Annotated in this window: 55 protein-coding genes and 1 tRNA gene (2 of these 56 only partly in view); 23 read left to right on the forward strand and 33 right to left on the reverse strand. The window is 64.2% G+C overall.

The window, feature by feature from the left end; translation table 11 throughout:
* On the reverse strand, positions 1 to 394 hold the 5' portion of the coding sequence (locus GGR36_RS20530; protein WP_183638007.1) for a phosphoheptose isomerase. The gene continues 200 nt to the left of window position 1, outside the view; 394 of the gene's 594 nt are visible here — the first part of the coding sequence; the start codon lies at positions 392 to 394; the stop codon falls past the left edge of the window.
* Between the two features lie 135 nt (positions 395 to 529).
* On the opposite strand from GGR36_RS20530, the gene GGR36_RS20535 reads away from it, so the two are divergent.
* Together GGR36_RS20535 and ubiA are read left to right on the forward strand one after the other, a co-directional pair.
* Positions 530 to 1,093, forward strand: coding sequence for a chorismate--pyruvate lyase family protein (locus tag GGR36_RS20535; protein WP_183638010.1), 564 nt, complete (start codon positions 530 to 532; stop codon positions 1,091 to 1,093).
* On the forward strand, positions 1,090 to 1,953 hold the full coding sequence (ubiA, locus tag GGR36_RS20540; RefSeq protein ID WP_183638012.1) for a 4-hydroxybenzoate octaprenyltransferase: 864 nt from the start codon (positions 1,090 to 1,092) through the stop codon (positions 1,951 to 1,953). Before GGR36_RS20535 ends, ubiA begins: the two co-directional genes overlap by 4 nt.
* Positions 1,954 to 1,969: 16 nt before the next feature.
* On the opposite strand, the gene GGR36_RS20545 is transcribed toward ubiA, so the two are convergent.
* On the reverse strand, positions 1,970 to 3,259 hold the full coding sequence (locus tag GGR36_RS20545) for a tetratricopeptide repeat protein (protein WP_183638015.1): 1,290 nt from the start codon (positions 3,257 to 3,259) through the stop codon (positions 1,970 to 1,972).
* A 99-nt stretch (positions 3,260 to 3,358) separates the two neighbouring features.
* Positions 3,359 to 4,348 (reverse strand): PEP-CTERM sorting domain-containing protein, encoded by a 990-nt coding sequence (locus tag GGR36_RS22025; RefSeq protein WP_242533486.1) that lies wholly within the window; start codon positions 4,346 to 4,348, stop codon positions 3,359 to 3,361.
* A gap of 278 nt (positions 4,349 to 4,626) precedes the next feature.
* On the opposite strand from GGR36_RS22025, the gene ubiD reads away from it, so the two are divergent.
* Together ubiD and GGR36_RS20560 are read left to right on the forward strand one after the other, a co-directional pair.
* The gene (gene ubiD, locus GGR36_RS20555; RefSeq protein ID WP_183638018.1) at positions 4,627 to 6,108 is read left to right on the forward strand and encodes a 4-hydroxy-3-polyprenylbenzoate decarboxylase; all 1,482 of its coding nucleotides are present in this window, start codon (positions 4,627 to 4,629) and stop codon (positions 6,106 to 6,108) included.
* Positions 6,109 to 6,289: 181 nt separating this feature from the next.
* Positions 6,290 to 6,862, forward strand: a complete 573-nt coding sequence (locus tag GGR36_RS20560; protein ID WP_183638021.1) for a phosphoribosyltransferase family protein — start codon at positions 6,290 to 6,292, stop codon at positions 6,860 to 6,862.
* Between the two features lie 18 nt (positions 6,863 to 6,880).
* Here the strand turns inward: GGR36_RS20560 and GGR36_RS20565 are convergent, their stop codons facing one another.
* Complete coding sequence (locus tag GGR36_RS20565) at positions 6,881 to 7,516, reverse strand: response regulator (RefSeq protein ID WP_183638024.1); 636 nt, start codon at positions 7,514 to 7,516, stop codon at positions 6,881 to 6,883.
* Between the two features lie 4 nt (positions 7,517 to 7,520).
* Positions 7,521 to 8,885 (reverse strand): cache domain-containing protein, encoded by a 1,365-nt coding sequence (locus tag GGR36_RS20570; protein WP_183638027.1) that lies wholly within the window; start codon positions 8,883 to 8,885, stop codon positions 7,521 to 7,523.
* 238 nt (positions 8,886 to 9,123) lie between these two features.
* Here GGR36_RS20570 and GGR36_RS20575 point away from each other — a divergent pair, with 238 nt between their 5' ends.
* From GGR36_RS20575 to GGR36_RS20590, 4 genes are all read left to right on the forward strand, one after another.
* Positions 9,124 to 9,522, forward strand: coding sequence for a hypothetical protein (locus tag GGR36_RS20575; protein ID WP_183638029.1), 399 nt, complete (start codon positions 9,124 to 9,126; stop codon positions 9,520 to 9,522).
* A gap of 299 nt (positions 9,523 to 9,821) precedes the next feature.
* Positions 9,822 to 11,885 (forward strand): carbon starvation CstA family protein, encoded by a 2,064-nt coding sequence (locus GGR36_RS20580; RefSeq protein ID WP_183638032.1) that lies wholly within the window; start codon positions 9,822 to 9,824, stop codon positions 11,883 to 11,885.
* Positions 11,886 to 11,922: 37 nt separating this feature from the next.
* On the forward strand, positions 11,923 to 12,099 hold the full coding sequence (locus tag GGR36_RS20585; protein ID WP_425576932.1) for a YbdD/YjiX family protein: 177 nt from the start codon (positions 11,923 to 11,925) through the stop codon (positions 12,097 to 12,099).
* An 81-nt stretch (positions 12,100 to 12,180) separates the two neighbouring features.
* Positions 12,181 to 13,209: a CobW family GTP-binding protein gene (locus GGR36_RS20590; protein ID WP_183638037.1), complete on the forward strand. Its 1,029-nt coding sequence runs from the start codon at positions 12,181 to 12,183 to the stop codon at positions 13,207 to 13,209.
* Between the two features lie 8 nt (positions 13,210 to 13,217).
* Here GGR36_RS20590 and GGR36_RS20595 read toward each other — a convergent pair whose 3' ends face one another.
* Positions 13,218 to 14,183: a potassium channel beta subunit family protein gene (locus GGR36_RS20595; RefSeq protein WP_183638040.1), complete on the reverse strand. Its 966-nt coding sequence runs from the start codon at positions 14,181 to 14,183 to the stop codon at positions 13,218 to 13,220.
* 113 nt (positions 14,184 to 14,296) lie between these two features.
* Here GGR36_RS20595 and GGR36_RS20600 point away from each other — a divergent pair, with 113 nt between their 5' ends.
* Positions 14,297 to 14,758, forward strand: coding sequence for a thioredoxin family protein (locus GGR36_RS20600; RefSeq protein WP_183638043.1), 462 nt, complete (start codon positions 14,297 to 14,299; stop codon positions 14,756 to 14,758).
* Positions 14,759 to 14,773: 15 nt separating this feature from the next.
* On the opposite strand, the gene dacB is transcribed toward GGR36_RS20600, so the two are convergent.
* Positions 14,774 to 16,195: a D-alanyl-D-alanine carboxypeptidase/D-alanyl-D-alanine endopeptidase gene (dacB, locus tag GGR36_RS20605; protein ID WP_183638048.1), complete on the reverse strand. Its 1,422-nt coding sequence runs from the start codon at positions 16,193 to 16,195 to the stop codon at positions 14,774 to 14,776.
* A 168-nt stretch (positions 16,196 to 16,363) separates the two neighbouring features.
* Here dacB and GGR36_RS20610 point away from each other — a divergent pair, with 168 nt between their 5' ends.
* A complete protein-coding gene (locus GGR36_RS20610) occupies positions 16,364 to 16,948 on the forward strand; it encodes a hypothetical protein (RefSeq protein WP_183638051.1) in 585 nt (194 codons plus the stop codon).
* Between the two features lie 144 nt (positions 16,949 to 17,092).
* Here the strand turns inward: GGR36_RS20610 and GGR36_RS20615 are convergent, their stop codons facing one another.
* The 10 genes from GGR36_RS20615 to GGR36_RS20660 all read right to left on the reverse strand — a co-directional run bounded on the left by GGR36_RS20615 (position 17,093) and on the right by GGR36_RS20660 (position 29,569).
* Complete coding sequence (locus GGR36_RS20615) at positions 17,093 to 18,292, reverse strand: NnrS family protein (RefSeq protein ID WP_183638054.1); 1,200 nt, start codon at positions 18,290 to 18,292, stop codon at positions 17,093 to 17,095.
* A gap of 123 nt (positions 18,293 to 18,415) precedes the next feature.
* Entirely contained in the window at positions 18,416 to 19,249 is an 834-nt protein-coding gene (locus tag GGR36_RS20620; RefSeq protein WP_183638057.1) for a caspase family protein, read from the reverse strand.
* A gap of 135 nt (positions 19,250 to 19,384) precedes the next feature.
* Positions 19,385 to 19,831, reverse strand: a complete 447-nt coding sequence (locus tag GGR36_RS20625) for a phosphate-starvation-inducible protein PsiE (RefSeq protein WP_183638059.1) — start codon at positions 19,829 to 19,831, stop codon at positions 19,385 to 19,387.
* A 134-nt stretch (positions 19,832 to 19,965) separates the two neighbouring features.
* Positions 19,966 to 21,030 (reverse strand): class II fructose-bisphosphate aldolase, encoded by a 1,065-nt coding sequence (gene fba, locus GGR36_RS20630; RefSeq protein ID WP_183638062.1) that lies wholly within the window; start codon positions 21,028 to 21,030, stop codon positions 19,966 to 19,968.
* Positions 21,031 to 21,292: 262 nt separating this feature from the next.
* The gene (fbaA, locus tag GGR36_RS20635) at positions 21,293 to 22,369 is read right to left on the reverse strand and encodes a class II fructose-bisphosphate aldolase (protein WP_183638066.1); all 1,077 of its coding nucleotides are present in this window, start codon (positions 22,367 to 22,369) and stop codon (positions 21,293 to 21,295) included.
* 30 nt (positions 22,370 to 22,399) lie between these two features.
* A complete protein-coding gene (gene pyk, locus GGR36_RS20640; protein WP_183638068.1) occupies positions 22,400 to 23,836 on the reverse strand; it encodes a pyruvate kinase in 1,437 nt (478 codons plus the stop codon).
* A gap of 170 nt (positions 23,837 to 24,006) precedes the next feature.
* A complete protein-coding gene (locus GGR36_RS20645; RefSeq protein ID WP_183638071.1) occupies positions 24,007 to 25,191 on the reverse strand; it encodes a phosphoglycerate kinase in 1,185 nt (394 codons plus the stop codon).
* Positions 25,192 to 25,406: 215 nt separating this feature from the next.
* Positions 25,407 to 26,405, reverse strand: a complete 999-nt coding sequence (gene gap, locus GGR36_RS20650; RefSeq protein ID WP_183638074.1) for a type I glyceraldehyde-3-phosphate dehydrogenase — start codon at positions 26,403 to 26,405, stop codon at positions 25,407 to 25,409.
* A 111-nt stretch (positions 26,406 to 26,516) separates the two neighbouring features.
* Positions 26,517 to 28,520, reverse strand: a complete 2,004-nt coding sequence (gene tkt, locus GGR36_RS20655; RefSeq protein ID WP_183638077.1) for a transketolase — start codon at positions 28,518 to 28,520, stop codon at positions 26,517 to 26,519.
* Between the two features lie 173 nt (positions 28,521 to 28,693).
* Positions 28,694 to 29,569, reverse strand: coding sequence for a phosphoribulokinase (locus tag GGR36_RS20660; RefSeq protein ID WP_183638080.1), 876 nt, complete (start codon positions 29,567 to 29,569; stop codon positions 28,694 to 28,696).
* Between the two features lie 120 nt (positions 29,570 to 29,689).
* On the opposite strand from GGR36_RS20660, the gene GGR36_RS20665 reads away from it, so the two are divergent.
* A complete protein-coding gene (locus GGR36_RS20665; RefSeq protein WP_183638083.1) occupies positions 29,690 to 29,929 on the forward strand; it encodes a hypothetical protein in 240 nt (79 codons plus the stop codon).
* Between the two features lie 9 nt (positions 29,930 to 29,938).
* Here the strand turns inward: GGR36_RS20665 and GGR36_RS20670 are convergent, their stop codons facing one another.
* Both GGR36_RS20670 and GGR36_RS20675 read right to left on the reverse strand, forming a co-directional pair.
* Positions 29,939 to 30,739 carry an inositol monophosphatase family protein gene (locus GGR36_RS20670; RefSeq protein WP_183638086.1) on the reverse strand — a complete coding sequence of 267 codons (801 nt, stop codon included), beginning with the start codon at positions 30,737 to 30,739 and terminating at the stop codon, positions 29,939 to 29,941.
* Positions 30,740 to 31,297 (reverse strand): redoxin domain-containing protein, encoded by a 558-nt coding sequence (locus GGR36_RS20675; RefSeq protein WP_183638089.1) that lies wholly within the window; start codon positions 31,295 to 31,297, stop codon positions 30,740 to 30,742.
* Positions 31,298 to 31,337: 40 nt separating this feature from the next.
* Here GGR36_RS20675 and GGR36_RS20680 point away from each other — a divergent pair, with 40 nt between their 5' ends.
* The 4 genes from GGR36_RS20680 to GGR36_RS20695 all read left to right on the forward strand — a co-directional run bounded on the left by GGR36_RS20680 (position 31,338) and on the right by GGR36_RS20695 (position 34,988).
* Positions 31,338 to 32,060 carry a 16S rRNA (uracil(1498)-N(3))-methyltransferase gene (locus GGR36_RS20680; RefSeq protein WP_183638092.1) on the forward strand — a complete coding sequence of 241 codons (723 nt, stop codon included), beginning with the start codon at positions 31,338 to 31,340 and terminating at the stop codon, positions 32,058 to 32,060.
* Between the two features lie 114 nt (positions 32,061 to 32,174).
* On the forward strand, positions 32,175 to 33,494 hold the full coding sequence (argA, locus tag GGR36_RS20685) for an amino-acid N-acetyltransferase (protein WP_183638313.1): 1,320 nt from the start codon (positions 32,175 to 32,177) through the stop codon (positions 33,492 to 33,494).
* Between the two features lie 103 nt (positions 33,495 to 33,597).
* A complete protein-coding gene (locus GGR36_RS20690; protein ID WP_183638094.1) occupies positions 33,598 to 33,870 on the forward strand; it encodes an oxidative damage protection protein in 273 nt (90 codons plus the stop codon).
* 95 nt (positions 33,871 to 33,965) lie between these two features.
* The gene (locus tag GGR36_RS20695) at positions 33,966 to 34,988 is read left to right on the forward strand and encodes a phospholipase A (RefSeq protein ID WP_183638097.1); all 1,023 of its coding nucleotides are present in this window, start codon (positions 33,966 to 33,968) and stop codon (positions 34,986 to 34,988) included.
* A 237-nt stretch (positions 34,989 to 35,225) separates the two neighbouring features.
* Here the strand turns inward: GGR36_RS20695 and GGR36_RS20700 are convergent, their stop codons facing one another.
* Complete coding sequence (locus GGR36_RS20700) at positions 35,226 to 36,014, reverse strand: sugar nucleotide-binding protein (RefSeq protein WP_183638100.1); 789 nt, start codon at positions 36,012 to 36,014, stop codon at positions 35,226 to 35,228.
* Positions 36,015 to 36,079: 65 nt separating this feature from the next.
* On the opposite strand from GGR36_RS20700, the gene GGR36_RS22185 reads away from it, so the two are divergent.
* Positions 36,080 to 36,202, forward strand: coding sequence for a hypothetical protein (locus GGR36_RS22185; RefSeq protein ID WP_276510058.1), 123 nt, complete (start codon positions 36,080 to 36,082; stop codon positions 36,200 to 36,202).
* Here the strand turns inward: GGR36_RS22185 and GGR36_RS20705 are convergent.
* The 6 genes from GGR36_RS20705 to GGR36_RS20730 all read right to left on the reverse strand — a co-directional run bounded on the left by GGR36_RS20705 (position 36,174) and on the right by GGR36_RS20730 (position 42,643).
* Positions 36,174 to 37,136, reverse strand: a complete 963-nt coding sequence (locus GGR36_RS20705) for a sugar phosphate isomerase/epimerase family protein (protein ID WP_183638103.1) — start codon at positions 37,134 to 37,136, stop codon at positions 36,174 to 36,176. The two genes, GGR36_RS22185 and GGR36_RS20705, sit on opposite strands and share 29 nt — an antisense overlap.
* A complete protein-coding gene (locus tag GGR36_RS20710) occupies positions 37,136 to 38,947 on the reverse strand; it encodes a putative bifunctional diguanylate cyclase/phosphodiesterase (protein WP_183638106.1) in 1,812 nt (603 codons plus the stop codon). The genes GGR36_RS20705 and GGR36_RS20710 overlap by 1 nt, the downstream gene beginning before the upstream one ends.
* A 213-nt stretch (positions 38,948 to 39,160) precedes the next feature.
* Positions 39,161 to 40,309 carry a glycosyltransferase family 4 protein gene (locus GGR36_RS20715; RefSeq protein WP_183638109.1) on the reverse strand — a complete coding sequence of 383 codons (1,149 nt, stop codon included), beginning with the start codon at positions 40,307 to 40,309 and terminating at the stop codon, positions 39,161 to 39,163.
* 7 nt (positions 40,310 to 40,316) lie between these two features.
* Positions 40,317 to 40,685 carry a diacylglycerol kinase gene (locus GGR36_RS20720; protein ID WP_183638112.1) on the reverse strand — a complete coding sequence of 123 codons (369 nt, stop codon included), beginning with the start codon at positions 40,683 to 40,685 and terminating at the stop codon, positions 40,317 to 40,319.
* Positions 40,652 to 41,860 (reverse strand): glycosyltransferase, encoded by a 1,209-nt coding sequence (locus GGR36_RS20725; RefSeq protein ID WP_183638115.1) that lies wholly within the window; start codon positions 41,858 to 41,860, stop codon positions 40,652 to 40,654. Before GGR36_RS20725 ends, GGR36_RS20720 begins: the two co-directional genes overlap by 34 nt.
* Before the next feature lie 3 nt (positions 41,861 to 41,863).
* A complete protein-coding gene (locus GGR36_RS20730) occupies positions 41,864 to 42,643 on the reverse strand; it encodes a UDP-2,3-diacylglucosamine diphosphatase (RefSeq protein ID WP_183638118.1) in 780 nt (259 codons plus the stop codon).
* 143 nt (positions 42,644 to 42,786) lie between these two features.
* Between GGR36_RS20730 and rpiA the strand changes: the two genes are divergently transcribed.
* Together rpiA and phoU are read left to right on the forward strand one after the other, a co-directional pair.
* On the forward strand, positions 42,787 to 43,461 hold the full coding sequence (rpiA, locus tag GGR36_RS20735; protein WP_183638121.1) for a ribose-5-phosphate isomerase RpiA: 675 nt from the start codon (positions 42,787 to 42,789) through the stop codon (positions 43,459 to 43,461).
* Between the two features lie 49 nt (positions 43,462 to 43,510).
* A complete protein-coding gene (gene phoU, locus GGR36_RS20740; RefSeq protein ID WP_183638124.1) occupies positions 43,511 to 44,188 on the forward strand; it encodes a phosphate signaling complex protein PhoU in 678 nt (225 codons plus the stop codon).
* 104 nt (positions 44,189 to 44,292) lie between these two features.
* On the opposite strand, the gene GGR36_RS20745 is transcribed toward phoU, so the two are convergent.
* On the reverse strand, positions 44,293 to 44,475 hold the full coding sequence (locus GGR36_RS20745) for a hypothetical protein (RefSeq protein ID WP_183638128.1): 183 nt from the start codon (positions 44,473 to 44,475) through the stop codon (positions 44,293 to 44,295).
* 184 nt (positions 44,476 to 44,659) lie between these two features.
* Between GGR36_RS20745 and galE the strand changes: the two genes are divergently transcribed.
* Together galE and GGR36_RS20755 are read left to right on the forward strand one after the other, a co-directional pair.
* A complete protein-coding gene (gene galE / locus GGR36_RS20750) occupies positions 44,660 to 45,700 on the forward strand; it encodes a UDP-glucose 4-epimerase GalE (RefSeq protein WP_183638130.1) in 1,041 nt (346 codons plus the stop codon).
* 11 nt (positions 45,701 to 45,711) lie between these two features.
* Positions 45,712 to 47,148, forward strand: a complete 1,437-nt coding sequence (locus tag GGR36_RS20755) for a mannose-1-phosphate guanylyltransferase/mannose-6-phosphate isomerase (protein ID WP_183638133.1) — start codon at positions 45,712 to 45,714, stop codon at positions 47,146 to 47,148.
* A gap of 70 nt (positions 47,149 to 47,218) precedes the next feature.
* Here GGR36_RS20755 and secF read toward each other — a convergent pair whose 3' ends face one another.
* The 5 genes from secF to queA all read right to left on the reverse strand — a co-directional run bounded on the left by secF (position 47,219) and on the right by queA (position 52,717).
* On the reverse strand, positions 47,219 to 48,157 hold the full coding sequence (gene secF / locus GGR36_RS20760) for a protein translocase subunit SecF (protein WP_183638135.1): 939 nt from the start codon (positions 48,155 to 48,157) through the stop codon (positions 47,219 to 47,221).
* Positions 48,158 to 48,220: 63 nt separating this feature from the next.
* A complete protein-coding gene (gene secD / locus GGR36_RS20765; RefSeq protein WP_183638138.1) occupies positions 48,221 to 50,077 on the reverse strand; it encodes a protein translocase subunit SecD in 1,857 nt (618 codons plus the stop codon).
* Positions 50,078 to 50,141: 64 nt separating this feature from the next.
* Complete coding sequence (gene yajC / locus GGR36_RS20770) at positions 50,142 to 50,471, reverse strand: preprotein translocase subunit YajC (RefSeq protein ID WP_183638141.1); 330 nt, start codon at positions 50,469 to 50,471, stop codon at positions 50,142 to 50,144.
* A gap of 105 nt (positions 50,472 to 50,576) precedes the next feature.
* Positions 50,577 to 51,689, reverse strand: a complete 1,113-nt coding sequence (gene tgt, locus GGR36_RS20775; RefSeq protein WP_183638144.1) for a tRNA guanosine(34) transglycosylase Tgt — start codon at positions 51,687 to 51,689, stop codon at positions 50,577 to 50,579.
* On the reverse strand, positions 51,686 to 52,717 hold the full coding sequence (gene queA / locus GGR36_RS20780) for a tRNA preQ1(34) S-adenosylmethionine ribosyltransferase-isomerase QueA (RefSeq protein WP_183638148.1): 1,032 nt from the start codon (positions 52,715 to 52,717) through the stop codon (positions 51,686 to 51,688). The genes tgt and queA overlap by 4 nt, the downstream gene beginning before the upstream one ends.
* Before the next feature lie 52 nt (positions 52,718 to 52,769).
* On the opposite strand from queA, the gene GGR36_RS20785 reads away from it, so the two are divergent.
* Together GGR36_RS20785 and GGR36_RS20790 are read left to right on the forward strand one after the other, a co-directional pair.
* A tRNA-Leu gene (locus tag GGR36_RS20785) sits at positions 52,770 to 52,856 on the forward strand.
* A 69-nt stretch (positions 52,857 to 52,925) separates the two neighbouring features.
* Complete coding sequence (locus GGR36_RS20790) at positions 52,926 to 53,348, forward strand: YbaY family lipoprotein (RefSeq protein WP_183638151.1); 423 nt, start codon at positions 52,926 to 52,928, stop codon at positions 53,346 to 53,348.
* 76 nt (positions 53,349 to 53,424) lie between these two features.
* Here GGR36_RS20790 and cobA read toward each other — a convergent pair whose 3' ends face one another.
* Complete coding sequence (gene cobA, locus GGR36_RS20795; RefSeq protein ID WP_183638316.1) at positions 53,425 to 54,204, reverse strand: uroporphyrinogen-III C-methyltransferase; 780 nt, start codon at positions 54,202 to 54,204, stop codon at positions 53,425 to 53,427.
* A gap of 442 nt (positions 54,205 to 54,646) precedes the next feature.
* On the opposite strand from cobA, the gene GGR36_RS20800 reads away from it, so the two are divergent.
* Positions 54,647 to 54,931, forward strand: the 5' portion of a protein-coding gene (locus GGR36_RS20800; protein ID WP_183638154.1) for a TIGR03013 family XrtA/PEP-CTERM system glycosyltransferase. Its footprint extends 1,101 nt past the window's final position; only the first 285 of its 1,386 coding nucleotides appear in the window; its start codon is at positions 54,647 to 54,649; its stop codon lies beyond the right edge, outside the window.

Here is a 54,931-nt window from a genome sequence, read left to right on the forward strand (position 1 = left end):
CGATCGCCGCCATGACATTGCCCGAATTGCCGGATGTCGAGATGGCGAGCAGTACGTCGCCCGCCAGGCCGAGTCCGCGAACCTGTTTGGCGAAGACCTGTTCAAAAGCGTAGTCATTGGCGATTGCGGTGAGCGCCGAGGTGTCGGTCGTCAGCGCGAGCGCCGCGAGTTCCGGTCGTTCGCGCTCGAATCGGCCGATCAATTCGGCCGCGAAGTGCTGGCAGTCCGCCGCCGACCCGCCATTGCCGCAGGCGAGGATCTTGCCGCCGTTCATCAACGCCTGGGTCATCGCTTCGATCGCGGCGGCGATGGGTGCGGCCATCACGTCGACCGCTGTGATCTTGGCGTTTGCGCTGTCTTCGAACTGTTGGGAAATATGGGCTATCAGATCCATTCGGAGCACCTCTGAACTGTCGGGCTTGGCAAGCAAGCGTGCAGGCGGCGCAGTTTAGCATGGGGGTCTGAACCCCTTTTCCGGCGAACTGAAACAGGATGAAACGGCGCGCTCCCGGTATCATCCAGCGCCAGCATGAGTCCTAAAATCCTGTCTCGCCCGCGTCGGGAACGCTGGCTTCCGAAACACCCCTGCATGCCGCGTGGCGAGCTTCGCGCCTGGCTGACCGAGCGCGGCTCGCTCACCGCCCGCATTCGCGCGCGATGCCGTGCGTTCGAAGTGCGCCTGGTGCAACAGCGTCTCGGCCTTCCTCTGCCCGATGAGCGCAAGCTGATCGGAGTGCGTTGGCATGCGTCGGCGCTGGTGCGCGAAGTCCTGCTGTGCGCCGACGGGGTGCCAGTGGTCTTTGCACATTCAGTGGTGCTGCCTCGGCACTTGCGTGGCGCCTGGCACCTGGTTGCGGGCTTGGGCACGCGGCCGCTTGGCGCGGTGCTGTTCGCCGATCGCTCGGTGTCGCGCGGGCCATTGCAGATCAAACGCATCGATGCGCGCGACGCGCGCTGGAAGCGCGCTGTCTCGTCCAGCCACATTGCAGTCGGCGAGGGATTGTGGGCGCGTCGGAGTATCTTCTTTCGCAGGGCGCGGCCCATTCTGGTGACAGAAGTCTTTTTGCCGACGATCGGAAAGCTCGACAAATGAATCTGCGCGAACGACTCCGCATCTACGAAAAGCTGATGCGCCTCGACAAACCCATCGGCATCCTGTTGTTGCTGTGGCCCACGCTTTGGGGGTTGTGGTTTGCCGGGGCCGGCCGACCGAGCCTTTGGGTGGTGTGGATCTTCGTGCTGGGCACCGTGCTGATGCGCTCGGCGGGTTGCGTAATCAACGATTATGCGGACCGCGAATTCGACGGGCGTGTCGAGCGCACGCGCAATCGCCCGCTTGCAGTGGGCGCAGTCGCTCCGAAGGAGGCATTGCTGCTGGCCGCGGCGCTCGCACTGTGCGCCTTCGTGCTGATCCTGCCCCTGAACCGCCTGGTGTGGGCCCTGTCGGTGCCGGCGGTGTTGCTCGCGGCAAGCTACCCCTATACCAAGCGTTTCCTTGCTATCCCGCAGGCGTATCTTGGCATCGCGTTCGGATTTGGAATCCCGATGGCCTACGCGGCAGTGTGGGGCGAGGTGCCGGCCACCGCCTGGCTGCTCTTGCTGGCAAACGTGTTCTGGGCAATTGCCTATGACACCGAATACGCGATGGTGGATCGCCCCGATGACTTGAAGATCGGTATCCGGACTTCAGCAATTACCTTCGGCCGCTTTGATGTCGCCGCGGTCATGATGTGCTACGTCGCCACGCTCGGAATCCTCGCCTGCGTAGGGATGTACCACCAACGCGGGTTGTGGTTCCACGTCGGGCTGCTGGTGGCCGCCTGCATCGCGATCTATCACTTCACGCTGATCCGCTCGCGCGAGCGCACCCACTGTTTCAAGGCTTTCCTGCACAACACCTGGTTCGGTGCCGCCGTATTCGCCGGTTTGGCTGCGGATTACGCTGCGCGCTGAGGCGGGAGTCGTCGTGTCAGCGCTTCGGCTCCAACTGGTCGATTCTCGATTTGGCGTCGCGTGCACCGGCAAACGAAGGATCCGTCTGTAGCGCACGTCTGTAGGCTTGAACCGCCTCCTTGCTCTGGCCCGCCTCTTGTCGCAGAAGCCCGAGTTGGTAAAGCGAGTCGGCTGGCGGCTTTTCGGATGCCGCGATCTTTTCAAGAATCCTTACGGCTTCTGAACGCTCGCCGCGCGCACGGTGGACGGCGGCCAAGGTGTCGAGGAAAGTGACTTCGTTGGGTGCCAATGCGCACGCCTTTTTGGCCCACACGAGCGCTTCATCGAGGCGTTCCTTGCGCTCTGCGGCGAGGGCGGCGGCGTTGTTGAACGGCAACGGCAGCTTCGGGTCTGCCTTCATGGCTGCAGCGTAGCCGGAAAAGGCGCCTGCGGGATCGCCCGCGACATGGTGCATCAAGCCCTGTTTGAAACGTACCTGTGAAGAGCCTGGTTCGAGGCCAGCAGCCTGGTCGATCAGTGCGAGCGCGCCGCTCATGTCACCCGTCGCTCGTTTTGCTTCAGCGCCTTGAATCATTGCCGCGCTGAACTTGGGATCCAGTGCAATGGCCCGGTCGAACGCGCGCGCAGCCGCGCGCGAGTCGCCACGAGCAGCTTCTGCCTGCCCCAGGCCAAAGAAGGCAAGCGGATTATCCGGCGCGAGCCGGGTGGCCTCGGCGAGTGACGTCGCTGCTTCTGCTGGATTCTGTTTCGCCAAAAGCGCCATCCCGAGGCCAAAGCGGGCGCCTGCGTGGTCAGGTTTCAATTCCGAAGCCTTGCGGAATGCATCGACGGCAGGACCTGGCTTGTGTAACACGTTGAGGTAGAGTTCCCCGAGGTCTAACTGGGGAGCAACGGCGTTCGGGGAGACGCGCGTTGCCTCTAAGAAGTAGCGCTCTGCATCCCCCCACTGCTTCTTCGCAAGACTCAAGCGGCCCATCGCGACCAGCGCGGGAAGGGATTGCGGCGCGACCTCGAAAGCCTTCTTGACCCAGTTGCTGGCATCGGTGTCTTTGTTCTGGAGCCTCGCAACGTCAGCCAGCCCAAGCATCGGCAGTGGGTCCTTCGGATCTTCTTTTGCTGCTTCTTGGAACAGGCGGCTTGCTTCTGAAAATTGCTTTGCATTCAGCGCATCGTAGCCTCGATCAAGCGGGGTAGTTGCTTTGGTCGCCGTGCGCGGTTGAATGTCCAGATAGTTATAGATGGGAGCCGCCTGAACGATCGCAGGAACGGCGACAGCAAGAATCAGAGCCAGGGCGTGGTATCTCATTGCGATTCAAACAAGGGTTGCAAGAAGTCGGAAGCCAGAAATGAGAATACCCCTTTCCGGAGACCGGAAAGGGGTATGAACGATCAGCTGTGCGGCAGATTACTTGGCGCTGCGGCGGCGAGCTGCTGCCAAGCCTGCGAGGCCAAGGCCTGCGAGCGCGAGGCTGCCCGGCTCAGGCACGCCGGTATCCGGCGGAACAAACACACCACCCGTCACGTTGAAACCGAAGATGAACGTGTTCGGGATGCCGAGCGTCGGACCGCCAGCAACGCTGGCTTGGCCGTACGAGTACAGGCCGATGTCGATATCGCTCGCATCGCCATCCACCAGGCGACGTGCCAGATCGGCATCCGCTTCGGTGCCGGCTGCGCCATAGTAGGTCGTGAACTTCAGTTCTGCGCCAGCGTCGAGGGCGGCGAACTCAAAGTCGAACAGCGCGCCATGGTCACGCGGACCTGCGTCGGTGAAGTTGGTGTTGAGCAGACCGTAGGACGAGAAGGTCAGCGGGTTTGCGTCGTTGAAGCCGTTGTTGTCTGTGCGATAGACGTTGCTGCCGTTGGCAATGCCAAGCGCGGCCGGCACACCTTGAATCGTCACATACTCAGCGAATGCGGTCGGGGCGATATCCCAGTCCATCACGCGGCGATAGCGCAGGTCACCGGCCGCGATCGCAACCGTTTGCAGGTTCTTGATCGTGACGTCATCTGCGTAGAGGTTCGGCGTTCCCGCGATCGGGTGATAGTTGTGGGTCACTTCCAGCGAGCTGCCGACGCGCGACACCGAAATTGCTGTGGATGCCGTGGAGGTGAAGCTGACCAGAGTGAGTCCGCCAATGCCGGTGGCATTATTGGCATAGCCGGCCGTGCCAGAAGAAACGATTGCAGCACCCCAGCCTTCGCACGGGCAGCCATACACGGTACCGTCATTGCCCGTCGCGTTGTACTGGACGCCCACGCCATTGTAGTTCAGCTGGCCGAGGTCATTCACACCCAGGCTGACAGTGCCGTTGGTGATGACAGCCGACGCGTTCGCGGTCGTTGCAACTGCGGCGCCGCCAACAAGCAGCAGGGCGGCAGCGAGTGTCTTCATTTTCATATCATTAACCTCGTTGTCACTGGAGTCCGACCCGGACCTCCTTCTGCGCAGTACTAAGCATGAACGGTGCCAATTTTTGATGGTTGTTTAAGGGTTTGAAAACAAAAAGAAAAATGCCGTACAAAAAAGATGCCTGAACCCATGTGTAAGAAATTTCGTCGCGTCTATCGCCTCATCGCTTTGGCATATTCTGGGAGGCGCGTGCGCAGCCGCGAGGGCGTTTTGCTCGGCCGCGCTATCATCCTCAGCCCGTTTTGCCCGGAGCAGTCTTGATGCGTTATGACGATCTGCGCGCGTTCGTTGCGCAACTTGAACAACGCGGTGACTTGAGGCGTATATCAATTCCTGTCGATACGCATCTCGAAATGACCGAGATCGCAGATCGGGTGCTGCGCGCAGGCGGACCAGCGCTGCTTTTCGAGAAACCACACACCCAGGGGCGGCCATGTGCGATGCCGGTGCTCGCCAACCTGTTCGGCACGCCGCAGCGTGTGGCCTGGGGCATGGGTGAGGAGGGCGACTGGAAGGCGACCTTGCGGGAAGTGGGCAAGCTGCTCGCTTTCCTGAAGGAGCCGGAGCCACCCAAGGGGCTGAAGGATGCGTGGGAGAAGCTGCCCATCCTGAAGCAGGTGATGAACATGTCGCCCAAGGTGGTCGGTTCGGCGCCGTGTCAGGACATCGTTTGGGAGGGCAAGGATGTCGACCTGTCGCGCCTGCCGATCCAGCACTGCTGGCCCGGGGATGCGGCGCCGCTGATCACCTGGGGGCTGGTCGTTACCCGCGGGCCGCACAAGAACCGCCAGAATCTCGGGATCTATCGCCAGCAGGTGTTGGGCCCGAACCGGGTGATCATGCGCTGGCTGGCGCATCGTGGCGGCGCGCTAGATTATCGCGAGTTCCAGCAGGCAAACCCCGGCCAGCCTTTCCCGGTCGCGGTGGTGCTGGGCTGCGATCCGGCGACGATTCTTGGCGCAGTAACGCCCGTACCGGATTCGCTTTCCGAATACCAGTTCGCGGGCCTGCTGCGCGGCTCGAAGACCGAGCTGGTGAAGTGCGTGGGCTCGGACCTGCAGGTGCCGGCCTCGGCCGAGATCGTGCTCGAAGGCGTGATCCACCCCGGCGACATGGCGCCTGAAGGCCCCTACGGCGACCACACCGGCTACTACAACGAGGTGTCGGACTTCCCCGTCTTCACGATCGAGCGCATCACGATGCGGCGCGACCCGATCTATCACAGCACCTACACCGGAAAGCCGCCCGACGAGCCGGCGATGCTGGGTCTGGCGCTGAACGAGGTCTTCGTGCCGCTGCTGCAGAAACAGTTCCCGGAGATCGTCGATTTCTACCTGCCGCCCGAGGGCTGCTCCTACCGGCTGGCGGTGGTCAGCATCAAGAAGGCCTACCCGGGCCACGCCAAGCGGGTGATGTTCGGCATCTGGAGCTTCCTGCGCCAGTTCATGTACACGAAGTTCATCATCGTGGTGGACGACGACGTGGACATCCGCGACTGGAAGGAAGTGATCTGGGCGATGACCACGCGCGTCGACGCCACCCGCGACACCACACTGGTCGACAACACGCCGATCGATTACCTTGATTTCGCGTCGCCGGTGGCGGGGCTTGGCAGCAAGATGGGGCTGGATGCGACCAACAAGTGGCCTGGCGAGACGCAGCGCGAATGGGGGCGCCCGATCGTCATGGACGAGGCGGTCAAGCGGCGCGTGGACCAGATGTGGGGCGAGCTTGGCTTGTGATGGCCGTGCGCCATGCGGCAATGGATTGGCCGCTGCGCATGACGACTTGCGCGTCTGGCGGGTGCCACCCAAGACAGTGAGTGTTGCCGCTTCCGCCCGAGCAGCCGCTTAACAAGCCAAGCCCCGCTGCTTGGCGCAATCTGGCGTCTGTAGCGAACGTCGAGTGTCCAAGAGGCATCAAATGGAGCACACAGTAGCGGGGCAGCGCTTCACCTTGTACGACGCGGTGCGCCTTGAAATGGTCGTCGACTGGATGGCGGCGCAGGCCTTCCCCTTGCTCGCCGGCGCCGAGGATCCGCTGCTGCTGGGCATCCTGCGGCGTGGGGGGCCGCTGTCGGTGATGCTGCAGGCGCGCCTGCGGGCGAACTACGGTCTCGATATCGCCCGCTACGAGATCAAGCTCAAGCGCTATGCCGACGATCTTGCGTTGCTCCACCCCGATACCGAGCTCACGGAAGATGCGCTGTTCGCCGCGCGAGACATCTCGCGCGCCACGGTCATGGTGGTCGACGACGTGCTGTTCGAGGGGCACTCGCTGGCGCGGGTGCTGGCCTACCTGACCGGTCGCGGCGCAGCTGCGGTGCACGCCGCGGTGCTGGTCGACCGTTGCGTTGCCACGCTGCCGGTGAAGGCCGATGTGGTCGGGCTCTGCCTTCAGTTGTCAGACCGCGATGTCGTCGAGTGCCATGTGCCGCCCTACGAGGCGGCGTTCAAGATCGAACTGTTGCGGCCGGATCGGCTCGGTGAGCACTGATCGGGTGGCCTGCGGCGCCTAGAGTCCGGTCCACTTGCGCTCGACCGCGAAGCGCGCCAGCGCGGCCGAGCCGTCGAGTTCCAGCTTGCGTTTGATGTTGAGACGGTGGGTTTCGACGGTGCGCACCGACAGGTCGAGCCGCTGCGCGATTTCCTTGCTCGAAAGCCCTTCTGCGATGAACGCGAGCACCTCTTTCTCGCGCACCGACAGCAAGGGTTCCGGCGCGGCGCCGTGCGCCAGCGCGTCGGCCACGCCGGCCGAGTAATACCGGCGGCCAGCCATCACCGTCTGGATCGCGGCGACGATTTCCTGCGCCGGGCTGTCCTTGAGCACATAGCCGCGCGCGCCCGCGCGGAACGCTTCCACCACCACCTGCGGCTGGTCATGCATGGTCAGCATGACGATGCGCAACGCCGGAAAGCGCTCGTGGCACATGCGCGCCAGCTCTACGCCGCTGGTGCCGGGCAGGCCGACGTCCATCAGCGCGATATCCGGCGTGTGGATTTCCGCCTGGGTGAGCGCCTCGGTCGCAGTGCCCGCCTCGGCCACGACGGCGAAACCCGGCACGGTTTCAAGGCGTGCGCGCACGCCGTCGCGCACCAGCGGATGGTCGTCGACGAGCAGGATGCGGACGCTGGCGGCGGCTTCGGACATCAGTTCAGACTTTCAATGCAGCTTCCGGGAACAAGGCTTCGATCGTCGTGCCTTGCGGGCCCGATTGCAAGTCGAAGCGCCCGCCCAGCGTCTCGACCCGCTCCTGCATGCTCGACAGGCCGATGCCACCGCGCGGGTGTTCATGCACTTCGGCGAGGTTGAAGCCCTTGCCGTCATCACGGATCTGCAGTCGCACGCCGCCCTCGACGCGACCCAGAGTCAGACGTACTTGCGTCGCGCCCGCGTGGCGTTCGGCATTCGCGAGTGCTTCCTGCGTGACACGGAAGAGCGCGGTCGCAACGGCATCCGGGAGGTGCACGTCGCGGTCCGCGTCGCATTCCGTCGCGATGCCGGTGCGCGTGCCGAATTCGCCGACGATCTGCGCCAGGGCTGGCGCGAGACCGAGGTCGTCCAGCACGGCTGGCCGCAGCCCGTGCGAGATGCGGCGGATCTCGCGCAGCACTTCGTTCAGCCGCGTGATGCCGCGCGCCAGCGATGCGGCGGCCGGCGCCAGATCGTCGTGTTTGAGCGCATCAAGCCGTACCTGCACCGACTCGAACATGTACTTCACCGACACCAGCCACTGGCTTACGCCGTCGTGCAACTCGCGCGCCACCCGCGCGCGTTCGTTCTCCTGCGAGCGCACCACCTGGTGTGCCAGCGCGCGCATCCGCGCCTCGGCGTCGCGCTGGTCCGACAGGTTCAGCGCCAACCCGCCCATCGCCACCAGCAGGGCGGCCACTACCGCGATACCGGCAATCACGCCCAGCGTCGCGTTGATGGCGTGGGAGGCCTCGCGGTCGATGCGCGCCCGCGCGTCGGCCAGGTCATCGAGATAGATGCCGGTGCCAATCATCCAGCCCCATTTGGGCTCCGGGGCGACATAACCGAGCTTGCGTTCGAGCTTGCCGGTCGACGGGCGCTGCCACATGAACTCGACGAAACCGCCGCCGGCCTTGGCTTGCGCGATCAGGCGCTGGATCGTCGGCGTGCCCTGCGGATCTCGCAGGTTCCAGAGATCCTGCCCGACCAGCTCTGGCTGGCGCGGGTGCATGAGGTTGCGACCGGCGAGGTCGTAGACGAAGAAGTAGCCGTCGCGGCCGTAGTCGAGCCGTGCCAGGGTGGCCAATGCTTCGGTGCGCGCCGCCTGATCATCGCCGTTTCCGTGCAGGCGTTCGACGGCGCCCAGTGCGAGTTGCACGTAGTGCTGCAGTTCGGCCTTGCGCGCGGCGAGCAGTACCGGCTCGACCGCGGCAAGCTCGGCTTCCGCCAGCGCGCGTGACTCGATGCGTACGACCGCTGCAACTGCGGCGATGGCGAGCAGCAAGGGCGCGACGGCGAGGATCAGGACTTTCAGGCGGAGTTGCATGGATCAATCGTACGAGGTGTCCGGCGCGTTATAGCACTCGCGTGCGTACCGAGGTGCCTGTGCCTGTGGCGAGTCACTGCGCAGGCCGTGAATAGGCAGCCGCAAGCGGTTTCATCGAGGTGTGGATTTCTCACATTCTGCGCACGCGAAATTGCCTTGTCGGTATGCAATCGGGTTTCTATCCTGCAGAACCAAGTCGCTGTTGACCCAACCCCCGACCCCAACCGGAGATCGCCTGATGGCTACTGTCAAATGGAACCAGATCGGAGCACTGAACAAGCAACTCATCCTCGACCTGCGCGACGGCAAGGCGCGTTCCAGCGACTACCCGCTCGACAAGGAACCCCCGGATGGCTGGCTGCACAGTGGTTTTGACTACGACATCAAGGACTACGGTCTGTACGGTTACACCCAGAAGAAGAAGCTCAGCGCAGAGTGGGGCGGCGTCAAGTACTACGCCTTCAAGGCGTCCGGCATCGACATGAAGATCCGCATCGTTCACATCTACAAGAAGGGCGAAGGCAGCAGCAAGAGCGACCATCGCTTCTACCGTCTGGTCCATACCGAAGGGCGGCCAGGCGCCTATACCAACGACTATCAGTCCTGCGAAGAGATCATTGACATCGGCGCGTCGTGACGCGTGCCCTGGCCGGCACTTGATCCGGGTGCCAGCCATCGACCAGACACTGCATTTCGCCGCCGTTCGTTGCCGGGTCACCGGCACCGACGGCGGCACGCCCCGGTATTGGTTTGCTGTCGGGCATGCCGGTGCGGGTTTGTGCCTACGTAGCACCACGTAGCGAATCTCGGTAGTCCTGCGGATGTGCAATCAAATCCGCTTATCGATACTTCAGACAACGTCGCAGTTGCAGCGCAGACGTCGTCCGATATCGATAACCCATGCGGCTTCTGTTCGGGCCAGCACTGGAGGAGACCATGAAACGCTTGCTTCCGCACCTTGGCTGGGCCGCACTCGCCCTGCTCGGTGCATCCGCACTTGCTGTTGTCGCGCTGAGCCGCGGCGAGACCATCAATGCCCTGTGGGTGGTCGTCGCCGCGATCTCGGTATACCTGATTGGCTACCGCTACTACGGCCTCTTCATCGCCCACAAGGTGGTCGGTGTCGATGGTTCGCGCATGACCCCGGCCTGGAAACACAACGACGGCCTGGACTATGTCCCGACCAACAAGTACGTGCTCTACGGCCACCACTTTGCGGCGATCGCCGGCGCCGGCCCGCTAGTGGGCCCGGTGCTCGCGGCACAGATGGGCTACCTGCCGGGGATGCTGTGGATTCTGGCGGGCGTGATCTTCGCCGGTGCGGTGCAGGACTTCATGGTGCTGTTCATCTCCACGCGGCGCGACGGCCGCTCGCTCGGTGACCTGATCAAGTCCGAACTCGGGCCGATTCCCGGCGTCGTGGCGCTGTTCGGCACCTTCATGATCATGGTGATCATCCTCGCGGTGCTCGCGCTGATCGTGGTGAAGGCGCTGACCGATTCGCCCTGGGGTTCCTTCACCGTGGCGGCAACGATCCCGATCGCGATCTTCATGGGCATCTACCTGCGCTTCATCCGCCCAGGCAAGATCGGCGAGATCTCGATCATCGGCTTCGTGCTGCTGATGGCCGCAATCGTGTTCGGCGGCGATGTCGCGGCGAATCCGGCGCTCGCACCGCTGTTCACCTTCGACGGCAAGCAACTCACCTGGCTTCTGATCGGCTACGGCTTTATCGCCTCGGTGCTGCCGGTGTGGCTGCTGCTCGCGCCGCGTGACTACCTGTCCACCTTCCTCAAGATCGGCACGATCATGGGCTTGGCGATCGGGATCGCGTTCGTCGCGCCGCACCTGAAGATGCCCGCGCTGACCAAGTTCGTCGATGGCACCGGCCCGGTGTGGGCGGGCCCGCTGTTCCCCTTCCTCTTCATCACCATTGCCTGCGGTGCCGTGTCCGGCTTCCATGCGTTGATCTCGTCGGGCACCACGCCCAAGCTGCTGGAGAACGAAAACCACGCGCCTTTCATCGGCTACGGCGGCATGCTGATGGAATCCTTCGTCGCGATCATGGCGCTGGTCGCCGCATCCTGCGTCGAGCCAGGTGTGTATTTCGCGATGAACAGCCCGGCCGCCGTGCTCGGCAAGACCGCGGAAACCGCCGCGGTGGCGATCTCGCAGTGGGGCTTCGTCGTGACGCCGGACATGCTTCTGCAAGTGGCGCAGGACGTGGGCGAGAAGACCATCATCTCGCGTGCCGGCGGCGCACCGACGCTCGCGGTCGGCATGGCGCAGATCCTCTCCGGCGCGATCGGTGGCAAGGCGATGATGGCCTTCTGGTACCACTTCGCGATCCTCTTCGAAGCGCTCTTCATCCTCACCGCGGTGGATGCGGGCACGCGTGCCGGCCGCTTCATGCTGCAGGATCTGCTCGGCACCTTCGTGCCCTCGCTCAAGCGCACCGAATCGCTGGTCGCCAACCTGATCGCCACCGGCCTCTGCGTCGCGGCCTGGGGTTACTTCCTGTATCAGGGCGTGGTCGATCCGCTCGGCGGCATCAACACGCTGTGGCCGCTGTTCGGTGTGGCGAACCAGATGCTCGCCGCTGTAGCGCTGATCCTGGCGACGGTGGTGCTGGTGAAGATGAAGCGCGAACGCTACGCCTGGGTCACGATCGCGCCGACGGTCTGGCTGCTGGCCTGCACGCTCACTGCCGGTTGGCTGAAGATCTTCAGCGAGAACCCGAAGGTCGGCTTCCTCGCGCATGCGGCCAAGTTCGGCGCAGCCGCAGACCGCGGCGAAGTGCTGGCACCGGCCAAGAGCATCGAGCAGATGCAGCGCGTGATCTTCAACGACTATGTCGACGCCAGTCTCTGCGCGCTCTTCATCTTCGTCGTGCTCACCGTGCTCGTGTTCGGCATTCGCGCTGCGCTGCGCGCCTACCGCGCCACGCACCCGACGGCGCAGGAATCGGCCTATCAGCCGATGCCGGCGCACGCTGGCTGAGCGCCAACGCAAAGCAATGTTTCGCGACCTTGCTCGCATGGGTGAAACCCTCCGTCAGGCGGCCCGCCTGATGGTGGGCCAACCCGACTACGACACCTATGTGCAGCACATGCGCCTGACGCATCCTGAGCAGACGCCCATGACCTACGAGGAATTCTTCCGCGAACGTCAGGACGCCCGCTTCGGTGCGAAGGGCAACGGCAAGTGTTGCTGAGTCGCTGAACACCCCCTGAGCGCTCGGGGGTCTGCACCGGCCGCGATGCAGACCCGCGCGCACTCCGCAAAGGAAACCGCCATGAACCCCAATGCCACGCCGATTCCCGTCACTGTGCTCACCGGCTTCCTCGGCGCCGGTAAGACGACGCTGCTCAACCGGCTGCTCGCTGCGCCGCACGGGCAGCGCATTGCGGTGGTGGAAAATGAATTCGGCGCCGAGAGCATCGACGGCGATCTGGTCGGCCCCGGCGCGACGACGGTGGTCGAGCTTTCCAACGGCTGTATCTGCTGCAGCGTGCAGGGCGAGCTGAGCGCGGCGCTGATCGATCTGGCCGAGCGACGCGAGATGGGTCTGGTTGCGTTCGATCGGCTGATCATCGAGACCACCGGCCTCGCCGACCCCGGCCCGGTGATCCAGAACTTCTTCTGGGACGAGACCCTGCGTGGCGCCTATGCGCTGGATGGCGTCATCACGCTGGTCGACGCCTGCCATGCGATCACGCAGATCGAGCGTGAGCGCGTGGCGACGGCACAGATCGCGTATGCGGACCGCCTGTTGGTGACGAAGACGGATTGCAAGGAAGCGGATGCGCCCGGCGTGCTGTTTCCGCGCCTGCGTGACATCAACCTGCGTGCGCCGTTGCTGCGCGCCGGCTCACCGGACGAGGACTGGTTCGACCTGTTCAACATCGGGGGCTTTTCACTCGATGAACGCGGCTTGCCGCCGCGCAAGTCGAATCATGGTTTTGTCCGCAGCGGCGCAGTCGTGGCCGGGGTGCAGGCGCCGCGCCACGATGCCGGCATCGGTTCGGTCGTGCTTGAGGCAGACGGCGAACTGGATCTCGATGAAGTATCCAGTTTCGTCGAGGCGCTGATCGAGACACATGCCAACGATCTACTGCGCTACAAGGGCATCCTGTCGATTGCGGGTGAAGCGCGCCGCCTGATCTTCCAGGGCGTGCATCGCATCGCCGGCTTTGACTATGGCAGGGCCTGGGCGCACGGCGAGCAGCGCGACAACCGCATCGTGCTGATCGGGCGCGGCCTGCCCTTCGCCGACTTGCAGCAACGCTTCGCGGCGCTGGCCGTCGCCCCCGCGAGTGCCTGAGCGCGGAGTCAGTCCTCGCCGAACAACTGGGCGAGCTGCTGCATCAAGGCGTCGTCGAGTTTCGGGATGACCGCGAGTGCGCCGAAGTTTTCATCGAGTTGTGCAACCGTGGATGCGCCGGTGATCACCGTTGAAACGCGAGGGTTCGCGCTGCACCAGGCAATCGCCAGCTGCGCCGGCGTGCAGTCGAGCGATGCGGCGATATCGACAAAACGGCCAACCTTGGCGTTGCGGGCCGGGTCGATGAGCGCTTCGCGCAACCACGCCATGCTTTCGAGCGCGCCACGGCTGCCCGCCGGTACGCCGTTGCGGTATTTGCCGGTCAGAAGGCCCGACGACAGCGGGCTCCAGGTCGTCAGGCCGAGTCCGATGTCGTCGTAGAGCCGCGCGTATTCCTGTTCGACCCGCTTGCGGTGGAACAGGTTGTACTGCGGCTGCTCCATCACCGGTTTGTGCAGGTGGTGGCGCTCTGCGATCTCCCACGCGGCGCGGATTTCGTCGGCGCTCCATTCCGAGGTGCCCCAGTACAGCGCCTTGCCTTGCGCGATCATGTCGTGCATCGCCCACACGGTTTCTTCGATCGGCGTGTTGGGGTCGGCGCGGTGGCAGAACACCAGGTCGACATATTCCAGCCCGAAGCGTCGCAGCGAACCGTCTATCGCCTGCCGCAGGTACTTGCGGTTGAGCGTGTTGCGCTGGTTCGGCCCTTCGTTGAGGCCCCAGTAGAACTTGGTCGACACGACGTATTTGCTGCGCGACCAGCCCAGTTCGCGCAGCGCGGTACCCATGATTTCCTCCGAGCGGCCGCCGGCGTAGGCCTCGGCGTTGTCGAAGAAGTTCACGCCGCGATCGTGTGCGGCGGCCATCAATTCCCGTGCCGCCCGGGTATCGACCTGGTTGTGATAGGTCACCCACGAGCCGAGCGAGAGTTGGCTGAGCTGCAGGCCTGAGCGGCCAAGACGACGGTATTCCATTTTCTGGCTCCTTGACGTTGATGCGCCGGGGTGTGCGGTGGCGGGGCGGGTTGCATCATGCCGGCCGCGCGATGTTAGATTCCGGGTTTGTGTCCCGATCCGAAACCGTCGCCATGCTACGCGCCCTTCGTTCCAGCCTCACCATCCTCCTGCTGATTTTGCTGTCGACTGCATCGGCCGGTGCGGCCGATGTGTTGCCTTACGACGAGAAGGCCAACGCCCACGCCGACATTGCTGCAGCCCTCGCGCAGGCCAAGGCGCACAAGAAGCAGGTGCTGTTGGTGTTCGGCGCGAACTGGTGCAAGGACTGCCGGGAACTCGCGCGCAAGATGGGCGAGGGCAAGCTCGCCGAGCGGGTGTCGAAGCGCTATGTCGTCGCCAAGGTGGACGTCGGCAACTGGGATCGCAACCAGGACATCGCAGCCGAATACGGCAATCCGAGCAAGAAGGGCATCCCCGCCGCGGCAGTGCTGGCGGCGGACGGCAAGTTGCTCAAGGCGACTTCGGCCGGCGAACTGGCTTCGGCGCGCGATATGGGCGAAGCAGAGCTGCTAGCGGTGTTCGATCAGCTGTAATTCCGCGCGGCGCCCTCAGCGCCCGCCATACAGCGTCGTCAGCAGCGCCTCGAACGCGGCTTCCGCACCATCGGCGTCGGGGTGATTCACGAGCCAGGCGAATGCAATCCAGCGGCCCTTGGCGTCGAGTACATAGCCGGCGGCGCTGCGCACGCCATCGAGCGTGCCGGTCTTCACATAGCCGCGCCCAGCCAGCGGGGTGTCGGGCAGGCGCTTCTTCATTGTGCCGTCGATGCCGATCACCGGCTGGGCGGCCATGAATTCCGGCATGCGTGGGCTTGCCCACGCGGCGCGCAACAGGGCGCCGAGCTGCGTTGCGGTGGTGCGCTCCTGGCGCGACAGGCCGGATCCGTTTTCGAGCACCCATTGCTGCGGATCTAGCCCCCGCTGAAGCATCCAGGTGCGCACCCGTTCACTCGCGCGTTCGGGCGTGGCCGCGACGTCACTGCCATCGAAGGCGAGCGTCAGAAAGATCTGCCGCGCCATCAGGTTGTTGGAGTACTTGTCCGTCTCGCGCAGCACGTCGGCAAGGGGCGGAGAGAGCCAGACGGTCAACGGCGTGGCGCCTTCCGGCAGCGTGCCGCTGCGTACCTTGCCTGAGAACGTGCCGCCCAGTTCCGCCCACAGGGCGCGGAACACGCCGGCCGCCATCGTGGCGGGGTCGGGCGTGGCGAGGTTCAACAACTTCTCACCGCAGGCGAGCGGGAAGCGGCCCGGCAGGCGCACGCTCAGCTTGTCGCCGTTTGCCGCGATCTCCGGGGCGACCAGATCGCGCCAAGAAGGGCAGCTTTCGCCGCCCTGCGCGCGCAAGCGGTTATCCAACGTCAAGCCGGCGAAGGGCACGGTGGGGGTGACATCGATGCGCCCGTCGGGCCGCGGGCTGATCCGCAGCGTCACCGCGTTGAAGTTTACCGACAGCGCATCGGGCGCGGCGTTGTAGGCACGCGCCGCGCGACCGTCGAAGGCGCCGGGGTCGTGCGGCGGCAAGGCGAAGCGACTGCGGTCGAGCACCAGATCGCCCTCGATATCTCGCACGCCGCGACTGCGGATGTCGCGCAGCAAGGCGGCGAAGCGGTCCCAGGTCAGGAAGGGGTCACCCCCGCCCCGCAGCACGAGATCGCCCTTCAGCGTGCCGTTCTCGATGCTGCCAATGGTCCAGGCCTCGGTCTTCCAGGTGTAGGCAGGGCCGAGTGTTTCCAGCGCAGCCAGACTGGTCAGCAGTTTCATCACCGAGGCCGGGTTGCGGGCGGTGTCGGCGCGATGCGACCAGGTTGGCGCCGCCGCATCGAGCGGGGCGGCCCAGAGCGAAACCGCACTTTCCGGAATCGCGTTGGCCTTCAGGGCGCGGCTGACATCGTCGGGCAGTGCGGCGAAGCCGCGCGACCACACACCCAGCAGGGCGAGCGCGGCGAAAATGTGAAGTCTGCGGAGGATCATGCGGCGCACCATATCACGCCCCATTACAAATCCTTGCAATGGCTCACTACCGCGAAACGCATGTACGGCACCGCTGCGGCACGATGCAGCCATCGCAATGACAACCGGGTGACTGGAGGTCGCGAACACATCGAACAATCAATGCGCTGCATGCGCGAGGAGACACGAATGAACACCAAGCTGGGTTTGATGGCGGTGCTGCTCGCCAGCCTTCCGGTTGCTGCCGCTGTCGCGGACGATGCCAACATGCTGGACCGCAACGTCAAGCAGGAACAGCGTATCGAGCAGGGGCTGCAGTCCGGTTCGCTGAACACGAAGGAGGCCGCGCGCCTGGAAAAGGGCGAGGCGCGCATCGACCAGATGGAGGCGCGTGCAGCGCGCGATGGAAAGATCGGCAAGAACGAGGCTGCGCGAATTCGTCAGGCGCAGGATGCCGAAAGCCGTGCCATCCATGACGAAAAGCACGACGCGCAGCGCGGCAACCCGAATTCGGCGTCGAGCCGGCGGATGCAGGCGGATGTGCAGCGCGACATCAACCAGCAGTCGCGCATTCGCAACGGCGTCGCCGATGGCAGCCTGACGACCCATGAGGCGGGCCGCATGGAACGCCAGCAGGCCCATGACGATCGCCTGCAGGCACGCGCCGGCGCCGATGGCCATGTTGGCGCCCATGAGCAGCGGCATATCGCGATGTCCGAAGACCGCAGCTCCCGTCATATCTGGCGCCAGCGTCACGACGCGCAACACAACTGATTCCGGGCCTGTCGTCCCGGGGCTGCGAGGGCGGATCCTTGTCGGGTGTCCGCGCCTTGCAGCCCGAATCGACTCTCAGGTGCATCTCCTATCCCTTACAGGGGGCGAAGGTTTTTGCTCCTCGCCCGAGCCCCCGTTTTTTTCTCAGCCCGGCCGACCGTCGATTCTCGGTCGCACCAGCAGCGGCGCGTACCGGATCAGGTACAGCACGAACGCCGTACTCCAGCACCCCATCGCAACGCCGAGCGCCAGGCTGTATCCCGCTGGCCACAGCAACGGGCCGAACACCCGGATTGCAGCGCCAGCATTCAGCAGCGTGTAGGCGACCGTTTCGACGTGCCCGGCGCTGAGCAGACGGCCGGTGTGGCCTAGGGCGGTGCGGGTGATCATGCCCAGGATCAGGCCGCTCATCGCGCCAACGCCGAAGGCATGCCAGGCGAGGGAGGCGGGCACCAGATGCAGGCTGCCCAGCGCGAGCAGCACCAGCCCGACGACCAGCCACAGATGCCCCAGATGCAATATCCACAGCAGCGGCGTCCTGCGGGTCGCCCACGGATTCCAGCCCCAGGAGCGTACCGCCTGCAATGCAGCTGCAATCAGCGCGGCCGTGGCCGTGAGCGCGGGCGACGCGGCGCCGACAGCGAGCGCAAGCGCGCTACCGGTGAAGGCGATGGCGCAGATGTTCAGCTGGTCGTTCTGGAACTGCCGCACGCCCTTCAGCGCGTTGGCTGTGAAACTCGGGACGATGCGCCCGGCGATGATCGTGACCAGCATGATCACCAAGGCCAGTGCGCCGTGCATGACTTCCAGCGGGTCCGCAGCGAGCCAGCCATGGGTGCTTGCGTGGAAGAGCGCGTTCGCTGCGCCCAAGGCCAGCAGCAGGGCCACGGTGAAGTAGTTGCGCTGGCTCTTCGCGCGCCACAGGACCTTGCCGAGGGCAAACGCTGCTGCGGGAAGGAAGGGCAGGTCGCAGGCAGCGGCCACCGCTGGCGGCGCCGCGTACATCGCAACGCGACCGAGTAGCCAGAGTGCGGCGAGCGCCGTAAGCGGCCAGCCATTCGGCGTGGGAAGGCCGGTCCAGTTCTGCCCGGCAGTGAACAGGAAGCCGACGATCACCGCGACGGCGAAGCCGAACACCATTTCATGGGCGTGCCAGTGGAGGGCGACGAACGGCGCTGGTGACGCGAGGGCGCCGGTGAATTGCGCCAGCCAGATCGGGACGGCGAGCGCGGCGAATGCGGCCGCAAGCAGGTAGAACGGCCGGAAGCCGAGGGCAAAGAGGGCGAAACCGCTTGGCGGCGTTTTGGGTCGGACCGTGAGTTCGTCGAGGCGGATCAGTGGCATGGCGATTTTCACTGTTTGGGGGAGCCCGAGATTGGCCGCTTGCGGTGCGCGTTGCCTTGCCCGCCATCAAGCAAAAAAAAAGCGCGCCGTAGCGCGCCATTTCGGGTTGCTTCGGTTGCGGCGTCAGGTGCCGAGCAGGGTTGCCTTGTGCGCGCGGTCCGAGTCGAGTTCCGGAACCTGCGTATAGCGATTGGTCTTGAGGTCTTCCCGGACTTGCTTGAGCAGTTCGCTGCGCTTGATCTTGCCTTTGGCCGCCTTGATGCGGGCGGTCAGGTAGTAGGTGAAGGCGCCGGCATAGGCCTTGCCGATCTTGGCGTCGGCACTGGTCTGGCTGGATTTGCACGCCGCCCACAGGATGGCGTGGTCGATGCCCGAATCGTCGAGTCGTTTGCGCAGCCCCGGCGCGCTGCGCCCGGCCATGTTGTCGATCGCGATCGGGGTCGGCGGCGGCAGCCAGCGGGGTTTGCGGGTTGGCATCAGGTCGAGCGCCTTGAGGCCGGTGCCGCTGTGGCAGGTATCGAAGAAGCATTCGACCAGAACGGTCTTCGGCACCTTGGCGAACAGCACGCGCAATTCGTCATCGACCAGCACGCGATCACGGTCCCATTCGCCGTTCTTCTCGGCCAGGTCGTGCATGCAGAAGGCTTCGTCCGCGTGGTCGGCCTCGTCGTCGTCCAGATCGGGCACCTGGGTACCGTGCGAAGACAGGCTGAACACCAGGTGCGTGAGCTTGCCCGCGACGGCGGCATCGACCAGTTTGCTCAACGCCCCCATCACCTTGGCCTTGGTGGCCTGTGCATCGGTGAGGACCTGGATGTCTTCGGCGGCGAATCCGAGTTGCTTGACGAGCATGTCCTGCATGCTGGCGGCGTCATTGACACAGCCATTGAGTTGCGCGCCGGGATAGTTCTTGAAGATGTTGATGCCGACACAAAGTGCACGTTTGGCGCCCGCCATGGGAAGCTCCTTGCTGGTTGTTATTGGATGAAATGCGCATCAGGCATTCCATTCGTATAGCACGCAGGGGCCACAGTGCAAGGCCGGCAACGCGCCGGCCATGGTTTTACGGGCAAAAGCGCGCCACGCGGGGTGCTATTCCCTTACATAGGGTTTCTTGGGCGGGGTGTCGCGATCTTCGTTGTACGGGTAGCGGACATGGCCGTAGCGGATGACGAGAACGCCGATCGCCAGCAGCAGGATCGCGGCGGAGATTGCCAGCATCCGCCATTCGGTGAGTTCCTTGAGGTCGAGGATCAGGTAGCGGGCGAGCGCCACCATGCCGATGTAGAGTGGAAAGCGCACCGGCAACTGACCGCTCTTGAAGTACTGCGCGATCATCGTCAGCACTTCGAGGAAAAGGAACATCAGCAGCAGATCGGTCAGCGTGACACGGTTGTTCTGCCACATCGCCAGGACTTCTTCACCCATGGCGATGGAGGTGGCAACACCGATCACGGCGAGGCCGAAGAACTCGATCCACTCGAGTCCGTATTTGAATGCGCCGCGGGCGCGGTGCAGCAGGGAGCCTTCAGGTGTCATGGTTGCCGGGGGGAGGGCAGCGCGGATCGCGCGCCCTGACTATACCGCCGGCGGGTGCGGCTGGACACCTCGCAGATGTTTCAGTGCGCCGACGCGCGTTCGCTATGGGTCGCGCGCCGGGGCCGTTGGCGCTATCAGGCGATTTGCTGCGCGAGTTCGCCCGACTTGTAGCGGGCGGCCATCGTGTCGAGCGACAGGGCGCGGATCTTCTGCGCCTGGCCAGCGCAGCCGAAGGCTTCAAAGCGCGCCTTGCAGATGGCCTTCATCGCGTTCTTGGCTTCCACCAGGTACTTGCGCGGGTCGAAGTTCTTGCCATCCTTCGCGAGATGGCGGCGGATCGCGCCGGTCGAAGCCATGCGCAGGTCGGTGTCGATGTTCACCTTGCGCACGCCATGGCGGATGCCTTCGACGATCTCTTCGACCGGCACGCCATAGGTGCTGCCCATGTCGCCGCCGAATTCGTTGATGATTGCGAGCCAGTCCTGCGGCACCGAGGACGAGCCGTGCATCACCAGATGGGTGTTGGGGATGCGGGCGTGGATTTCCTTGATGCGGTCGATGCGCAGCACCGCGCCGGTGGGCGGGCGGGTGAACTTGTAGGCGCCGTGCGAGGTGCCGATCGCGATCGCCAGTGCATCGACGCCGGTGGCACGCACGAACTCCGCAGCCTCGTTCGGGTCGGTCAGCAACTGGTCGTGCGACAGCACACCTTCGGCGCCGTGTCCATCTTCGGCTTCGCCGTGGCCGGTTTCCAGCGAGCCGAGGCAGCCCAGCTCGCCTTCGACCGATACGCCCACCGCGTGGGCCATCTCGACCACCTTGCGGGTCGTGGCGACGTTGTAATCGAAGCTCGACGGCGTCTTGGCGTCTTCGAGCAGCGAGCCGTCCATCATCACGCTGGAGAAACCGGAGCGGATCGCCTGAATGCAGATCGCCGGGCTGGCGCCATGGTCCTGGTGCATCACGACCGGGATGTCCGGATGCGTTTCCAGCGCGGCCAGGATCAGGTGGCGCAGGTAGGCTTCGCCAGCGTACTTACGCGCGCCGGCCGAGCCCTGCATGATCACCGGGCTGCCGGTCTCCTGGGCGGCTTCCATGATGGCCTGGACCTGTTCCAGGTTGTTCACGTTGAAGGCGGGCAGGCCGTAGCTGTGTTCGGCGGCATGGTCGAGCAGCTGGCGCATCGAGACGAGAGGCATCGGAGTACTCCATTTCAGGGTGGGGTGCCGCGAAACGGGGGGCTGTCGCAGGCGAAAAAGACGGAAATTCAACGGCTTATGGCCGCACGCTTCCGTCGCGAGGCCGGCATTGTGTCCGATTTTCGTGCCGAATGGGCGTCAGGAGTTTCCATAAGTCGGCCGCGGCAGCAATTCGTCACCCGGTGCTTGGCGGCCCGGCAGCACAAAGAAAAAGGCGCCACCCTTACGGATGGCGCCTTCCGGCTTGCCTGGGCGACGCTGCTTACAGCACGTCGACGCAGTTCAGTTCCGTGAAGGCCTGCTGGAGGCGGGCAATCATGGTTTCCTGGCCCTTGCGCAGCCAGACGCGCGGGTCGTAGTACTTCTTGTTCGGGCTGTCCGGGCCTTCCGGGTTGCCCAGCTGGCCTTGCAGGTAGGCTTCCTTGTCCTTGTAGTACTTCAGGATGCCTTCCCAGCACGCCCACTGCGTGTCGGTGTCGATGTTCATCTTGATGACGCCGTAGGACACCGAATCCTCGATTTCCTGCGCGGTCGAACCCGAGCCACCGTGGAACACGAAGTTCAGGGTCTTGGCCGGCACGCCGAACTTCTCCGACACATACTTCTGCGAGTTGTCGAGGATCTTCGGGGTCAGCTTCACGTTACCCGGCTTGTAGACGCCGTGCACGTTGCCGAACGAGGCCGCGATGGTGAAACGCGGGCTGATCTTGATCAGCTTCTCGTAGGCGTAGGCCACGTCTTCCGGCTGGGTGTAGAGGGCCGACTGGTCCATGTGGCTGTTGTCGACGCCGTCTTCCTCACCACCGGTGCAGCCCAGTTCGAGCTCCAGCGTCATGCCCATCTTGGCCATGCGGGCGAGGTACTTTTCGCAGATCTCGATGTTCTCTTGCAGCGACTCTTCCGACAGGTCGAGCATGTGGGAGGAGAACAGCGGCTTGCCGGTCGCGGCGAAGTGCTTTTCACCCGCGTCGAGCAGGCCGTCGATCCACGGCAGCAGCTTCTTGGCAGCGTGGTCGGTGTGCAGGATGACCGGCACGCCGTAGGCGGCGGCCACAGCGTGCACATGGTGCGCACCGGAGATCGCGCCGATGATGGCGGCTTGCTGGCCTTCCAGCTTCAGGCCCTTGCCGGCCATGAACTGGGCGCCACCGTTGGAGAACTGCACGATGACCGGAGCCTTGGCCTTGGCGGCGGCTTCGATGACGGCGTTGATCGAGTCGGTGCCGACGCAGTTGACGGCGGGCAGCGCGAACTTGTTGGCCTTGGCGACCTCGAAGATCTTCTGCACGTCGTCGCCGGTGACGACGCCCGGCTTCACGAAATCAAAAATCTTGGACATGTTGTCTTCCAATCTGTGGGTGGGTGGCGTTCAGGCGCTTTCGCCGATACGCACGATCTTCAGGCTGTTGGTACCGCCCGACTGGCCGACGGGATCACCGCAGGTGAACACGACGATGTCGCCCGGCTGCACAACCTTGTTCTTCAGCAGGATCTTTTCCGCATCACGCAGCAGACGCTCGCGGTCGATGTTGTCTTGCGGCGGGGTCAGGATCGGGTAGACCTCGCGCATCAGCGCGCACTTGCGAACGGTTTCCTGATCCGGCGTCAGCGCATAGACCGGCAGACCGACGTTCAGGCGGCTCATCCACAGCGCGGTCGAGCCCGACTGGGTCAGCGCGGCGATCGCCTTGGCGCCCATGTGGTGCGCGGTGAACAGCGCGGCCATCGCGATCGACTGGTCGATACGGCTGAAGGTGCGGTCGAGGAAGTGCTGATCCAGCGTGATCGGGTTGAACTTCTCGGCTTCGGTGGCCACGCGCGCCATGACTTCCACGGTTTCAACCGGGAACTTGCCGGCGGCGGTTTCGGCCGACAGCATCACCGCGTCGGTACCGTCGAGCACGGCGTTGGCCACGTCGGACACTTCGGCACGGGTCGGCACCGGGCTGGAGATCATCGATTCCATCATCTGGGTCGCGGTGATCGTCAGCTTGTTCATCTCGCGGGCGACACGGATCATGCGCTTTTGCAGCGCCGGCACCGCAGCTTCGCCGACTTCGACTGCCAGGTCGCCACGGGCGACCATGATGCCGTCGGACGAATTCAGGATCTCTTCCAGTACCTTGAGCTCAACCGCTTCGGTACGCTCGATCTTGGCGATCGTCAGCGCATGGCCGCCGGCGGCACGCATCAGCGTCTTCGCCATGTACATGTCGGCCGCGCTCTTCGGGAAGGACACCGCGAGGAAGTCGACCCCCATCTGGGCTGCGGTCTTGATGTCTTCCATGTCCTTGGCGGTCAGCGCCGGTGCGGTCAGGCCGCCGCCCTTGCGGTTGATGCCCTTGTTGTTCGACAGGTCGCCGCCCTGGATCACCTTGGTGTGGATCTCGGTGCCTTTGACCTTTTCGACTTCCAGCGTGATCTTGCCGTCGTCCAGCAGCAGGACGGTGCCGGGCGACACATCGCGCGGCAGCTCTTTGTAGTCGAGGCCGACGCGATCCTGGTTACCCATCTCGCAGGTGGCGTCGAGGATGAACTTGGCGCCGTTGGCCAGCGTGATCTTGTTCTTCTCGAACTTGCCGACGCGGATCTTCGGGCCTTGCAGGTCACCGAGGATGCCGACGTTGCGGCCGACCTTGGCCGCCGCGGCGCGGACCATGTTGGCGCGGGCGATGTGGTCCTCGGCCTTGCCGTGCGAGAAGTTCATCCGAACGACGTCGACGCCGGCAGCGATCATGCGCTCAAGCGTTTCCGGGTCCGACGACGACGGTCCGAGGGTGGCGACGATTTTGGTATGGCGTTGCATCCGAGCTCCTTTATGGGGGATGTTGTGACGGTCGTGCCGTCACCTGGGGGGAGAGGACCGGGTGCAGGGCGCATCACACTGCGCGCCCCGCGTACCGTAAATACTAGTTAGCTGCTTCAAGCCTTGCCGGGAAAGCGCACGACAACCGAAATTGCCGTGTCACACACCGATCAACCTTCGGCGCGCTTCATCAGCGCATCGACGGCCGGCAGTGTCTTGCCCTCAAGGAATTCAAGGAAGGCGCCGCCGCCGGTCGAGATGTAGCTGACCTTGTCGGTGATGCCGAACTTGCCGATCGCAGCAACGGTATCGCCGCCGCCCGCGATCGAGAATCCTTCCGAGTTGGCGATCGCATCGGCGATTGCCTTGGTGCCATTGGCGAACTGTTCGAACTCGAACACGCCGACCGGACCGTTCCAGACGATCGTGCCCGCTGCCTTGAGCTGTTCGGCGAGTGCCGCCGCGGTGTTCGGCCCGATGTCGAGAATCATCTCGTCGGCACCGACATCCGCCGCTGCCTTGGTGGTGGCAACTGCATCGGCCTTGAATTCGGTCGCGACCACGACGTCAGTCGGGATCGGCACGCCGGCGCCCCGTGCGGCCATCTTTTCGATGATGCGCTTGGCTTCGGGAATCAGATCCGCTTCCATCAGCGACTTGCCGACCGGCAGTCCCGAAGCCGCCATGAACGTGTTGGCGATGCCACCGCCCACGATCAGCTGATCGACCTTGTCCGCCAGGCTGTCGAGAATCGTGAGTTTGGTCGAAACCTTCGAGCCCGCAACGATCGCAACCAGCGGACGCTTCGGGTTGCCGAGCGCGCGGCCGATCGCGTCGAGTTCCGCTGCCATCAGCGGGCCGGCACACGCCACCGGCGCAGCCAGGGCGAGCGCATGGGTCGTGGCTTCGGCGCGATGGGCGGTACCAAAGGCGTCATTCGCATACACATCGCAGAGCTTGGCCATCTTGGCGGCCAGCTCTTCGTTGTTCTTCTTCTCGCCCTTGTTGACGCGGCAGTTCTCGAGAACGACCACGTCACCCGGCTTGACCTCAAAGCCGCCGTCGACCCAGTTCTGGATCAGACGCACCGGCATGTTCAGCAGCTCCGAAAGGCGCTGGGCGCAAGGCGCCAGCGAATCGTCGGGCTTGAATTCGCCTTCGGTCGGGCGACCGAGGTGCGAGGTCACCATCACGCCGGCGCCTTTTTCCAGGGCCAGCTTGATGCCGGTGACTGAAGCGCGGATACGGGTGTCGTCGGTGATCTTGCCGGCATCGTCCTGGGGGACGTTCATGTCGGCCCGGATGAAGACCCGCTTGCCAGCAAGGTCCAGGTCGGCCAGTTTTTTGAATTGCATGGCGATGTTCTCGATTTCAAGGGAGAGATGAAGGTTTGCCGTCGTTCGATGTGCGCGGCGTCAAGCGCTGCCCGCGCACGCACAACCCAGACGTGCCACCTTGCGTAGATCTAGTCGTACCGGCGCCCGCAAGTCGCGGCGCGTGGGCAGAAAAAACACGGAGGTCCCAGCGGGATGTGCCGGAAGCTCCGTGTCAGTTCATGCGCTCAGGCCAATCACTTGGAAACGACGCGAACCATCTCCAGGACCTTGTTGGAGTAGCCCCACTCGTTGTCGTACCAGGCGACGAGCTTGACGAAGGTGCCGTCCAGCGCGATGCCGGCTTCAGCATCGAACACCGAGGTGTTGGCCTCGCCACGGAAGTCGGTCGAAACGACCTTGTCGGTGGTGTAGCCGAGCACGCCCTTCATCGGGCCTTCCGACGCGGCCTTCACGGCTGCGCAGATTTGTTCGTACGTGGCCGACTTTTCGAGTTCCACGGTCAGGTCGACCACGGACACATCGGAGGTCGGAACGCGGAAGGCCATACCGGTCAGCTTGCCCTTGACTTCCGGGATCACCACGCCGACAGCCTTGGCAGCGCCGGTCGACGACGGGATGATGTTTTCCAGGATGCCGCGGCCACCGCGCCAGTCCTTGTTCGACGGGCCGTCAACGGTCTTCTGGGTGGCGGTAGCAGCGTGCACCGTGGTCATCAGGCCGCGCTTGATGCCGAAGTTGTCGTTGATGACCTTGGCGATCGGGGCCAGGCAGTTGGTGGTGCAGGAGGCGTTCGAAATGATGTCCTGGCCCGCGTAGGTCGTGTGGTTCACGCCGTACACGAACATCGGGGTGTCATCCTTCGACGGAGCCGATTGAACAACCTTCTTGGCGCCGGCAGCGATGTGCTTCTGGCAGGTTTCCTTGGTCAGGAACAGGCCGGTCGATTCGACGACCACGTCCGCACCGACTTCGTCCCACTTCAGTTCGGCCGGATCCTTGACAGCGGTCAGGCGGATCTTCTTGCCGTTGACGATCAGGGTGTTGCCTTCGACCGACACTTCACCTTTGAAGCGGCCGTGCACCGAGTCGTACTTCAGCATGTATGCGAGGTAGTCGGGCTCGAGCAGGTCGTTGATGCCAACGATTTCGATGTCAGAGAAGTTCTGAACGGCAGCGCGGAAAACCATACGGCCGATACGGCCAAAACCATTGATACCAACCTTGATCGTCATTGTTTTCTCCTGGTAAAGGGGGTAGTGCTATGTCCCTGAACGACTGCCGCGTTGCGCGCGACCGGCACCGGACCGGGGGAGTCCATGTGCGCCTAAGAAATCACATCGACTTTACAGCAGCGCTTCGACTGCCTTTTTGACGTAATCGGGGGTAAACCCAAAATGTTTGAACAATTCGCCAGCCGGAGCGGACTCTCCGAAGCTGTCCATGCCGATTACGGCGCCGTTTGAGCCCACATAACGGTACCAATGGGCTGAAACACCGGCTTCGACAGCCACTTTCGGCAGGTTTACAGGCAAAACTGCGGCTTTGTAGGCGGCGTCCTGCTTGTCGAACTGATTGGTGCTGGGCATCGACACGACACGCACCGGGATGCCCGCTTCGGCGAGTTGCTTCTGCGCCGTCAGTGCGAGTGCGACTTCCGAACCCGTGGCCATGATCACCGCCTTGGCGCCTTCGGCGTCGGAGAGCACATAGCCGCCGCGGCGGATGTCTGCGATCTGCTGGGCGCTGCGTGCGACGAAGGGCAGGTTCTGGCGCGACAGCGCGAGCACCGTCGGGCCGTCGGCACGCTCCAGCGCGTTGATCCAGCCGGCCGCGGTTTCCACCGTGTCGCAGGGGCGCCAGACATCCAGGTTCGGGATGATGCGCAGGCTGGCGACATGCTCAACCGGTTGGTGCGTCGGGCCGTCTTCGCCGAGGCCGATCGAATCATGCGTGTAGACCATGATCTGGCGCTGCTTCATCAGCGCCGCCATGCGGATCGCGTTGCGCGCGTAGTCCGAGAACACCAGGAAGGTCGCGGTGTAGGGGATGAAGCCGCCGTGCAGCGCGAGGCCGTTGGCGATGGCGGTCATGCCGAACTCGCGCACGCCGTAGTTGATGTAGTTGCCGCCAGCGTCGCGGGTCACGCTCTTGGAGCCGGACCACAGCGTCAGGTTGGAACCGGCGAGGTCGGCCGAACCGCCCAGCAGTTCGGGCAGCGCCGGCGCCAGCGCCTCGATGGCGTTCTGGCTGGCCTTGCGGGTGGCGATGGTTTCGCCCTTCTCGACGATCTTGGCCAGAGCGGCGTCGCGCTTGGCCGACCAGTCGGCGGGCAGTTCGCCTGCCATGCGGCGCACGAACTCGGCGGCCAGTTCCGGGAAGGCAGCCTTGTACGCGGCGAAGCGGGTGTTCCACTCGGTCTCGCGGGTGGCACCGGCTTCCTTGGCGCTCCATTGTGCGTAGACGTCAGCAGGGATCTCGAATGCGGGGTGATCCCAGCCGATCACCTTGCGCGTGGCTTCGATTTCCGCCGCACCGAGCGGTGCGCCGTGTGAATCGTGACTGTCGGCCTTGTTCGGCGAGCCCATGCCGATGATCGTCTTGCAGATGATCAGCGTCGGCTTGCTCGTCTCGGCCTTTGCCGACACGGTGGCGGCGTCGATTGCAGCCGCGTCGTGCCCGTCGATCGGGCCAATCACCTGCCAGCCGTAGGCTTCGAAGCGCTTCTTGGTGTCGTCGGTGAACCACCCCTCGACATGGCCGTCGATCGAGATGCCGTTATCGTCGTAGTACGCGATCAGCTTGCCCAGGCCTAGCGTGCCGGCCAGCGAACACGCTTCATGCGAAACGCCTTCCATCAGGCAGCCGTCGCCAAGGAAGGTGTAGGTGTAGTGATCCACTACGGCATGGCCGGGGCGGTTGAATTCAGCGGCGAGCAGCTTCTCTGCGAGTGCGAAGCCGACTGCGTTGGTGATGCCCTGTCCGAGCGGGCCGGTGGTCGTCTCGACGCCTGGCGTGTAGCCGACTTCAGGGTGGCCCGGCGTGCGCGAGTGGAACTGGCGGAAGCTCTTCAGATCCTCGATCGAGACGTCGTAGCCCGTCAGGTGCAGCAGCGCGTAGATCAGCATCGAGCCGTGGCCGTTGCTGAGGATGAAGCGATCGCGATCGGCCCATTTTGGATTCGTCGGGTTGTGGCGCAGGTGGCGGCGCCATACAACCTCAGCGATTTCAGCCATGCCCATTGGCATGCCGGGGTGGCCGGAGTTGGCCTTCTGGACGGCGTCCATGGCGAGGGCGCGAATCGCGCCGGTGAGGTCGTTGAAGGCGGGAAGCGGGCGGTCGATAGGCATCTTGCAGGCTCTGAGTGGGTCAGTACGGGTCTGGGCGACCTTAGGGGGATCGGCCGGCACCGATGCACCGTTGCGGTGCAGCAAAGACCATAATTATCGGCGAAAACCGCATCAAGGCGTTAGTCGGTTTTGCTTATGGCCCTCTGCCGGGGCAGAAGGCGCCGGTCGGCACTTCAAAGCAGCGCGCGGCGACGCTCCACCAGGCGCAGCACGAGGGGGGTCATGATCACCTGGATCGCCAGATCCATCTTGCCTCCCGGCACTACGAGCGTGTTCGGGCGGCTCATCCAGGATCCGCTCAGCATCGTCAGCAGGTAGGGAAAATCAGTGTTCTTCGGGTCGCGGAAACGGATCACAACCATCGATTCGTCGAGCGTCGGCACGCCCCGCGCGATAAAAGGATTTGAAGTGTCTACCAGCGGCACGCGCTGGAAGTTGATGTGGGTGCGCGAGAACTGGGGGACGATGTAGTGCACGTAATCGGGCATGCGCCGCAGGATGGTGTCCTGCACCGCGTCGATCGAGTAGCCGCGGATGCTGGTGTCGCGCAGCACCTTTTGCACCCACTCCAGATTGATGATCGGTACGACGCCGATCAAGAGATCGACATAGCGGGCAAGGTCAATCGTGTCGGTGACGATGCCCCCGTGCAGTCCCTCATAGAGCATGCAGTCCGTGTCGGCGGGGATGTCTTCCCACGGCGTGAAGGTGCCTTGCGGCTGCTTCCACTGGGAGGCCTCGGTCTCGTCGTGCAGATACCAGCGTCGCCGCCCGGTGCCCGATTCGCCGTAGCGTTTGAAGGTGGCTTCCAGTTCGTTGAACAGGTTTCCGGCCGGGCCGAAGTGCGATAGTGGCGGTTCGCCCGCGCGCTCGGACTTGGAAATGGCGCGGCGCATGCCCTCGCGGTCGTATCGATGAAAGGCGTCGCCGGCGACGAAAGCCGCGTTGATCAGTTCGCGTCGGAAGATCCACTCGAAGCTTTTCTGGACGGTAGACGTGCCCGCGCCAGATGAGCCGGTAACGGCGATGATCGGATGCTTCGCGGACACGGCGCCTCCTGTCGAACCAATGATTCATGGTAGCGCAAGCCCCGGCAGCCGGGTCAGCGTCATCGGCGGGGGGCGACCGGCTACAATCGATGCCTCTACCTCTTGCCCGCGGAGTGTGCCATGCGCTTGATCCTGATCCTGATTGTGCTGGTGATCGTTGGCTGGCTGGCTGCCACCAACCTCAAGTCGCAGTCGTCGGCGGTGGGCAGCGCCGCACGCCAGGCCGGGGTCGACGTGCCGCAGAGCGCAACGCCGCGGGAACAGGTTCAGGCGGTTGGCAAGGCGGTCGAGAAGATGCAGGCCGACGAGGCCGCGCAGCGCCAGCAGCAACTGGACCAGGCTGCCGGCGACGCCAAGTAGGCTAGCCGATCAGGCGCCTGCGCGCTGCAACCAGTCCAGCCACTGCGTGTGCAATGCCGGACTCGCCGCGACCACAACCGACTGTTTCTCGGCGACGTCGGCGCGGATCGGGCCGCCATCGAGCGCGCTGCTCGCGCCGCCGGATTCCTCAACCAGCAGCCGCCCGGCCGCGTAGTCCCACAGCATCTGGCCGCCGTGCACGTAAACATCGAGCCGGCCGGCGGCGACGAAACACCACTCCAGCGCACTCGACCCGAAGTTCCGTAGCGAATAGCAGGGGGGATTCACCGCCAGATGCGCCGCAAGTGCCGGCGGGATGCGCTTGAAGTCCGCGCCAGCGACCGATGCGGCGAGTGTCGTCGGCGGCTGGCGCAGCGGCAGGCGCTGACCGTTGAGCCAGGCGCCGGCACCGCGCGCGGCGTAGAAGGCTTCGTCGGCGATCGGGTTGTAGACCACGCCGAATTCGGTATGGCCATCGACCAGGAAGCCGACCGACAGGCCAAAGATCGGAATGCCATTGGCGAAATTGGTGGTGCCATCGATCGGGTCGATCACCCACAAGCCCTTTGCACCTTGCTCCCAGATCGCGCGCTGCTGCTCGCTGCTCATCTCTTCACCGAGGATCGGCGCTTCGATCAACTCGACCAGCCGTTCGGCGAGTGCGCGCTGGGTGGCGCCATCGGCCTCGGTGAGCGAACTGCCATCGGATTTGTGCTGACGGCCCGCTTTCAGATAGCGCGGCATCGTCACTTCACGCGCAATCTCGCGTACCACCGATTCCAGCGCCCGGGCGCGTGCAAACTGCGGCATTCAAGCCTCCCGCCATTTGATCGAGCAGCCGATCGAGGGGATCTGTTCCGCCGGACCCCTGCCCGATTGTGCAACCTGTTTCATCGCCTCGAACAGGTCGCGACGCGCGTCATCGGGCGCGGCGTCCTTGCGCGAGGCATCAAGACGCCCTCGGTATTGCAATTCGAGTGCTGCGTTGTAGCCGAAGAAGTCTGGCGTGCATACCGCGCCATACGCGCGTGCCACTGACTGGTCGGCGTCGAGCAGGTAGGGGAACGGGAATTGCCTGTCGCGTGCGATCCGCACCATCTCGTCCCAGCCGTCTTCCGGGTACAGCGCGGGATCGTTCGACATGATCGCCACGCAGCCGACGCCCAGCGTCGCCAGTTCAGCCGCGTCGCGAATGATGCGATCGAGCACGGCTTTCACATACGGGCAGTGGTTGCAGATGAACATCACCAGCAGGCCGTTCGGGCCGCGGCAACTGTCGCGCGAATGGCGCCGCCCGTCGGTGCCGGGAAGATCGAAATCCGGGGCGGGTTCGCCGAAGGCGCAGATCGGTGTCGAAGTGCTGGCCACAATGAAGCTCCAAGCCAAGTGCCAAACTTATAATAGTACGATGCACGCCCGATTCTTCTGCCCCGACCTGCCCGCCGAAGGCCACGAGTTCTCGCTGCCGCCGGAAGTTGCCCACCATGCCGATCGCGTGCTGCGCCTGCGCGCTGGGGAACGTGTCACCCTGTTCGACGGTGCGGGCCGGGAAGCCGAGGCGACCTTGCTGCAGATGGGGCGCGATCCGCGCGCCCGCATCGACGCGATAGTGCTGTGCGATCGCGAAGCGCCGCTCTCCATCACATTGGTGCAGGCGCTGGCGACCGGCGACAAGATGGACTGGATCGTGCAGAAAGCGGTCGAGATGGGCGTGACCGCCGTGCAGCCGGTGGCGGCGGAACGCAGCGTGTTGCGTCTTGATGGCGCGCGCGCCGAGAAGCGGGTCGAGCACTGGCAACAGGTGGCGGTTGCCGCGTGCGAGCAGAGCGGGCGGAACCGGGTGCTGCAGGTGGCGCCGATCCGCAGCTTGCCGCACTGGCTCGCCGAAGCCACGCAGGGCGATCGCTGGGTGCTCTCGCCTGAAGGTGGCGAGCGACTCTCGCGCATTCCGGCGCCCACTGCACCGGTGGCCTTGATGGTGGGGCCCGAGGGCGGCTGGTCGGAGCGCGAACTGGCGGCGGCCAAAGTGGCCGGATGTCGCCCTGTCGCCCTCGGGCCGCGTATCCTGCGCACCGAGACGGCGGGCATCGCGGCCATGGGCGCCATGCTGGCACTTTGGGGTGATTACTGAGCGGGCGGCGACGCCCGGTTGAACGAGGAAGTTTCAATGCAGCAGCCGCAGTCCGATTACCAGACGGACCCCGATAACCGCATCATCAGCGACAAGGTCTCGGCCGCTTCGATGATGCCGGACGCCGACGCCATCCGCTTTGTCGAATGGGTGCGCAGTGCAGCGCCCTATGTTCACGCGTTTCGTGGCAAGACTTTCGTACTCGGGTTCGGCGGCGAAGTCGCCGAGGGGGACTTGCTCGAGAAGCTGTGCTACGACTGCAACCTGCTGGCCGCCATGGGCGTGCGCCTGGTGCTGGTGCATGGCACGCGGCCGCAGATCGAAGAGGAACTCGCGCGGCGCAAACTGCCGTCGCGCCTGCACAAGGGCGTGCGTGTCACCGATGGCGATGCGCTCGAATGCGTCAAGGCGGCGGTCGGCACGACGCGGATTGAAGTCGAGGCGCGGCTGTCGCAAGGCCTGCCGAACACGCCGATGGCCGGCGCCCACATGCGCGTGACCGGCGGCAATTTCATTACCGCCAAGCCGCTGGGCGTGGTCGATGGCATCGACTTCCAGTACACCGGCGCGGTGCGCAAGGTGATTGCCGATGAAATTTCGGCCGACCTCGATCAGCAAAACGTCGTGCTGATCTCGCCGCTGGGGGTGTCGCCTTCCGGCGAGATCTTCAACCTCGCGATGGAAGAGGTCGCGGAGCAGGTCGCGATTGCGCTCGGCGCGGAAAAGCTGATCTACCTGTGTGACGCGCCGGGCCTGCTCGACGAGCAGGGCCGTCTGATCGAGACCATTACCGCCGACGAGGCCGAGCGTATGTTCCGCGCCGATCGCGGCTTGACCGAGGACCTCCACCTGTTCCTGCCACGCGCGATCCGTGCCGTGCGCTCCGGCGTGAATCGCGCCCACCTGCTCGACCGCGACAAGGACGGCGGGCTGCTGCTTGAGTTCTTTACCCGCCAGGGCGTGGGGACGATGGTGTCGAAGGAATCGCTGGCGCGCTTCCGCGAGGCGACGATCGAGGATGTCGGCGCCTTGCTGTCGATCATCACGCCGCTGGAGGCCGATGGCACGCTGGTACGGCGTTCGCGCGAACTGATCGAAATGGAGATCACGCAGTTCTCGCTGGTCGAGCACGACGGTGTGACGGTCGGCTGCGCCGCGCTCTACCCCTTCTCGGAGGAGCGTGCAGCGGAGATGGCCTGCCTCGCGGTGACCCCGCAATTCCGCCGCAGCGGGCTAGGCGAGCGGCTGATGCAGCATATCGAGACCCGCGCGCGGGCCGCCGGGCTCGAACGCCTCTTCGTGCTGACGACCCGCACCGAGCACTGGTTCCGCGAGCGCGGCTTCCGCGAGGTGTCCCCCGACGAGTTGCCGCAGGAAAAGCGCGAGCTCTACAACTTCCAGCGCCGCTCGAAAGTGCTGATGAAGGAACTTTGAGCGCCCGCGCGCTCCAAGAGTCAGGACGTGCCGCCAAGCTAGAATGGCGGCATGGCTGCGGCGCCGCGCCGCATACGCAATCAATGGCAGAAAGGAAGTCGCGATGACGCGCATGGTTCAGTGCATCAAGTTGGGTCGCGAGGCCGAAGGCCTCGACCGCCCGCCCTATCCGGGCGCTCTTGGTGTGAAGATTTACGAGCAGGTCTCGAAAGAAGCCTGGGCCGCATGGATCAAGCACCAGACAATGCTGATCAACGAAAACCGGCTCAACCTGATGGACGCGCGGGCGCGCAAATACCTCGCCGAACAGATGGACAAGTATTTCTTCGGTGGCGGCGCCGACCAGGTGCAGGGCTACGTGCCGCCGGCCGCGTGATCCGGGATTCGCGTCGAGCAGGGGGAGCGCAGGGCTCCCCCGTTTCGTTTGTACGGCCATGAAACGTGCCGCCTTGCTGCCGCCGTGGAGAGACCATGAAGCCCTTCCGTGTCGCTGGATTTACGCCCCTCGCAGCCTTGTTGCTGGCCATGCCTGCGCATGCGGTGGTCGAGGATTGCTTCAACATGAAGGCCGACGCCGAGCGCCTGGCCTGTTATGACCGCGAGTCCGGCCGCAATACCCGGCTCGCGCTGGCGCCGCCCGAGGCACGCCCGCAACCGGTGGTTTCGCCGCTGTCCGAGCGCTGGGAACTCGATCCCCCGCACAAAACCGGCACCTTCCAGTTCCGCTACTACAAGCCGATCTACATTCTCGCCGCGCGCTGGACCGACGACGTGAATGGCGATCCGTATTCGCCTACCCGCGGCGCTGCGCTGCACGACACGAAGTCCGTGGCGGGCACCGATACCCGGCTCGATTCGACCGAGGCCAAGTTCCAGATCAGTTTCAAGGTCAAGATGTGGGAAAACATGGTCGGCGACAACGGCGACCTGTGGATGGCCTATACGCAGCAGTCGCATTGGCAGCTGTACAACAAAGCGGCGTCTTCGCCCTTCCGAGAAACCAACTACGCCCCGGAACTGATCAATAGCTGGCGCACCAGTCTGCAGATGGGCGGCGTGAAGATGAGCCTGCTCAACCTGGGCCTGGTGCATCAGTCCAACGGCCGCGCCAATCCGCTCTCGCGTTCCTGGAACCGGATCTACGCCCAGGCGGGTTTCGAAGCGGGGGATCTGGCGGTGCTGGTGCGGCCCTGGTACCGGCTGAAAGAGGATGCTGACAAGGACGACAACCCTGACATCGAAAACTACGTCGGGCGCGGCGACCTTACCGCGATCTACCAGTACAAGCGGCAGGAGTTTTCGATGATTGCCCGTCACAGCCTGCGTGGCGGTGACGAAAGCCGCGGCAGCGTGGAACTGAACTGGGCCTTCCCGATTTACGGCAACCTGCGTGGTCATGTGCAGGCCTTTACCGGCTACGGCGAATCCCTGATCGATTACAACCACCGCCAGACCACATTCGGCCTCGGCATCTCGCTGGCGGAATGGCTTTAGGCGCTGATTCCTCGGTGTTCTGCGCGCATGGCCCGACCGGACAATCGCTTGGCTCGCCCCGGTCTGTCCGCCTCAGGGCCTGTGCAGGAGAATGCACCTGTCGTCACTGCTGCACGCCTGCAGCAGTGATACACCTCTCCTCAAAGTGTGCTTTTACCCCGCTGCGCTGATGCGTCGCGGGGTTTTCTTTTGCCGTGCAAGTCCGACGCTCCGCCCAGTTCGCGCCGCGTAACCGGATTACTGCGCGAGGCCCGGCAGGCGCTGTGCCAGATCCGGCATACCAACACGCGGATCGATCAAGCGCTGGTCATAGACGTAATCCTCGTTTGGCGTCACCTGCCAGTTGAGTCCGTATTGCTGCGACAGCGCCTGCAGGATCTGGGCAAAGGTCGCGCCACGGTTGGAATCGAGCATGTACAGGCCCGGTGGCGCGGCAATCAGGCGCAGCAGCGCCGCTGCGGTATCGTCGATGAACGAACACGCCGGGTACCAGCGGCTCGAAGCGGCTATCGCGCCATGGCTGGCCATTTCGCGCGCCGCGTGCGCGACCATGTTGTTGCCACCGCCCGCGGGGTCGATCTGCCAGCCCAGGCGCGCGACCCGCGCACCGCGCGGATGCCGCAGTAGCACGCCATGCTCGGCGCGGCGCTTTTCAAGGCCGTAGCCTTCCGATGCATTGCTGGCCGAGGCCAGCGTGAAGGGGCCGCTCTCGCTGTTGTCAAAGACCAGCGCGGTGCTGGTGAATACGAGAGGAATGCTGCGTTGCGCGCAAGCCTCGGCCAAGGCCAGCGGCCACTCGACATTGGTGCGCCAGCCTTCGTTCGGGCGGCCGCTTTGCGTGGCGGCGATGGCGAGGTGCAGCACGGCGTCCGGCGCTACCGTGTCGATGTAGGCCGCATGGGTGTCCGGTGCAAGCGGGTCGGCGGCGCTGCGGTCCCAGCCGATGCATTGGTGACCATGGGCCTGGGCGGCGCGCTTGAGCGCCGCGCCGAGGGTTCCATTACTGCCGGTGATCAGGATCTTCATGGGGTTCACACAAGCGTGTTGGGAAAGGGCGACAGCCTACCCCTTAGCACCGCGATTGACGCGGCGTGGACAACGAGGCCGACAAGCGCTTCGGCGCCTTCTTCATCGCGGCGGGCGTGTCGCCCACCTGGTCGCACGAGGTCATGGCCTCGATGGAGACTAAGAAGTGGCGGCGGAAGTTCTGGTGACGCCGCGGCGTTCGCGCTGAGACAGGGCGCGTATCCACCGCGCCGTCGCGGCGACTGCGTCGGTGGCGGGGGCGCGCCCCTCATGCTCGATCGAGAGCGCGCCGCCGTAGCCAATGCCCTGCAGCGCGTCGATGATGCCCTGCCAGGTGGTTACATCGTGACCTTCGCCGGGCGGACAGAAGAACCATGCGCGCTCGTCCATGCGCGCGTGCGGTGTGCAGTCGAGCACGCCTGTGTCGTTCAGCACGTCCGGCCGGAACGCGACATCCTTCAGATGAACATGGAAAACCGCGTCGCCGAGGCGCGAGATCGCACTGGCGGGGTCGATCAGCTGCCACCACAGGTGGCTCGGGTCCACATTGGCGCCGAGATTCGGGCCACAGGCATTGCGCAGCCGCCTGAGCGTGGCCGGCGAGTGCACCGCGAAACCCCCGTGCATCTCGATCGCGATCTTCACGCCGAGCGCACGCGCGCGTTCCACCAAGGGTTGCCAATACGGGATCAGGCTGTCGCGCCAGCTGTGTTCGTAGTGGTCGGCGTATTCCTGCGGCCAGCCGATCACTGGCCAGTTGAGCACGCCCCCGCTGCCGGGCTGGCCCGAGAACGCAATCACCAGCGGCACCTCAAGCGCGCTCGCCGCTTCGATCGTAGCGCGCAGGTCACGGTCGTGCGCTGCCGCCAGCGCGGTGTCCGGATGCAGCGGATTGCCCTGGCACGACAGCGCGACCAGGCTGACGCCGCGCGCGTCGCAGGCCTGCTTCAATGACTGTCGGGTGTCGTTGCGGGTCGCCAGTTCGTGGGCGTTGGCGTGGCGCGTGCCCGGGTAGGCGCCGACGCCAAGCTCCAGGCCGTGGATCTCGTTCGCGGCAAGGTAATCGAGCACCTCCGCAAGCGATGCGTGCGGCAGGCAGGCGGAGAATGCGGCAAGTTTCATCACTCCCCCCGTGTGTTGAGGTAGGCGTCGAACTCTGCCGGCGAGCGTGCCGGGCTGAACAGGTAACCCTGCACCGCAGGGCAACCGGCCTCGCGCAGGAAATCGAGCTGCGCCTGCGTTTCCACCCCCTCGGCGGTGACCTCGAACCCGAAGGTCTGCGCCAGATGCAGGATCGATCGCGTGATCGCAATGTCGCCTGGATGCGCCGGCAGGCCGCTGACAAAGCTGCGGTCAATCTTCAGTCTATGTATCGGAAGCTGTTTCAGATAGGCAAGACTGGAATAGCCGGTGCCGAAGTCGTCCACCGCGAGCGATACGCCGAGCGCGGCAATGCGCGCCAAGGTCGAGATGTTGGCCTCGGCATCGACCATCAGCACGCCTTCGGTGAGTTCCAGTTCCAGGGCTGATCCGGGCACGCCGTGTTCGCGCAGCCGCGCCGCAAGCCGCTCCACGAAATTGACGTTGGCGAAGTGGGTGCCGGAAATGTTGATCGCGAGCCGCAATCCGGTCTTCCCGGCGGCACGCCATTGCGCCAATTGCTTCAGCCCCTTGCTCAGCACCCATTCGCCGACCTCCTCGATGAGTCCGGTCTGCTCAGCGATCGGAATGAAGCGTGACGGCGAGATCGGGCTGCCCTGCACGTCGCGCAGGCGCAGCAAGGCCTCGGCGCCGATGATCTTGCCGCTCTGTGCGTCCGCGACCGGCTGGAAGTGCAATTCGAAGGCATCGTCCTTGAGTGCTTCGCGTATGCGCAGTTCGATGCGGCGCCGGGCGACCGTTTCGCTGGCGAGCGCCTCTTCGAACCAGCAGACGCGGTTGCGGCCTTTCTTCTTCGCCTCGTACATCGCGATGTCGGCGTGCTTGACCAGCGTCTGGCGGTCGCGACCGTGTTCCGGATAGATCGCGATGCCGATGCTGCTCGACACCACATACTTGACGCCTGCGATCTCGTAAGGCGTACCGACCGCGCGCTCAAGGCGCGAGGCCAGATGGTCGAGCGCGTCGGGGCTGTCGGCACCGAGTGGCGAGAGCAGCAGGAATTCGTCGCCGCCCAGGCGCACCAGCAAATCTTCGCGATCCACTTCGCCCTTCAAGCGCTCGGAGAGCTTGCGCAGCAACTCATCGCCCACCGAGTGCCCGTCGGTGTCGTTGATCAGCTTGAAGTTGTCCAGATCGAGGAATAGCGCGGCAAAACGCGGGTGCTCGGCCGCAAAGGGCTCGAACTGTTCTTCCAGGTGGCGGCGATTGTGCAGGCCGGTCAGCGGGTCGTGGCGGGCGAGGAACTCGACTTCGCGCTCATAGCGCTTGCGCAGCGTGATGTCGCGCGCAATGCCCGCGGTGCCGACGATTTCGCCATCCGCTCCGAAGACCGGAACCTTGATTGTTTCGGCCCAGCCAATTTCGCCGTCCACCCGGTGGATTTCCTCCTCCACCCGCTCTACCTGCCGCTTGCTCATCACCAGCTTGTCGTGTGCCTGGTAATGCGCCGCCATTTCAGGTGGCGACAGATCGTAATCGGTCTTGCCGATCAGCGATTCCGGCGGTCGTTCGAACACCTCGCCGAACTTGCGGTTGACCAGCATGAAGCGGCAGTCGCGGTCCTTGAGCCAGGCAAGGTCGTCGATGCTGTCCATCAGGGCTTGCTGGTGCGCTTGCAGCAGGCGCAGTTGAGCCAGCGCAGAGACGGCGGTCGTGCGTGCCGCTTCCGATGCGTCTCGTTCGCGCCGCATCGCGAGGTCAGCGCGCCGGGCTCCCAGCCAGAAAGCAGTTGGAATGCCGACAGCAGCGGCGGCCAGCCACCAGGTACTCATCGCGCGCCCTGCCGGCAGCGCGTGCCAAGGTGACGACGATGGTCCAGCATTTGAGAGAGTCCGCAGGTCATGACGTCCATTTTACAGAAACGTCATTTCGCACACCGACTTGAGGCGCCCCTGCCGGGGCAGGAAAAATCAGCGCCGGCGCGGGCGTTCGGGGCCCTGTGCGATCAGGCCTTCGCGGCAGACAAATGCAAGGCGTGGGTGCGGCTAGGCGGCGCGCACGCCGCCGCGCGCGATGGTGTCGCGCAGGCTGGTTTCAAAATCGGCGACCACCGTGTCCCAGCCCAGGTGCAGCACGCTGCTGCGTGCGGCTTCGCCGAGGCGGGCGCGCAGGTCCTCGTTGCTGGCTATCTGCACCGCTGCATCGATGAAGGCAGCGCGATCGTCCTCGCGCACCTTGAGGCCGTTTTCACCGTTGCGGATCAGCAGCGCGGCGGCGGCGCAGTCGTAAGCGAGGACGGCAAGGCCGCTGGCCATCGCTTCGACAGTGACATTGCCGAAGGTTTCGGTGAGGCTCGGAAACAGGAACAGGTCGGCCGACGCGTAGTGCGTGGCGAGGTCATTGCCATAGCGCGCCCCGGCGAAGTGATGGTCGGGGTGGGCGCGGGCGAGCGCAGCGCGGGCCGGCCCGTCGCCGACCCAGACCATGCGCGCGTTCTTGTGCTGCGCGGCGATCTTGCGGAAAGCGGCTTCGACCACGGTGAGGTTCTTTTCCGGCGCGATGCGCCCGACGTACAGCACCGCGAGGCCGTCGTGCGCGACGCCCCAGCGCGCGCGCAGGGCGGGGTCGCGACGCATCGGCGAGAACAGCGCCGTATCGACGCCGCGGCCGACCACGCGCACGCCGGGGATGCCCTGCGCACCGAGTTCGCCGGCCAGTTCGGGCGTTGGCACCAAGGTCGCGTCGGCGCTGCGGTGAAAGTGCCGCAGCCAGCGTGAAATCGCCGGCTTGAGCACGCTGGCGCCGTAATGGCGCGAGTAGCGATCGAAATTGGTGTGGTAACCCGAGCTGACCGGGATGCCCAGCTTGCGCGCCGCCTGCACCGCGGACCAGCCGAGCGGCCCTTCGGTGACCACGTGCACGGCATCAGGCCGCTGCGCGAGCCAGCCACGCTTGAGGTAACCGCTCGCGGGCAGGCCGAAACGCAGCCCCGGGTAGCCCGGCAGCGGCAGGCCGCCGACCAGCCACTCATGCTCCAGCGGGGTCTCGCGACGTTGCTGGCGCGGCCGCACGACGGTGATGTTGTGGCCGCGCGCGCGCATGCCGTTGATCAGGCGCAGCACGGTCATGGCAACGCCATTGACTTCGGGCGGATGCGTTTCAGTGACGACGGCAATGCGGAGCGGCTGGGTCATGGCGATCTCAGGCAAGGAGGACGCATCCCCACACGGCGACGACATTGCTGAGCGCGACGAAAACGGCCGCGCTGCCAATGTCCTTCGCCCGTTTGGAGAGCGTGTGACTGTCGAGGGAGATGCGGTCGACGGCCGCCTCGATCGCGGAATTGAGCAGCTCCACGATCAGCACCAGCATCACGCTCGCGATCATCATGCCGCGCCCGATCATGCTCACCGGCAGGGCCAACGCGATCGGGATCATCACGGCGGCGAGCAGAACTTCCTGACGGAATGCGTCCTCATGCCGATAGGCGGCACGGAAGCCGTCCATCGAGTAATGCAGTGCATTCCACAGGCGTTTCAGGCCTGTTTTGCCTTTGAAGGGACTTTCCATGTGGACTCCGCAGTGTTGTGGGTGGCACAGATCTCGCGGTACAGCGTTGCGAGTCGGCCAGTGAGTGCGTCGTCGGACCAGTTGCGCGCCAGTTCGCGCGCTTCGTCGCCCAGGCGCGCGCGCAGCGCGGCGTCGCCGCAGAGGCGTGCCATCGCGTCGCCGAACTCGACGACATCGTATTGGGGGACCAGCGCGCCGCGGCCAGCGCCAAGCAGATCGCGGGTGCCCATTTCAGCCAGCGCGACCACCGGCAGCCCGACCGCCATCGCTTCGATCAGCACCAGCCCTTGGGTTTCCGTGCGCGAGGCGAAAGCAAACAGGTCGGCGGCGGCGTAGCAGTCGGGCAACTCGCGGGCGCGATCGAGGTAGCCGAGGAAGCGCACATGTTCCGCTTGGCTGAGGGCACGGGCTTGGTCGCGCAGACCTTCCAGCGCAGGGCCCTCGCCGGCGATCACCAGCAGCAGATTGGGCTGGGTCTTGCGCGCATGGGCCAGTGCTTCGATCAGGAAGCCGATGTTCTTCTCGTGTGCGGCGCGGCCGACGAACAGCGCGACCGGTTGATCCGGCGGAATCCGGTAGCGCGAACGAAAGCGCGCACGGTGGCAGGCGCGGTCGCCGAGCGCGAACTGGCCAATCGGCACGCCGGTCGGCAGCACGTGCAGCGGGGCGGTGATGCCGTACTCGCGCAGGCGCTGCGCCATCGCATTCGAGGGCACGATGGTGGCGTTCAGCGCGTTGCACTGGCCGCGCGAGAAGCGCCGCGCGAAGCCACGCATCCACGATTCCGGCATGAAGCGCGCGTACAGGTGCAGGTATTCCTCAAACAGCGTGTGGTAGGTCGCCACCACCGGCAGATTGAATTTCCTCGCCGCGGCCAGACCCGCATAGTGCGCTGCAAACGGCGTCTGGATGTGGATCAGATCGGCCTGCGGTGCGGCGTCCATCACCGCGCGGCGCACCCGGTGCGGTGCGACGATGCGGTCTTCCGGATCGAAGGGGACACGCCAGCCGGGCAGGCGGGTGATACCGGGTTCGCCCGATTCGTCTTCGTAAGCCGGTACGACGAGCTGGGTTTCGACCCCGAATTGACCCAGGCCCCGCCGGTGGGTGTCGATAGCGGTCGACACACCATTGACGCGGGGAAAGTAGACGTCAGAGACGATCAGTACGCGCATCGATCACGCTTTCTCAAGGAGTTCTTCGCTGGGCAGCATGGCCGGGGCGGCGCCCCGCCAGGTCACCAGCTCAAGGCGGCCGTCGAGGTGCTCGACGATGCCGGTGCAGGAGTCCACCCAGTCGCCGCAATTCACATAGGTCAGGCCATCGACCTCGCGGATCGCGGCCCAGTGGATGTGGCCGCAGATCACGCCGTCAAGCTTGCGGTCGCGGGCGGCGTGGATCACCGATTCTTCAAAATCGAAAATGAACTGGAGGGCGGTCTTGACCTTGCGCTTGGCGTAGCCGGCCAGCGACCAGTAGCCGGAAATGCCCAGCTTGCGGCGCGCCCAGGACAGCATGATGTTGAGCCGCACCAGCATGTTGTAGGACATGTCGCCAAGCACTGCGACCCAGCGGTGGTAGCGGGTGACCTGGTCGAATTCGTCGCCGTGCACCAGCAGGAACTTGCGCCCGTCGGCCGTGGTATGCACATGCTCGTGTTCGACCTTGATGTCGCCGAAAACTGTGCCGCAGTAATCGCGCAGTGCCTCGTCGTGATTGCCGGGGATGAAGATGATTTCTTCGCCATGGCGCGCACGCCGCAGCAGCTTCTGCACCACGGTGTTCTGCGAGGCGCTCCAGTGGATGCTGCGACTCATCGACCAGAAATCGATGATGTCGCCGATCAGGAAGACCTTTTCGGCGGGGTGCTCGCGCAGGAAATCGAGCAATTGCTCGGCCTGGCAGGCGCGGGTTCCGAGATGGATGTCGGACAGAAAGAGTGTGCGGACGCGCGGCATGGCGGCGCATATTCAGGTGCGCGTGTTGCAGGGGCATGACGAGTTCATGTCGTGTACATCATTCTTTGCCAACGGGTGCCAATCGCAGGCGCCGCAGTGGTTACAATCCGGTTTCAATGTCAGTGCGGTAGGCGCTCTTCACGATGAATCAGGATCAGCTCAAACAACTCGTCGCGCAGGCCGCGGCGGACTATGTGGCGGCCAATGCGCCGCATGGATGCGTGCTCGGCGTCGGCACCGGGTCAACCGCCAATCTCTTCATTGATGCCCTGGCGCCGATTCGCTCGCGCTTCGTCGGTGCGGTGTCCAGCTCGGAAGCCAGCCGTGTCCGGCTTGAAGCGCTGGGCATTCCGGTGCTCGATCTGAACGCGGTGACCGAGATCCCGATCTATGTGGATGGCGCCGACGAGGTCGATCCAGGGCTGCGTGCAATCAAGGGCGGTGGTGCCGCACTCACGCGCGAGAAAATCGTCGCGGCGGTGGCGCGCGAATTCGTCTGCATCGCCGATGCGAGCAAGAAAGTGGCGGTGCTGGGCAAGTTCCCGTTGCCGGTCGAAGTGATCCCGATGGCGCGTGAACATGTCACGCGTGCCTTGCGCCGCCTCGGTGGCGAGCCGCGCTGGCGCGAGGGCGTCGTCACCGATAACGGAAACGTCATCCTTGACGTGCATGGTCTGCAGATCACGGACCCGGTGGCGCTTGAGAGCGAGATCGATCACATTACCGGCGTGGTGACGAGCGGCCTGTTTGCGCGCCGCCCGGCGGATCTCTTGCTGATCAGTTCGCCAATCGGTGTCGAGCGACTGTCGCGCGGTTGAAAGAATTGTTGCGTAACCTCCGCGGGTTATGCGTGAAAGGAAACCGAGCATGACCGAACATACTTCCAAGCAGTTCGACATCGAGCTGGAAAGCATCCGTACCCGCGTGCTGCAGATGGGCGGGCTGGTTGAGCAGCAGATCGCGCGCGCGATCGAGGGTCTGACGGAAGGCGATCAGGAACTGATCGAGCGGGTCATTGATGACGACCATCAGGTCAATTCGCTCGAAATCGAACTCGACGAGCTGTGCACGCAAGTGATCGCAAAGCGCCAGCCGGCAGCTTCCGATTTGCGCCTGATCTCTGCGGTGTTGAAGGCGATTACTGACCTTGAACGCATCGGCGACGAAGCCAAGAAGATCGCGAAGATGGCCAAGGCGATCCACGGTGGCGCGCTTGCGGTGCCCAGGGTGCAGGTTGCCTACATGGCAGAGATGGCGATTGGAGAACTGCGTCAGGCGCTCGATGCGTTCGCCCGTATGGACGTGGTCGCCGCTGAAGAGGTGGTGCGTTCGGACAAGCTGATCGATGCCGAGTTCAAGGGCATCATGCGCCAGGTCATCACTTTCATGATGGAAGACCCACGCACGATTTCGGGCGGCATCGACATCATCTTCGTGGCCAAGGCGCTCGAACGCATTGGCGACCACTCGAAGAACATGGCGCAGTATGTGTTCTACATGGCCAAGGGCGAGGACATGCGGCACACAAAGCTGCCGCCGGTTTGATGTCTGTTCGGCAGTGAAAAGGGCGGCACAGATGTGCCGCCCTTTTTTCTGCTGATGACGGTGCCGCCGGGTGTGCGGCCGGATTTGCCGACGAGTGACTGCGCTCAGACGATCCAGCTCACGCCTTCTTCATCGCGATCATCGTCGTCGCACGGGTCATCGATCTCGTGCTCATGCAATTGGGCATTGCGCATCGCGCGCATCAACTCGGCGTCACTGATGCGCAGGAGCGGATCGTTTGCCGCTTCGCCGCGCCGGTCAAGAGGGAGGGGGGCCAGCGTCATCATGGTTGAACCTCTTCTGGGTAATCTGTTCGCTGACCTTATGCCTCGCATGTTGCAGGCGCGTTTCATGCTAATCCGGCTTTGCGAGTCGGAATGTTTGCGTCGCGGGCGAACTGCGTGAAGCATCTCCTGTGTGTTTTCGATCCGGGCGATGACAATTGGAAGCTGTGTTTCTTAAGGATCCCTGATGATTTTCGTGACTGGTGGGGCCGGCTACATCGGCTCGCATACCTGCGTTGAACTGCTTCAGGCCGGTTTCGACGTGACCGTGTTCGACAATTTCTGCAACAGTCATCCGGAGGCCCTTGCGCGCGTCGAGCGGATCACTGGGCGCACGCTGCGCGTCGTGCGCGGCGACATCCGCGATCGTGCCGCTCTGGAGTGCGCACTGCGCGAATCCGGTGCAGAGGCGGTGGTCCACTTTGCCGGCCTCAAGGCAGTCGGCGAATCGGTTGAAAAGCCGCTCGCGTACTACGACAACAATGTCGTCGGCACCGTGCGCCTGCTCGAGGCGATGAACGCATGCGGCGTGAAGTCGCTGGTTTTCAGCTCGTCGGCGACGGTCTATGGTGACCCGCAGCGTTTGCCGTTGACCGAAGATCATCCGCTTTCCGCGACCAATCCGTATGGCCGCACCAAGCTTGTGATCGAGGACATGCTGCGCGATCTCGAACGCAGCGATCCGGCCTGGCGTATTGGAATCCTGCGCTACTTCAATCCGGTCGGCGCGCACGCGAGCGGACTCATCGGCGAAGACCCGCAAGGCATCCCGAACAACCTGATGCCCTTTGTTGCGCAGGTCGCGATCGGGCGTCGCGAGTTCCTCAACGTGTGGGGCAACGACTATCCGACGCCTGACGGCACCGGTGTGCGCGACTACATCCATGTCGTCGATCTGGCCCTCGGTCACCTCAGCGCACTCGAACGCCTGCGGCGTGAGGCCGGTTGTTTCGCCGTGAATCTTGGAACCGGGCAGGGCTACAGCGTGCTCGACATGGTGCGCGCGTTCGAGCGTGGCAGCGGGCGCCCGGTGGCCTACCGCATTGCACCGCGACGCGCCGGCGATGTCGCGGCGTGTTACGCCGATCCGGCGCATGCCGCATCGCTGCTGGGCTGGCGCGCGACGCGCGATCTCGATGCGATGTGTGCCGACACCTGGCGCTGGCAGCAACAGAACCCAAACGGCTATGCGACTCCGGAAGCTGGCCAGAAGAATTCCCCCGCTTAAGGAAAACAACGATGAGCATCCAGTCTGTAATCCTGTCCGGTGGCTCGGGCACCCGCTTGTGGCCGGCATCGCGCGAGCAATATCCGAAGCAATTGCTGGCGCTGACCGGCAGCGACACGCTGCTGCAGGCAACCGCCCGCCGCCTCGACGGTTTTGCGGGCGACGTCGTGGCGAACACGATCGTTGTCAGCAACGAGGAATACCGCTTCGTGATCGCCGAACAACTGCGCCAGTTGGGCAAGCGCGGGCGCATCGTGCTCGAGCCGGCCGGCCGCAACACCGCGCCGGCGTTGACGCTCGCCGCGCTGCTCGCGGTTGCTGACGGTTCGGACCCGGTGCTGCTGGTAATGCCGGCCGACCATGTGATCCCGGACCTCGGCGCTTTCCAGGCCGCAATTGCAGAAGGCGCCACGCTGGCGGCCGAGGGTGCCTTCGTCACCTTTGGTATCGTGCCGGATCGCCCCGAGACCGGTTATGGCTATATCCGCGCCGGCGAGAAGTTGGCGGGCGCGCAGAGTGCGCGAGGGCTCGACGCGTTCGTCGAGAAACCGGATGCCGCAAAGGCTGCCGAGTATGTGGCGAGCGGGCAGTACCTGTGGAACAGCGGCATCTTCGTCATTAAGGCTTCGCGCTGGATTGCGGCGATCGAGCGTTTCAACCCGGCGATGGCCGATGCCTGTCGCCGTGCGATGGCGGGCGCCACTGACGACGCGGACTTCGTGCGCGCCGACAAGGCAGCCTTCCTGTCGAGCCCCTCGGATTCGATTGACTATGCCGTGATGGAAAAGCTCGCTTCCGCGCCGGAACTCGGGCGTGGCGTCGTGGTACCGATGGCGGCCGGCTGGTCGGATGTCGGTGCCTGGGACGCGCTGTGGGAAGTCAGCGAAAAGGATGCGGACGGTAACGTCGGGCGCGGTGACGTGATGTTCGAATCGAGCGAAGACACCATGGTGATGGCCGAGTCACGGCTCGTCGCTGCGATAGGCCTGAAGGACATGGTCGTCGTCGAAACGCCCGATGCCGTCATGGTGGCGCACAAGCGCAATACTCAGGACGTCAAGAAGATTGTTGCCCGCCTGAAGGCAGAAGGGCGCACGCAGGCGAACCTTCACCGCAAGGTGTTCCGCCCGTGGGGCTGGTATGACTCGATCGACAATGGCGAGCGCTTCCAGGTCAAACGCATCGTCGTGAATCCGGGAGCGAAGCTGTCGCTACAGATGCACCATCACCGCGCCGAACACTGGATCGTGGTCAAGGGCACCGCCGAAGTGACGAACGGCGACAAGGTCTTCCTGCTGTCGGAAAACGAGTCGACCTACATTCCGCTCGGGCATACCCACCGTCTTGCGAATCCGGGCAAGGTGCCGCTCGAAATCATCGAGGTGCAGTCCGGCTCGTACCTGGGTGAAGACGACATCGTGCGCTTCGAGGACACCTACGGCCGCTGAGATATTTCTCCGGAGGGAAAAGAGAAAGGGCCGCGTGAGCGGCCCTTTTTCATGGCGATGCGGTGTCGGATCAGACCACCGCTTCTTCCTTCTTCTTCGGCTGAATGATGAACTGTTCGCGCTTGACGCCCAGCCACATTGCCAGCGGTGCGGCGACCAGCACCGACGAGTAGATGCCGAACAGGATGCCGATGGTCAGCGCGAGCGCGAAGTAGAACAGCGTCGGGCCGCCGAAGACGAGCATCGACAGCACCATCATTTCGGTCGAGCCGTGCGTGATCATCGTTCGCGAGATCGTCGAGGTGATCGCGTGGTCGATGACTTCGGACACTGACAAACCGCGCTTGCGGCTGTTGCGGAAGGTTTCGCGCACGCGGTCGAACACGACCACCGATTCGTTCACCGAATAGCCCAGGACCGCGAGCACCGCCGCCAGCACCGGCAGCGAGAACTCCCACTGGAAGAAGGCGAAGAAGCCCAGGATGATCACGACGTCGTGCAGGTTGGCGATGATTGCGCTGACCGCAAGCCGCCACTCGAAACGCACGGCGAGGTAGGCGACGATGCCGGCAACCACCAGCAGCAGGGCCAGTGCGCCATCCGATGCGAGTTCCTTGCCGACTTGCGGACCGACGAACTCGACGCGGCGCAGTTCGGCGGCAGGGCCTTCGACCTTGGCCAGCGTCGTCTTCACACGCTCGGAGATTTGCGCGCTCGATTCGCCTTCGCGGTTGGGCAGACGGATCATCACATCGCGCGAACTGCCGAAGTTCTGCACCTGGAAGTCGACGAAGCCATCCTTTGCGAGCGCGGACCGGATGGGTTCGAGCTGCGGCGCGGTGGCGTAGTTCACTTCGAGGACCGTACCGCCGGTGAACTCGATCGAGAAGTGCAGGCCGCGCGTCGCGAGGAAGAATACGGCCGCGAGGAAGGTGATCAGCGAAATGACGTTGAAGATCAACGCATTCCGCATGAACGGGATGTCTTTCTTGATGCGGAAGAATTCCATTTTGGCTTCCGTTATGAAACAGGGTCAGGGGGCGGGCGGCGTTTGCCGCCCGCATGACAGTACTTATTCCTTGCCTTCGGCGGCGGGGCGCCAGATCTGGCCGATCGCGATCGACTGTAGCTTGCGACGGCCGCCGTAGATGAAGTTCGTCACCATGCGCGAGACCATCACCGAGCTGAACATCGAAGTCATGATGCCCAGACAATGCACGACCGCGAAGCCGCGCACCGGGCCGCTACCGAAGATCAGCAGCGCGATACCGGCAATCAGCGTGGTTACGTTCGAGTCGAGAATCGTGCCGAAGGCGCGCTCGTAGCCCGCTGCGATCGCCGCTTGCGGCGTCGAGCCGTTACGCAGCTCTTCGCGAATCCGCTCGTTGATCAGCACGTTCGCGTCGATCGCCATACCCAGCGTGAACGCGATAGCGGCGATGCCGGGCAGCGTCAGCGTGGCTTGCAGCAGCGACAGCAGCGCGAGCAGCAGCAACAGGTTCGAACCCAGCGCGATCACCGAAACCAGGCCGAAGACCATGTAGTAGATCACCATGAAGATCGCGATGGCGATGAAGCCCCACATCGTCGACTTGAAGCCCTTGGCGATATTGTCGGCGCCCAGGCTCGGGCCGATCGTGCGCTCTTCGATGATGTCCATCGGCGCGGCCAGCGAACCGGAGCGGATCAGGATCGCGAGGCTGGTGGTCTCCTCGGCGCTGAACTGGCCAGTGATCTGGAAGCGATTGCTGAATTCGCCCTGGATCGTCGCGACCGAAATGGCCTCACCCTTGCCGCGCTCGTAAAGGATGATCGCCATGCGCTTGCCGATACTGTCGCGGGTCACGTCGCGCATGATGCGGCCGCCGGCGGCGTCGAGACTCACCGCGACGGCGGGCTGGTGATTGTTGTCGAAGGTGGCGTCCGCGCCGTTGAAGCGGTCGCCGGTGAGCACGATCTGTTTCTTCACGGCGATCGGGATCACCGAGCCATCGCGACGGCGTTCCGGCACGACATCAACGCCCACGCTGCTGCCGCTCTGGGTCGCGGCTTCGTCGACCATGCGTACTTCCAGCGTGGCGGTGCGGCCGATCAGCGACTTGGCCTTGGCGACGTCCTGCACGCCGGGTAGTTGCACCACGATGCGGTCGGCGCCTTGCTGCTGGATCACCGGTTCGGCGACACCCAGTTCATTGATACGGTTGTGCAGCGTGACGATGTTCTGCTTGATCGCGTCTTCCTGGATCGTGCGCTTGGACTGTTCCTTCAGCGTGGCAACGATCAGTTGCTCCTCGCCTTCAGTCTTGTCGGCCAGTTGCAGTTCCGGCAGGCGATCGCGGATGACGTCGCGCGCCTTGTCGCGCAACGCAGCGTCGCGGAAGCGCACCACCAGGGATTCGCCGTCGCGCACGATGCCGCCATGACGCAGATCCTTTTCGCGCAGCATGGTGCGCATGTCACCAGTGATCGAATCGAGGCGTTTGGTGATCGCGCCCTTCATGTCGACCTGCAAAAGGAAGTGCACCCCGCCACGCAGATCCAGGCCGAGGTACATCGGCAGCGCATGGATCGCGTTGAGCCAGTTCGGGCTCGCTGACAGCAGGTTGAGTGCAACGGTGTGGCCGGCGTCGTTGGCGTCCGGGTTGAAGGCGTGCTCGAGCGCGTCCTTCGCCTTGATCTGCGAGTCGGTGTCACGCAGTCGAACACGCACCGAGTTGTTGTCGAAGAAGATGCCGTCGAAGGGGATCTTCGCGTCGACCAGCGCGCGTTCGGCGGTGGCCTTGGCAGACTCCGTCAGGCGGATCGTCGATTTGGCGCTCGACACCTGAACCGCGGGCACTTCGCCGAAGTAGTTGGGCAGCGTGTAGAGGATGCCGAAGAACAGAACCACCAGGATCAGGAGGTTCTTCCAGAGGGGGTAACGGTTCATGGTTTGGGACCGGGCGAGGGGGCAGGCGGCGGGAGGCTCACAGGCCTCCCGGCCGATGAATGGCTCAGGCGCTCTTCAGCGTGCCCTTGGGCAATACGGTGGCGACGGCAGGCTTTTGCACCAGCAGTTCGACGCCGTCGGCAACTTCGACGCGGACATAGCTTTCGCCGACGCTGGCGATCTTGCCTGCGATGCCACCCTGGGTGACAACCTCGTCACCCTTTTGCAGCGCATCGAGAACAGCCTTGTGTTCCTTGGCCTTCTTCATTTGCGGGCGGATCATCAGGAACCAGAGGATCCCGAACATCAGGATCAGGGGCAGGATGCCCATGATGCCGCCCATGGGGTCGGCCGCGGCGCCCGCGGTCTGGGCGTAGGCGTTGGAAATCAGCACGTTACACTCCGAAAGGTTGGGATCAATTCAAACCGCCGAGTATAGCAGTGCCGTGTGATTCGCCCGCTTGGCCCGGTTCGCCGCAGGAAAGCGGCTTGAGCAGGATCAGTCGATCCCGCGCGCACGCCGGGCGTGAAATTCCGGCACCCAGGCGTCGAACCGGTCGGCGTCGATGGCCTCGCGCATCTCGCGCATCAGTTGCTGATAGTAGTAAAGGTTGTGGATCGTCATCAGCCGCGAGCCGAGCATCTCGGTCGCTCGATCGAGGTGATGCAGGTAGGCGCGCGAGAAGTGGCGGCAGGTATAGCAGCCGCAGGCCTCGTCGATCGGGCGCGGATCGTTGCGGTGTTTGGCGTTGCGGATCTTGAGGTTGCCCCATTGGGTGAAGATCCAGCCGTTGCGCGCATTGCGGGTCGGCATCACGCAGTCGAACATGTCGATGCCGCGTGAAACGCCATAGACCAGGTCTTCCGGCGTGCCGACCCCCATCAGGTAGCGCGGTTTGTCGGTGGGCAGTTTGGGCGCGGTGTAGGCGAGGATGCGTTCCATCTCTTCCTTCGGTTCGCCGACCGATAGCCCGCCGATGGCGAATCCGTGGAATCCGATGTCGCTGAGCCCGGCGAGCGACTCGTCACGCAAATCCTCGTGCATGCCGCCCTGGACGATGCCGAACAGCGCGTTGGGGTTGTCGAGTCTGTCGAACTCATCGCGCGACCGGCGTGCCCAGCGCATCGAAAGGCGCATCGACGCTGCCGCGGTGGCGTGGTCGGCCGGGTAGGGCGTGCATTCGTCGAAGATCATGACGATGTCCGAGTTCAGCCCGCGCTGGATGCGCATCGACTCTTCGGGTGTCAGCATCAGCTTGGCGCCGTCGATCGGAGAGCTGAACTTGACGCCCTCCTCGGTGATCTTGCGCAGTGCGCCGAGCGAGAACACCTGGAATCCGCCGGAATCGGTGAGGATCGGTTTGCGCCATCCCATGAAATCGTGCAGCCCGCCGAAGGTCTGCATCACTTCCATGCCCGGCCGCAGCCACAGGTGAAAGGTGTTGCCGAGGCAGATCTGGGCGCCGATGTCGTCGAGTTCGTGTGGGCTCATCGTCTTCACCGTGCCGTAGGTGCCGACCGGCATGAAAACCGGCGTGTCGACGATGCCGTGGTTCAGTTGCAGGCGGCCGCGACGTGCGGCGCCCGAAGTGCAGAGCAGATCGAATTTCATGTCGGGGCTTTCTCAAGCAGCATGGCATCGCCGTAGCTGAAGAAACGATAGCGGTTGGCGATGGCATGCCCGTACGCCTGCAGGATGCGCGCTTGCCCCGCAAAAGCGGAGACCAGCATCAGCAGGGTCGAACGGGGGAGGTGGAAATTGGTGATCAGCGCGTCGGCGACACGGAAATTGAAGCCGGGTGTGATGAAGATGTCCGTCTCGGCGGCGCCGGCCTGGAGTTCGCCGCCGCGGGCCGCCGATTCCAAAGCCCGCAGGCTGGTGGTGCCAACACAGACGACGCGGCCACCGCGCGCACGGGTGCGTGCGATCGCATCCACCGCGTCCTGCGGGATGATGTACCACTCGGTGTGCATGACGTGGTCTGCGATGTGTTCGACGCGGACTGGCTGGAATGTGCCCGCGCCGACATGCAGTGTGACCGCTGCGGTCTCTATGCCGCGCTCGCGGAGCTGTGCGAGCAGCGCCTCGTCGAAATGCAGGCCCGCCGTCGGCGCCGCAACCGATCCCAGCGCCTGCGCATACACAGTCTGATAGCGCGTTTCGTCTGCTTCGGCGGCAGCACGGTCGATATAAGGCGGCAAGGGCAGGCGGCCGTAGCGCTCGATCCAGTCGACCACGGTGGCGCCGGGCGGGAAGCGCAAGTGGAAGAACTCGCCGGCGCGCCCAAGCACTTCGACCTCGAATGCATCCATCAGCGTGATCCGGGTGCCGGGCTTGGGTGATTTGCTCGCGCGGATCATCGCAAGGGCCTCGTGGTCGCCGAGCGGGCGCTCGATCAGGATCTCGACCTCGCCGCCGGTCGCTTTGCGGCCGTAGAGGCGGGCGTGCAGTACGCGGCTGTCGTTGAAGATCAGCAGATCGCCCGGCGACAGCAGATCGGGCAGCGCTTTGAAGCCCAGATCCTGCAGATCGTCTTGCCCGACATGCAGCAAACGGCTCGCGCTGCGTTCGGCCAGTGGCGCCTGCGCGATCAATTCGGGAGGCAGATCGAAATCAAACTCTGAAACAGTTAAGGGCATGGGCTTTGCTTGATAGGGGGGCGGATTTCCGGGATAATGATCGACTTTCCGCGCCGGGATGGCGGAATCGGTAGACGCAGCGGATTCAAAATCCGCCGGTGGTAACACTGTGAGGGTTCGAGTCCCTCTCCCGGCACCACTTCACGACGCTTGAAATCGCAGGGCCCGCCCCCAGATACGCGTCGAACCCCTGATTTTATTGAGTCCCATGGCTGCAGGCAAACCAAACGCCCGGCGACGCACCGCTTTTGCCGTGCTCGCCCTCGCAATGGCCGGAGTCGGTTCCCTGCCGGAAACCGCTCACGCCACCGTTCGAGGTCGTATCAATTACGGCGACGGCATGGCTTTGCCGCCGCAAGCCGTGATCGACATCGAGTTGACCGATATCTCCAAATCCGGCGCTCCGGCGCAGGTTCTGGCGCGGATGCGCTTGTCCGCCGAGGAAGACGGTCCGATTCCATTCGAGATTTCGGTTCCGTCCGCACGCATCGATCAGCAGCGTACCTATGTGCTGTCGGCGCGCATTTCGTACGGCGGCAAGCTGCTATATGCCAACACGACGACGCACCGGGTGCTGACTCAGGGCGCGCCGATCAAGGTTGATCTGCGTGTTGAGCGCGTAGAGGTCTGACAAGCCGGCGGCATACGCCGGGTTGATGGGATCCGGCAGCTACAATGCCCGGCAGCACCTTTTTCGATGTATTCCCCTACGCTTCTGCCGCACCCCGCTCGAACCAGTTGAGCCGGTCGCGTAGCGCTACGACGCCGCCGATGATCAGCAGGGCGGGCGGTTTGAGTTCGGCAACCTGAACGCGCTGCGGCAGATCTGCCAGCGTTCCAACTACGGTTTGTTGGCTTGGCAGCGTGGCGTTGCGGATCGCTGCGGCGGGGGTGTCTGGCGCCAAGCCGTGGCGGATGAGTGCTTCGCTGATCACTCCGAGCGCGCCAATGCCCATGTAGATCACGATCGTTTGATCCGGGCGGGCGAGACTTTGCCAGTCAAGATCACACGTTCCGTCATGGAAGTGCCCCGTCGCCAGGACGCAGGTGCGCGCGATTTCACGGTGTGTCAGCGGGATGCCGGCGAAGGCCGCGGCGCCGCTGGCGGCAGTGACGCCCGGGACGACTTCGAACGGGATGCCGGACTCGGTCAGTTGCAGGATTTCTTCTCCGCCGCGTCCGAAGATGAATGGATCCCCACCCTTGAGGCGCACCACTTGCCTGCCGGCCTTCGCCAGTCGCACCAGTAGTTCATTGATCGCGTTCTGGGCAAGCGTGTGATTTCCGGCCTGCTTGCCGACGTAGATCTTTTCGGCGTCGGCGCGAATCAGCGCCATCACGCCATCCCCCACCAAGTGGTCGTACACCACGGCGTCTGCCGTCGCGATGATTCTCGCGGCGCGTACGGTCAGCAGGTCCGCTTCTCCTGGGCCTGCACCGACGAGAAAGACCATTCCGGTTGGTGTTGGTCGATGTGCTGTGCTCATGCGGCCTTGCTCTCGGTGAATTCCGGCGACGAAGTTTAGCACCGGGGTGCAGGTGGCGATTTCTGTGGCGATCTGCCTGCGAAGCGGAGTCTCGTTTGGGTGCCTCTGAGGGTTCTGTCGGCTGCTCTTGATCCGATGGGGCTTGGAGGGGTGGGGCTCGGCTTGGGGCCTCAGCAGGGCCTGATCAATGTCCGTGGGTGGTTTTGCGCCGGCCCCAAAGGACTTGCTAAGCACTGTGAAAAGCGCCACGCGAAGCGGCGGTGAATGTTGGGGGTTTGTTCTAAGTTGTTGATTATAAACGAAAGGGTGCGGCGCCTTGTCCGTGTTGGGGCGTGATGTCCTTCACGCCGATGTAGCGGCTCCTCGGGTATCGTCAGTCTCATCCAAGAAATAGAGCGTGGCCGATCCTGATATGGGAATGCCAGCGCAGAGGTGAGACAAAATGCTGCGACTCTTCAATCACTACGTGCCTGCGAACGCATTCGCGCAGATTCTCTTCGACAGCGTATTGTTGTTCGCGGCAATCCTTATCGCCGCTGCAGCCCAGTTCAGCGGCGGGGTTGCATTGGTCGAGTCGGTTGCGCCGTCCGCCCTGATTTTCGCAACCATCATGATCATGTTGAACAGCGCACTCGGGCTCTATCGCGGAGGGCCAACGTCGAGCCTCTACGACACGCTGGCGCGCATTCTCCTCTCGCTGTTGGCGAGCATCCCTATCGCGTATGCC

The sequence above is a fragment of the Niveibacterium umoris genome, assembly GCF_014197015.1.
Taxonomy (GTDB): domain Bacteria; phylum Pseudomonadota; class Gammaproteobacteria; order Burkholderiales; family Rhodocyclaceae; genus Niveibacterium; species Niveibacterium umoris.

Bases quoted from the DNA above. Each gene is read 5' to 3' on its own strand.
- GGR36_RS20535 (WP_183638010.1), top strand. From the start codon at position 530: ATGAGTCCTAAAATCCTGTCTCGCCCGCGTCGGGAACGCTGGCTTCCG.
- ubiA (WP_183638012.1), top strand. From the start codon at position 1,090: ATGAATCTGCGCGAACGACTCCGCATCTACGAAAAGCTGATGCGCCTC.
- GGR36_RS20545 (WP_183638015.1), bottom strand. From the start codon at position 3,259: ATGAGATACCACGCCCTGGCTCTGATTCTTGCTGTCGCCGTTCCTGCG.
- GGR36_RS22025 (WP_242533486.1), bottom strand. From the start codon at position 4,348: ATGAAGACACTCGCTGCCGCCCTGCTGCTTGTTGGCGGCGCCGCAGTT.
- ubiD (WP_183638018.1), top strand. From the start codon at position 4,627: ATGCGTTATGACGATCTGCGCGCGTTCGTTGCGCAACTTGAACAACGC.
- GGR36_RS20560 (WP_183638021.1), top strand. From the start codon at position 6,290: ATGGAGCACACAGTAGCGGGGCAGCGCTTCACCTTGTACGACGCGGTG.
- GGR36_RS20565 (WP_183638024.1), bottom strand. From the start codon at position 7,516: ATGTCCGAAGCCGCCGCCAGCGTCCGCATCCTGCTCGTCGACGACCAT.
- GGR36_RS20570 (WP_183638027.1), bottom strand. From the start codon at position 8,885: ATGCAACTCCGCCTGAAAGTCCTGATCCTCGCCGTCGCGCCCTTGCTG.
- GGR36_RS20575 (WP_183638029.1), top strand. From the start codon at position 9,124: ATGGCTACTGTCAAATGGAACCAGATCGGAGCACTGAACAAGCAACTC.
- GGR36_RS20580 (WP_183638032.1), top strand. From the start codon at position 9,822: ATGAAACGCTTGCTTCCGCACCTTGGCTGGGCCGCACTCGCCCTGCTC.
- GGR36_RS20585 (WP_425576932.1), top strand. From the start codon at position 11,923: ATGGGTGAAACCCTCCGTCAGGCGGCCCGCCTGATGGTGGGCCAACCC.
- GGR36_RS20590 (WP_183638037.1), top strand. From the start codon at position 12,181: ATGAACCCCAATGCCACGCCGATTCCCGTCACTGTGCTCACCGGCTTC.
- GGR36_RS20595 (WP_183638040.1), bottom strand. From the start codon at position 14,183: ATGGAATACCGTCGTCTTGGCCGCTCAGGCCTGCAGCTCAGCCAACTC.
- GGR36_RS20600 (WP_183638043.1), top strand. From the start codon at position 14,297: ATGCTACGCGCCCTTCGTTCCAGCCTCACCATCCTCCTGCTGATTTTG.
- dacB (WP_183638048.1), bottom strand. From the start codon at position 16,195: ATGATCCTCCGCAGACTTCACATTTTCGCCGCGCTCGCCCTGCTGGGT.
- GGR36_RS20610 (WP_183638051.1), top strand. From the start codon at position 16,364: ATGAACACCAAGCTGGGTTTGATGGCGGTGCTGCTCGCCAGCCTTCCG.
- GGR36_RS20615 (WP_183638054.1), bottom strand. From the start codon at position 18,292: ATGCCACTGATCCGCCTCGACGAACTCACGGTCCGACCCAAAACGCCG.
- GGR36_RS20620 (WP_183638057.1), bottom strand. From the start codon at position 19,249: ATGGCGGGCGCCAAACGTGCACTTTGTGTCGGCATCAACATCTTCAAG.
- GGR36_RS20625 (WP_183638059.1), bottom strand. From the start codon at position 19,831: ATGACACCTGAAGGCTCCCTGCTGCACCGCGCCCGCGGCGCATTCAAA.
- fba (WP_183638062.1), bottom strand. From the start codon at position 21,030: ATGCCTCTCGTCTCGATGCGCCAGCTGCTCGACCATGCCGCCGAACAC.
- fbaA (WP_183638066.1), bottom strand. From the start codon at position 22,369: ATGTCCAAGATTTTTGATTTCGTGAAGCCGGGCGTCGTCACCGGCGAC.
- pyk (WP_183638068.1), bottom strand. From the start codon at position 23,836: ATGCAACGCCATACCAAAATCGTCGCCACCCTCGGACCGTCGTCGTCG.
- GGR36_RS20645 (WP_183638071.1), bottom strand. From the start codon at position 25,191: ATGCAATTCAAAAAACTGGCCGACCTGGACCTTGCTGGCAAGCGGGTC.
- gap (WP_183638074.1), bottom strand. From the start codon at position 26,405: ATGACGATCAAGGTTGGTATCAATGGTTTTGGCCGTATCGGCCGTATG.
- tkt (WP_183638077.1), bottom strand. From the start codon at position 28,520: ATGCCTATCGACCGCCCGCTTCCCGCCTTCAACGACCTCACCGGCGCG.
- GGR36_RS20665 (WP_183638083.1), top strand. From the start codon at position 29,690: ATGCGCTTGATCCTGATCCTGATTGTGCTGGTGATCGTTGGCTGGCTG.
- GGR36_RS20670 (WP_183638086.1), bottom strand. From the start codon at position 30,739: ATGCCGCAGTTTGCACGCGCCCGGGCGCTGGAATCGGTGGTACGCGAG.
- GGR36_RS20680 (WP_183638092.1), top strand. From the start codon at position 31,338: ATGCACGCCCGATTCTTCTGCCCCGACCTGCCCGCCGAAGGCCACGAG.
- argA (WP_183638313.1), top strand. From the start codon at position 32,175: ATGCCGGACGCCGACGCCATCCGCTTTGTCGAATGGGTGCGCAGTGCA.
- GGR36_RS20690 (WP_183638094.1), top strand. From the start codon at position 33,598: ATGACGCGCATGGTTCAGTGCATCAAGTTGGGTCGCGAGGCCGAAGGC.
- GGR36_RS20695 (WP_183638097.1), top strand. From the start codon at position 33,966: ATGAAGCCCTTCCGTGTCGCTGGATTTACGCCCCTCGCAGCCTTGTTG.
- GGR36_RS20700 (WP_183638100.1), bottom strand. From the start codon at position 36,014: ATGAAGATCCTGATCACCGGCAGTAATGGAACCCTCGGCGCGGCGCTC.
- GGR36_RS20705 (WP_183638103.1), bottom strand. From the start codon at position 37,136: ATGAAACTTGCCGCATTCTCCGCCTGCCTGCCGCACGCATCGCTTGCG.
- GGR36_RS20710 (WP_183638106.1), bottom strand. From the start codon at position 38,947: ATGAGTACCTGGTGGCTGGCCGCCGCTGCTGTCGGCATTCCAACTGCT.
- GGR36_RS20715 (WP_183638109.1), bottom strand. From the start codon at position 40,309: ATGACCCAGCCGCTCCGCATTGCCGTCGTCACTGAAACGCATCCGCCC.
- GGR36_RS20720 (WP_183638112.1), bottom strand. From the start codon at position 40,685: ATGGAAAGTCCCTTCAAAGGCAAAACAGGCCTGAAACGCCTGTGGAAT.
- GGR36_RS20725 (WP_183638115.1), bottom strand. From the start codon at position 41,860: ATGCGCGTACTGATCGTCTCTGACGTCTACTTTCCCCGCGTCAATGGT.
- GGR36_RS20730 (WP_183638118.1), bottom strand. From the start codon at position 42,643: ATGCCGCGCGTCCGCACACTCTTTCTGTCCGACATCCATCTCGGAACC.
- rpiA (WP_183638121.1), top strand. From the start codon at position 42,787: ATGAATCAGGATCAGCTCAAACAACTCGTCGCGCAGGCCGCGGCGGAC.
- phoU (WP_183638124.1), top strand. From the start codon at position 43,511: ATGACCGAACATACTTCCAAGCAGTTCGACATCGAGCTGGAAAGCATC.
- GGR36_RS20745 (WP_183638128.1), bottom strand. From the start codon at position 44,475: ATGATGACGCTGGCCCCCCTCCCTCTTGACCGGCGCGGCGAAGCGGCA.
- galE (WP_183638130.1), top strand. From the start codon at position 44,660: ATGATTTTCGTGACTGGTGGGGCCGGCTACATCGGCTCGCATACCTGC.
- GGR36_RS20755 (WP_183638133.1), top strand. From the start codon at position 45,712: ATGAGCATCCAGTCTGTAATCCTGTCCGGTGGCTCGGGCACCCGCTTG.
- secF (WP_183638135.1), bottom strand. From the start codon at position 48,157: ATGGAATTCTTCCGCATCAAGAAAGACATCCCGTTCATGCGGAATGCG.
- secD (WP_183638138.1), bottom strand. From the start codon at position 50,077: ATGAACCGTTACCCCCTCTGGAAGAACCTCCTGATCCTGGTGGTTCTG.
- tgt (WP_183638144.1), bottom strand. From the start codon at position 51,689: ATGAAATTCGATCTGCTCTGCACTTCGGGCGCCGCACGTCGCGGCCGC.
- queA (WP_183638148.1), bottom strand. From the start codon at position 52,717: ATGCCCTTAACTGTTTCAGAGTTTGATTTCGATCTGCCTCCCGAATTG.
- GGR36_RS20790 (WP_183638151.1), top strand. From the start codon at position 52,926: ATGGCTGCAGGCAAACCAAACGCCCGGCGACGCACCGCTTTTGCCGTG.
- cobA (WP_183638316.1), bottom strand. From the start codon at position 54,204: ATGAGCACAGCACATCGACCAACACCAACCGGAATGGTCTTTCTCGTC.